Genomic DNA, 55,008 nt, shown 5'->3' with positions numbered 1-55,008 from the left:
GCCGCAGGCGCCGCCGGGACCGCCCGCGGCCGCCGCGGGGCCCGCGCGGGCTCAGCGGCGGCCGTGCAGGTCGGGTACGTGCTGGAGCCACGCCGGGCGCCCCGCGAGAGTCCTGTCGCGACGGCGCCGGTCGGCCTCGGACAGCTCGCCCGCGCTCGGGAAGTCCGTCGGCAGCCAGCGCGCCGAGAGCGCGGCACGCTCGGCGAGGTGGCGCACGTACGCGTCCCTGACCTCGCCCGGCGTGGCGAAGCCCGCCTCGTCCTTGAGCCACGCGTCCGGTACGAGCCCGACGACCTCGCGCAGCAGCTCCTCGCCGACCTTCGGGGCCAGCTCCGCGTCGGCGGCGCGGGTGTCGGGCGCGTAGCCGCCGAGTGCGTGCGCCCGGAAGTCGTACGCCTTGCCACGCGCGTCCTCGGCGCCCGCCCAGCGGTGGTGGAAGACGAGGGCCGCGCCGTGGTCGATGAGCCACAGGCGCGGCGGCGCGATGCCGCGCGTGGGCCACACGAGCAGGTTGGTGCTGTGCACGGTGCGGTCGACGTTCGCGGTGAGCGCGTCGAGCCACACGATCCGCCCGGCCTCCAGCGGGTCGACGGGGAACTCCCCGGCGAGGAAGTCGGCCGCCCCTGACAGGTAGTCCATCCCGAGATTGACCCCACCGCTCGCGTCGAGCAGCTCCCGCACCTCCTGGTGCGGCTCCCCCGCGCCGAGCGCCGGATCGAAGTCCACCAGCACCAGCTCGGGCACCCTGAGCCCGAGCCGCCGCCCCAGCTCCCCGACGATCACCTCCGCGACGAGCGCCTTGCGCCCCTGCGCGGCACCCGTGAACTTCACGACGTACGTCCCGAGGTCGTCCGCCTCGACCACCCCGGGCACGGACCCGCCCCCGTGCAAGGGTTCGACATAGCGGGTGGCGGTGACCTTCCGCATCATTTTCCGAGGTCCCGCACCACGAGTTCCCTGTCTTCCACGGCCCGCTCCTGTGAGGCGGTCTTCCGGCTCTCCGCCCCTCCGGTACGGGGCGAGCATATCCAGCGGCGTGCGGCGGGGCGGACCGGCCGGGGTCTCGCGTCGGATGCGTCCTGCGAGGCGGACGGCACCGCTTGCGCGGGCGGCGGCGCGCGCTCAGGCTCGAAGCGCGTGCCGGTACCGGGGGACGGCCGGACAAGCGGGCCCCCGTGGTCCCGGGACAGGAGAGACGCACCATGCCCCCTTCCTCCGAAACTCCGGTCGGCGACGCCGACCACGTGGCGCTGTCGCGGCTGGTCACCGAGATCAGCCTGCGCCTGGACAACGGCCGGGCGGGCACCGTCCACGAGCTGGCCACCGACGACGTCGTCTTCAGCATCGCCGAAGACCCGGTACTCGGGCGGGACGCGCTGCGCGTCTGGGGCGAGCGGTTCGACCGGGCGAGGCCCCTGCCCGGCATCCGCCACTCGCTCTCCAACCCGCGCTTCCTCGCGGACGGGCCCGACCGGGCGAGCGGCACCGTGATGGTGACCGCGTACTACGTACCGGCGGAGGGCGCCGGGGACATCGTCGCCACGACACCCTTCGCGGTCGGCGAGGACCACGACACGTACGTGCGCACCCGTGAGGGCTGGCGGCTGGCCTCGCGCCGGTGGGAGCTGTGGTTCAGCCGCTGAGCCGTGCCCTCCCGCGGGTCTCAGGGGGCCGTGCCGGGGTCGGGCGCGATACCGGCGGTACCGTCCTCCGTCGCGCCCTCGCCGCGGCCGCTCCCGGCCGCGGCCCAGTCGGCGAGGAGCGCGAGGGCCTCGGCGGACGGCGACCGCGGTTCGACGGTGTGCGTTCCGAGGACCAGTTCGGGCTGACCGACCGGCGTGAACGCCTCGTACCCCAGCTCCACGGGACCGACGACGGGGTGGTGGTAGCGCTTGCCGCCGTGCTCGCGCAGGTACACGTCGTGCTCGGCCCACCACCGCCGGAAGTCGGGATCGCGCACGGCGAGGTCGCCGACGAGATCGGCGAGCCCGGGGTCGTGCGGGTGCCGGCCCGCGTACCGGCGCAGCTCGGCGACGATCCTGCGGGCGGTGGCGGCCCAGTCCTCGTACAGTTCGCGGGCCGCGTCCACCGTGAAGAGGTAGCGGACCATGTTGCGCCGCCCGGCCGGCAGGGTGTCGAGACCGGCGTAGAAGGCGGAGCCGAGCGCGTTGACGGCGACGAGGTCCTGCCGCGGTCCGAGGACGAGCGCGGGTACGCCGGTCATGAGGTCCAGCACGCGGCGCAGCCCGGGGCGCAGGCGCGGGACGGGCGCGGCGGCGCTCCTGGCGCGGGCTGGTCCGGCGAGGGCGAAGAGGTGGTCCCGTTCGGCCGGATCGAGGCGAAGGACCCGGGCGACCGCGTCGAGCACGGAGGCCGAGACGTTCCTGGTACGGCCGCGCTCCAGGCGCTCGTAGTACTCGGCGCTCACTCCGGCGAGCAGAGCCACCTCCTCCCGCCGCAGCCCCGGCACCCGGCGCACCCCCATAGAGGCCGGCAGGCCCGTGTCCTGCGGGCTGACGCGGGCACGGCGCGTGCGCAGGAACTCGCGCAGGTCGTTGGCGGCGGGGTCACTCATGCTCCGAGACTAGCCGCGCAGGCCCGGCGGCAGCGGGGGGTCTGCCGGTACCCCCTCTGGGCATTGCCCCGTCACAGCGCGCCGTGCCGCCCTTCCCACCGCCGTGGTGCGGTGGGAAGGAACCAGCCGGCAAGGAAGAAAGGGATGGTGGGCCTGAGATGCGACAGAACACGCTCGGCGCGTCCGGCATCGTCGTCAGCGATCTCGCGTTCGGCGCGATGAACTTCGGCTTCCCCGGTGGTCCGGACGACAAGCAGGCGGTCGTCATGGTGCACCGCGCGCTGGATGCCGGGATCAACCTGGTCGACACCGCCGACGTCTACACGAACGGGGAGTCGGAGCGCGTCGTGGGTCTCGCCCTCAAGGGGCGTCGCGACGAGGTCGTCCTCGCGACGAAGTTCGGCCTGCCCATGAGCGAGGACCCGAACCGGGCGGGGGGCTCGCCGCGCTGGATCAGGCGCGCGGTCGAGGACAGTCTGCGCCGCCTCGGCACCGATCACGTCGACCTCTATCAGATGCACCGCCCCGACTACCGGACGGGCCTGGACGAGACCCTGGGCACACTGAGCGACCTCGTCCGCGAGGGCAAGATCCGCGCCATCGGCTCCTCGACCTTCCCACCGGAGCTGATCGTCGCCGCCCAGTGGGCGGCCGAGAAGGGCGGGCACCGGCGCTTCGTCACCGAGCAGCCGCGCTATTCGCTCTTCAACCGCCGCCCCGAGGCGCATGTCTTCCCCACCCTGCGCGAGTACGGAATGGGAGCGCTCACCTACGCGCCGCTGGCGAGCGGCTGGCTCGCGGGGCGCGCCGAGCCGGGCGGTGGACCACGCGCGCGGATGGAGAAGCACGTCTTCGACCTCGACAGCCCCGCCAACCGGGCGAAGGTCCGCGCGGCGGGCGAGCTGCGCGAACTGGCCGACGGTCTCGGCGTACCCCTGACCCACCTCGCGCTCGCCTTCGTCCGCGCGCACCCGGCGGTCAGCACGGCGCTCATCGGGCCGCGCACGCCGGAGCAGCTGGACGACCTGCTCGCGGCGGCCGACGTCACACTGGACGCGGCCACCCTCGACCGTATCGACGAGATCGTGGCGCCCGGCAGCGACCTCAATCCGGCGGACAACTACGACGCCGAGATCCCGGCCATCGCGGACAAGACACTGCGCCGCCGCGCCTGACCCGGTTCTCGGGGCGAGGCGGCCGCGAAGGTCGACCGGGTGATCGCCGGCACCGTGCGGGGCTTCGCCGCGTTCGATGTCCGCCTGGACGCGTCGGCTCCGGAGCGACGGGATGCCCTGGCCGCCCTCGCGGCGGGCCGGTGGCGTCGAGCGCCCCCGCCCGGCGGGGCCGGACGCGGCCCGCGCGCGTCACACGTCGCGCGCCGACCGCCCCTCCGGCGCCGACCGTTCCTCCAGCGCCCGCAGCACCGCCACCATGTCCTCCCGGCCGAAGCCCCCGGCGTAGGTCTCGCCGTACAGGGCGTGGCACGCGTCCAGGAGGGGGGAGGCGGCTCCGGCCTCGCGGGCCGCCTCGGCGATGAGGCGGTTGTTCTTCAGGACGTCCCCGATCGTGGCCTGGGGGGCGAAGTCGCGGGCGAGGAGCTTCGGGGACTTCATGCGCGAGACGGGGCTCGCCAGCGGGCCCGCTTCCAGGATCGCGAGGAACTGGGGGAGGTCGAGTGCCTGGCGGGTGGCGAAGTGGAAGGACTCGGCCAGGCCCGTGACGGTCGCGACCAGGAAGAGGTTGACGGCGAGCTTCATGAGGAGGGCCCGCGGGGCCGCTTCGCCGCACACGAAGGTCTCTTTGCAGAGCGGAGCGAGCGACGGGCGGATACGGGCGACGTCCTCGGGCCGCCCCGCCAGCATGGCCACCAGTTCGCCCGACTCGGCGGGCACGCGGGAACCGGAGACGGGGGCTTCGACGTAGGCGCCGCCCGCGGCGCGTACGTCCGCCTCCAGGTCCCGCGCGTAGGCGGGCGCGTTCGTGCCCGTCACGACGAGCGTGCGGCCCGCGACGCGGGACGCGAACTCCCCCGTGCCGCGCGCGAGTACGGCATCCGTCGCCACCTCGTCCGCGAGCATCAGGAAGACGGTGCCGCAGCGCTCGAAGACCTCGGCGGGGCCGCTCGCGACCTCCGCCCCCTCGGCGCGCGGCGGCTCCGCGCGGGACGCGGTGCGGTTCCAGACGACGAGCGGGGTGCCGGAGCGGGCCAGGTTGAGCGCCATCGGCTGTCCCATGACGCCGAGTCCGACGAAGCCGGTCGGGACGGAGGTGCGCATGACGGGTCTCCTCAGCGGAACGGGATCATGACCGTCGTCATAGTAGAGGCGGGGCATGACGGCCGTCATGACGGGGGGCGTCGTTATGCTGGCCGCCGGTGCGAGGGAGGTGGCGAGGCATGGCGGAGCCGGTGCGCGGTCCGCGCGAGCGGATCGTGTTCAGCGCCGCGCAACTGCTGCGCAGGGGCGGCGTCGCCGGGACGGGCATGCGCGAGGCCGTGGCGCGCGCGCAGGCGCCGCGCGGCTCGCTCCAGCACTACTTCCCCGGCGGCAAGGAGCAGTTGGTCAACGAGGCGGTCGACTGGGCGGGGCGGTACGCGGCCCGGCGCGTGGACCGCTTCGTCGCCGGGCTCGACACGCCCTCGCCGAGCGGGCTCTTCGCCGCGATGGTCCGGCAGTGGATCGAGGAGTACGAGGGTGACGCGGGCTTCGCCGCGGGTTGCCCGGTCGCCGCGGCGACCGTCGACAGCGCGGACACGGTCGCGTCGACCCGTACCGCCGCCGCGCGCGCCTTCGACGGCTGGCGCGCCGCCGTCGCGGGGGCGCTGCACGCGATGGGCGTGCCCGATGCCCGCACGCACGCGCTCGCGACGCTCATGATCAGTTCGCTCGAAGGGGCGCTGCTGCTCGCGCGCGCCGCCCGCGACGTGCGGCCCCTGCACGACGTCGTACGGGAGCTGGGGCCGCTGCTCGACGCCGCGGTGCCCCGGGGCTGACCGCGTCCCATGTGCGCGGGCCACATCCCGGGGCCCGCGAGTACGGTGCGCGCCACCATGTCCGGGGGCCCCGGCGGGAACCTACGGTCTGGCCGACAGCTCACCCGCGCCGCCACCGTCGTCCGTCGCAGGTCCGTCCCCCCTGCGGGGCGCCGGCTCCGGTGGCCCCAGCGAAAGCCGGTCCCGTCATGTCCCACCACCGCGCCCCCCGCTCCAGAGCCCTCGCCGCCGCGGCCGCGCTCTCGCTCGGCCCGCTGTTCCTCGCCGCCTGCGCCTCGCCCGGCACGGGTGGCTCCGACGGGGCGAAGAGCGCGTCCGCGCCCGTGAAGGTCGGTCTCGTCTACTCCAGGACCGGGCCGCTCGCCGACTACGGCAAGCAGTACCTCCAGGGTTTCAAGGCCGGTCTCGCCTACGCGACCAAGGGCACGAACAAGGTGGGCGGCCACAAGATCGTGGTGACCGAGCGGGACGACGCGGGGGACGCGGCGAAGGCGACGGCAGCGGGCAAGGACCTCATCGGCAAGGGCTACAAGATCCTGGCGGGGACGACGGACTCGGGCATCGCGCTCCAGATGGCGCCGCTCGCCGCGCAGAACAAGGTGCTCTTCATCGACGGGCCCGCGGCGACCGACGCCGTGACCGGCATCAACGCATACACCTTCCGCTCGGGCCGCCAGTCCTACCAGGACACCCTGACGGCGGCCGCGATGCTCGGGGACGCGAAGGGCAGCAAAGTCACCGTGCTCGCCCAGGACTCGACCTTCGGGCAGGCGAACGTGGACGCCGTGCGCGCGGTGCTCGGCAAGGAGGGCGCCGAGGTCGCGAAGGTGCTCGCGCCGCCCTCGGCGACCGACCTCACGCCGTTCGCGCGGCAAGTGAAGGCTGCCAAGCCCGACCTGGTCTTCGTGGCCTGGGCCGGGGCGACCGCGCCCGCGCTGTGGACGGCGCTCGACCAGCAGGGCGTGCTCGGTTCGTCGAAGGTGACGACGGGGCTCGCGGGCACCGCCTCGTACCCGGTCTTCGGCAAGGGCGGCGACAAGATCACCTTCCTCGCGCACTACTTCGGCGGCGCCGCGGGCACCGCGGCAGAGAAGGCGATGACCGCATCGGTGAAGGAACAGGGCGGCGTGCCCGACCTGTTCACGCCCGACGGCTTCACGGCCGCGCAGATGGTGGTGCGGGCAGCCGAGGAGAGCCCCGAGGACGCGGAGGGGATGATCAAGGCCCTGGAGGGCTGGTCGTTCGAGGGCGTCAAGGGCACGACCGAGGTGCGCGCCGACGATCACGCGCTGCTTCAGCCCATGTTCCAGGCCCGGTTGGAGGGCACGGGCGCGAACGCGCGGCCGAAGCTCGTCAAGAAGCTCGCCAAGGACGAGGTCACCCCGCCGGTCCAGCCGATGAAGGGCTGACCGGCGTGAGTACGGCACAAGCACCGCGCCAGGCAGGCGCGTTGGCCCCGCCCGTCCTCGCCCTGCGGGGCGTGGGCTGGACGGTCGGCGGGGCACGCATCATCGACGATGTGTCCCTGGAGGTCGGCGAGGGCGAGTTCCTCGCCTTCATCGGCCCCAACGGGGCGGGAAAGACCTCCCTGTTCAACCTCGTGAGCGGTCTCGTGCCCGCCACATCGGGGCGGGTCCTGCTGGACGGCGAGGACCTCACGCGCGCGGCCCCGCACGCGCGGGCGCGGCGCGGGCTCGGGCGGACGTTCCAGACGTCGAGCCTGTGGCCGGCGATGACGGTCGCCGACCACGTGCGGCTCGCGGCGCAGGCCGCTTCGGGCGGCTCGTACCGCGTGTGGCGCAGGGCGGCCGCGTACCGCGAGAAGGTCAGCGACGTGCTGGAGCGCACGGGCCTCGCGCACCGTGCCGGGGCCCGCGCCTCGGCGCTCTCGCACGGCGAGAAGCGGAAGCTGGAACTCGCCGTGCTGCTCGTCGCCGAGCCCCGGCTCATGCTGCTCGACGAGCCGATGGCGGGGGTGAGCGCCGAGGAGGTCCCCGCGCTCACCGCGCTGATCCGCTCGCTCCACCGCGACGAGGGCCGCACGGTCCTCATGGTCGAGCACCACATGGACGTCCTGCTCGGCCTCGCGGACCGGCTCGCCGTCATGCACCACGGCAAGCTCCTCGCGCTCGAAGCGCCGGACGCGGTCATCGCCGACGAGACGGTGCAACAGGCTTACCTCGGGGAGGCCTTGTGAGTACCGCGACCCCCCTGCTCGCCGTACGGGGCCTGCGCGTCCTCATCGGCGGGCGGCACATCCTGCACGGCGTCGACCTCGACGTGGCCGCGTCGGGCGTCACCGCGCTGCTCGGGCGCAACGGCGCGGGCAAGACGACGACGGTACGGGGTGTGCTCGGCCTCGTACCGCGCACGGGGAGCGTCGTGTTCGCCGGCGCGGAGACCGTGGCGCTCGCGACGCACGCGCTCGTGCGGCGCGGGATCGGCTACGCGCCCGAGGACCGGGGCGTGTTCGCCTCGCTCACGGTCGCGGAGAACCTGCGGCTCGCCGAACGCGCGGGCGGCACACCCGACTACCCGCGGGTGCACGCGCTGTTCCCCGAACTCAAGCGCAGGGAGAAACAGTTGGCGGGCACGCTTTCGGGCGGTCAGCAGCAGATGCTCGCGATCGGGCGGACGCTGCTCAACGGGAACAGGCTCATCATCGCGGACGAGCCGACGAAGGGCCTCGCACCGAGGGTCGTCACCGAGGTGACGCACGTCCTGGAGCGCGCGGCCGAGGCGGTGCCGGTGCTGCTCGTCGAGCAGAACCTCGCGATGGTGCGCAGGCTCGCCACGTACTGCACGGTCCTCGCGGACGGCCGCACGGCCCACCAGGGGCCCGCGGACGCGCTGTTGGGCGATCCGGAGGCGACGCGGCGGCTGCTCGGGGTCGGCCGGGCCCGTACCCCCGAGGCCCCCGCCGGCCCCCACGAGAAGGCGGGTGCCTGATGTCCACCGTCGTCCTGCTCGTCCTGACCGGCCTCGGTCTCGGCGCGCTCTACTTCCTCGTCGCTTCCGGGCTCTCGCTCATCTTCGGGCTCATGGACGTGCTCAACTTCGCGCACGGCGCGCTGCTCTCGATCGGCGCCTACGGCACCTGGTGGGCCGCTTCCGGGAATCTCCCCGGGGCGGGACCCGGCGGCTTCGGCTTCGTACTCGCCGTCGCCTTCGGCGTCTGCGTCGGCACGTCGGCCGCCGTGCTCGTCGAACTCCTCGTCGTACGGCCGCTGTACACGCGGCCGCGCGAGCAGGTCCTTGCCACGGTGGGGATCTCGCTCGCCGTTCCCGCGCTGCTCGCGGGCGTCTGGGGCTCGGACGCGCACAAGTTCCCCGGGCCCGACGCGCTCGGCGACACCTTCGGGCTGCTCGGCGCGCGCGTGCCCGTGAACAGGCTCGTGCTCATCGCGGCCGCCGTCGTGGTGTGGGCCGCGCTGAAGCTCTTCCTCGACCGCACGCGGCACGGGCTCGTGGTACGGGCCGGGGTCGAGGACCGCGCGATGGTCACCGCGCTCGGCATCGACGTGCGCAAGGCGTTCACGCTGGTCTTCGCGATCGGCGGGGCGGCGGCCGCGCTCGGCGGGGCGCTCGGCGGGCTCTACTTCGGCTCGGTCGACCCGCGCCAGGGCACCTCACTGCTCATCTTCGCGTTCGTCGTCGTCGTGACGGGCGGCATGGGCTCGGTGAGCGGTGCCGCCGTCGCCTCGGTCGTCATCGGCCTCGTCCAGCAGTTCGCCAACTACTACACCACCGCCGGGCTCGGCGACCTCGCCGTCGTCGTCCTGCTCGCCGCGCTCCTGCTGCTGCGCCCGCGCGGACTGACCGGGAGGCTCGCGTGAGCACCATCACCGGGACACACACCGCACTCGCCCCCACGCCGGACCCGTCAGGGCCGGGCTCCGGGGCGCGGGGGCCCGCGCGGCGCCTGCTGCGCCGGTGGCCCGCCGCCGCGCTCCTCGTCCTCTTCGTACTGCCGTACGGCACGGTCGAGATCCCCGGGCTGCTCGACGGCCCTGTCGGCAGCGCGGGCAGCCTCCAGCTCCTCGCCCTGTGCCTCCTGTTCGGCGGGCTCGCGACCGGGTACGACCTGCTGCTCGGGCGCACCGGGCTGCTCTCCTTCGGGCACGCGCTGTACTTCGCGGCGGGCAGCTACGCGACCAACACCTTCCTGCGTGAGGCCGGGCTGTCGTTCTGGCTCGCCGCGGTGCTCGGGCTCGTCCTCGGGGTCGCCGTCGCGCTGCTCCTCGGCTCGGTGAGCCTGCGCGTGACGGGCATCGGCTTCTCGATGGTGACGCTCGCCTTCGCACAGGCGGCCTCGCTGCTCGTCGCACGGGACCCGGGCGGCTTCACGGGCGGCGAGGAGGGCATCTCCGCCCCCGGGGACGCGCTCCCCGGCTCCCTCGTCGGGATCGGCAACACCGCCAACCTGTACTGGATCGCGCTCGCGTTCCTGGTCCTGTGCCTGGCCGTCGTGCACTGGACGACCCACTCCCCCACGGGCCGCGTGTGGGAGGGCATCAAGGAGAACGAGCGGCGCGTCGAGGTGCTCGGCCTGCGCCCGTACGGATTCAAGCTCGTCGCCTTCGTCGTCGCCGGAACGCTCGCCGCGCTCGGCGGCATCGTGCACCTCCTCCTCACGGGTGGTTCGACCCCGGCCACGACGACGTCGGAGTTCACGCTCTCGCTCCTGGTGATGGTCGTGCTCGGCGGCTCGGGCACCCGCTGGGGTCCGATGCTCGGGGGCATCCTCTACACGTGGGCGGACCACCGGCTGGGCGACCTCGCGAACTCCGCCGCTGTCGCCGGTCTCCCCTCGGTGCTGCGGGTCCCGCTGAGCCAGCCGCTCTTCCTCCTCGGCGTACTCTTCGTGATCGTCGTCAACGTGCTTCCCGGTGGGCTCGCCGCCCTCCCGGGACGCGTCCGCGCGGCACGCTCCCGTACCCGCACCACCGACAGCACGGCCCCCACCGAAAGGCGAGACGCGTGAGCACGACCGGCCTCGGCACCACTCCCCTGCCCTTCGACGAGGTGCGGGTCCCGGTCAGCGGCGGCGACCTGGCCGTGCTGCGCTGGCCCGCGCGCGAGCCGGACGCGCCCACCGTGCTGGCCCTGCACGGGATCACCGCGAACGGCCTGTCGTGGGGCGCGGTCGCGCGCCAACTCGCGGGGCGCGCCACGCTCCTGGCGCCCGACCTGCGCGGCCGCGCGGGCAGCGCGGACCTGCCGGGGCCGTGGGGCATCGCTGCGCACGCGGACGACGCTGCCGCGCTCGTGGCGGCGCTCGGCCTCGAACGGCCCGTGCTCGCCGGGCACTCGATGGGCGCGTTCGTCGCCGCGCTCGCCGCCGTGCGCCACCCGGATTCCTTCGGGCGGCTGCTCCTCGTCGACGGCGGTGTGGGCTTTCCCGCCCCGACGCATCTCTCGCCCGACGAGCTGATGACCGCCGTCATCGGGCCCGCGATGGACCGGCTGTCGATGGCCTTCCCCGACCGGGCCGCCTACCGGGACTTCTGGCAGGTGCACCCGGCGTTCGCGGACCAGTGGTCGGCGGAGGTCGACGCGTACATCCAGCGTGATCTCACAGGTCGCGAACCGGAGCTGCGGTCCTCGTGCCGCCTGGAGGCGGTCCGCACCGACGGCGTCGGCCTCTTCGACCGGGACGTGCTCGCCGCGGTGCGCGAACTGCCCTCTCCCGCCACGCTGTTGTGGGCGGAGCGCGGCCTCATGGACGAGCCGCAGGGCCTGTACGACGAACGACGCCTCGCGGCAGCGGCGCTCACCGACACGCGGGTCACGCCCGAACCGGCCCCCGGCACGAACCACTACACCCTGCTGACGGGCGAGCGGGGCGCGGCGAGGGTGGCGGAGCTGCTGCTCCAAGCGGCGGCGCGGGGCTGAGCGAAGGCACCGGCGGTACGAGGGACGAAGGCACCGGCGGTACGAGGGACGAAGGCACCGGCGGTACGAGGGACGAAGGCACCGGCGGTACGAGGGCGGGGCGCCGCGCCCGCGCGGGGGCGGCGCCCCGTCCCCGTACCGCCGGTCGCCACGGAGCGGCAGCGGGACGCCCGCTCAGCCCTCCCGCAACCGCACGAGCATCAGCGCGAGTTGCAGTTCGAGGGCGTGCTCGGGCGTGTTCCAGTCCGGGCCGAGGAGCGCTTCCACCCGTTCGAGGCGCTGGACGACCGTGTTGACGTGGACGTGCAGGGTCTCCTTGGCGCGGACGAGGCTGCCGCCCGCGCCGAAGTAGGCGCGCAGGGTGCGGACGAGTTCGGTGGCACGCTGGGCGTCGTAGGCGAGGAGCGGCCCGAGCGTCTTGTCGACGAAGCCGTCGAGGTCCTTGTCATCGCCCAGCAGGAGCCCGAGGAAGCCGAGTTCCGCGGCCGATGCGCCTTCTCCCGCGCGGCCGAGCACGTGCAGGGCGCGTAGGCAGCGCACGGCTTCGGCGTGCGCGGTGGCCAGGCGCGCGGGGCCCGCGACGGGTCCCGCGGCCGCGACGGTGACGGGGGCCCCGGCGAGGTGCCCGAGCTGGGTCGCCGCGGCGCGGGCCGCCTCACCGGGCGGGCGGTCCGTGTCGGCGGGGACGAGGAGGACGACGGCGCCCGCGTGCTCGGCGCTCGCGCTGCCCTGCGGGGAGCCGAAGAGGTGGCGCACGGCGGCGGAGCCGAGCCGGTCGCGGGCCTCGGGGACGGTGTCGGCGACGAGGACGAGGTGGGGGCGTTCGAGGTCGATGCCGAGGCGGTGCCCGCGCTCCGTGAGGAGCCCGGGGTTGCGGCCCGCGTCGGTGAGGAGGTCGTTGACGAGTTCGCCGCGCACCCGGTTCTCGGTCTCCGCGACGGTGCGGCGCAGGAGCATGAGCAGCCCGGTGACGACCCCGGCGCGCTCGAAGAGGCGCCGGTCGGCGTCCTCCAGGGGCGCGCGGCGGTGCAGGACCATGATGGCGAGGAGTTCCTGCCCGGCGAGCACCGCGCAGATCCAGCGCCCGCCGCGCGACACGGCACGTGCCGCCGTACGGGACTCCTCGGCGGCGGCGACGAGCCAGCGCGCGTCCATCGAGTCGGCGGCGACGGGACCGCCGTCGTGGCGCACGGCGGCGAGCGGGCGGCCGCCCGGGTCATGGATGCTGAGGGTGCCGTCGAGCAGCCCGGCGACCGCGGCGGCCACGTCGCGCACCTGGCCGCCGCGCAGGACGAGGTCGGTGAGCCGGTCGTGCGCCTCCTCGGCGCGCTGCACGGCGGCGGCGTGGGCGCGGACGACCTCGTTGGCGCGGCCGAGTTCGGCGAGGGCGGCGCGCGTGTCGTCGAGAGCGCGGGCGGTGTCGATGGCGATCGCCGCGTGGGCGGCGAGCGAGGAGAGGAGCGCGACCTCCTCGGGCGCGAAGGCGCGCGGGGTGCGGTCGGCGGCGAAGAGGACGCCGATGACCTTGCGGTCGCCGCCGTGCACGGAACCGAGCAGGAGCGGGACGCCGAGGATCGCGACGAGGCCCTCGTCGAAGACACCGGCGTTGATGTCGCGGGTGTGCCGGAAGCGCTCGTCGGTGCGGTAGTCGGGCGAGGCGTAGGGGCGCGCGGTCTGGGCGACGAGCCCGCCGAGCCCTTCGCCGAGGTCGAGCCGGAGATGCTGGAAGACCTGCGAGACGGAGCCGTCCGTGACGCGCATGTAGGTGTCGCCCGCCTCCTCGTCGGGGAGCGTGAGGTAGGCGGTGTCGGTGCCGAGCAGGCGGCGGGCGCGGCGCACGATCGCCTTGAGCACGGCGTCGAGGTCGCGGGTCGCCGCGAGATCGGTCGCGGTGTCGAAGAGCGCGGTGAGTTCGCGTTCGCGGCGGCGGTGGGTACGGAGCAGGGCGCGGACGCGCAGCGCGGCGGCGACGGCCCGGCCGGTCTCTGCGACGTCGGCCTCGGGGGCCCCGGCGGCCCGTACCCGTTCCTCGACGTCCGTGAACTCTTCCTCGGCCGCGTCCCCGGCGAGGAGTTCGAGGAGGTGGCGGAGGTGCGGGGCGGCGGAGGCGGCTGCGTCTGGTGGCGTGGTCATGTCCGTGTCTCGCGTCCGTTCTCGCTGCGCCCCCGGCGCGCCGCCGCGGGCTCACCCGGGCGGTGCCGGGGGCTCACCCTGCCAGCGTCCGGCGCGGCGGTCACCCCACTGAGCAGGGATCTTTACGAGTCCGTGACCGCCGCCCCGCTCCGGCCTCACGTCGCCGTCCAGCCCCCGTCCATCGGCAGCGATGTGCCCGTGACGGAGGCCGCGTGCGGGCCGCACAGCCACAGCACCGCCGCGGCGACCTCCTCGGGCTCGACGAGCCGCTTGATCGCGCTGTGTTCGAGGAGGACCTTGTCGAGCACCTCGTCCTCGGGGACGCCGTGCCGCCGGGCCTGTTCGGCGAGCTGGCCCTCGACGAGGGGGGTGCGGACGTAGCCGGGGCAGACGCAGTTGCTCGTGACACCGTGCGGGGCGCCCTCCAGAGCGACGACCTTGCTCAGCCCCTCCAGGCCGTGCTTCGCGGCGACGTACGCGGACTTGTAGAGGCTCGCGCGCAGCCCGTGCACGGAGGAGATGTTGACGACCCGGCCCCAGCCCCGCGCGTACATCCCCGGCAGCGTGCGGCGCAGGATACGGAAGGGGGCCTCCAGCATGACGCGCTGGAGCAGGGCGAAGCGCTCGGCGGGGAACTCGTGGACGGGGGCGACGTGCTGGAGTCCCGCGTTGTTGACGACGATGTCGGCGTGGTCGGGGAGCGCGTCCACCTGCCCGGGGTCGGAGAGGTCGGCGACGATCGCGGTGCCCCCGGTCTCGGCCGCGACCCGCTCGGCCCCTTCCGCGACGACGTCCACGACGAGTACCCGGGCCCCGGCCTGCGCGAGGGCCAGCGCGCAGGCCCGCCCGATCCCGCTCGCCGCGCCCGTGACGAGCGCGGTCCTGCCGTCGACGCGAGCGCTCTGCGGCCGCGGGTCCGCGCCCGCACGGGGGCCCGCGACGGGGCCCGGAGTGGTCTTCATGGCCGTCACCGTAGGAAGCGCGCGAAGGGGCGGACATGTGGGCGGTCCACACAATCCCCGGGGACGGGGTGGTGGAGTGATCCATGCGGGGGTGCGGGGGGGCGGGCTGGGTCGGGGGGCGTCGCGAACCGTACGGGGCAAGGGGGCGGGCCCACACCTTCGGGCGGCGGGTGTGGCCCGGCCCGCCATAGAGGGGTGCCGCGCGCGGTCCTAGCCTCGCGCAGCGAAGGGCGGAGCCACCGGCCCCGCACCCGCACCCGCACGCCTCGGAGGTACCCCACCGTGCGCCCACCCCTGCTCGGACGGCTCGGCCGTCTCCTCCTCTCCGCGCTGCTCGCCGCGACCGCGACGACCTTCGCGCTCACCCCCTCGGCCTCGGCCGCGAGCGGCCTCACGCAGGTCACCGGTTTCGGGGCGAACCCCGGCAACCTCGCGATGTACGCCTACGTCCCCGACGGGCTGCCGCGACAGGCACCCGTCGTCGTCGCACTGCACGGCTGCGGGCAGTCGGCGAACGACTACTACGCCAACTCGGGCTGGACGACGATGGCGGACCGCTACCACTTCGCCGTCGTCTTCCCGCAGACGAGTGCGGCGAACAACCTGCTGTCCTGCTTCACGTGGTTCGACCCCGCCGACACCACGCGCGGCAAGGGCGAGGTCGCCTCGATCGTGCAGATGGTCGACAAGGCGGAGCAGTTGTACGGCTCCGACGCCTCACGCGTGTACGTGACGGGCCTGTCGGCGGGCGGCGGCATGACGGCGAACCTGCTCGCCGCCTACCCGGACGTCTTCGCGGGCGGCGCGGTCGACTCGGGGCTCCCCGCGCAGTGCGCCACGAGCCAGGTGGACGCGTCGAGTTGCCAGTACGGGAGCCTGAACCTGACGCCCGCGCAGTGGGGCGACAAGGTGCGCGCGCAGTACCCGGGTTACGCGGGCCCGTGGCCACGTGTCGCGATCTGGCAGGGCACATCGGACTACACGGTGCGGCCGGTCAACGCGACGGAACTGCGGGACCAGTGGACGCACGTGTGGGGCCTGTCGCAGACCCCGTCGTCGACCACCACGCTCCCCGGCAGCACCACGCTGACCAGCTACGACGACGCGAACGGCGAGCCGGCCGTGCAGCTGTACGAGATCGCGGGCATGGGGCACGGCCTCGCGGTGGACCCCGGAACGGGCGAGGAGCAGTGCGGCAGGAGCGCCGCGTACTTCCTCGACACGATCTGCTCCAGCTACCACACGGCACGGTTCTGGGGCCTGGACGGCTCCGGCGGCGGGGGCACCGACCCCGGCGAGGGCGAGGGGCTGCCCGCCCCTGCGGACCTGAAGGCCGGTACGCCGACGGAGACTTCGGTCCCGCTGAGCTGGTCCGCCGTCGCGGGCGCCGCCTCGTACCGCGTCTACAGGGACGGTACGCGGGTGGGCACGCCGAGCGGGACGAGCTTCACGGACACGGCCCTGGCGGCGGGGACTTCGTACACCTGGTCGGTCGCCGCTGTCGACAACGCCGGTGCGGAGGGCGCGCGTTCGGCCCCCGTGACCGCGAGCACGACGGGCGGCGGCACCCCGGCCACGTGTGTCACGGCGAACAACTACGCCCACGTGGCGGCGGGCCGCGCCCACGTGAGCGGTGGCTACGCCTACACGAACGGCAGCGACCAGAACATGGGCCTGTACAACGTCTTCGTCACGCACACGCTGCGCCGGACGGGCCCGGACGCGTGGGAGCTGGCGGACGGGGGCTGCTGACGCGGCACGTCGAGCGGGGCGCCGGGACCCACGCGTCTCCGGCGCCCCGGCCGCCCGGCCTCCTGCGCCGGGGGGAACGGCTCCGGTGGGCCGCCCTCCGACACGACCGAGCCGCGCGCGCCGCACTGGGCCGGGCGCCGGGCGGGTATGTCCTCCGCATGAGCGAGAGCCAGGGGGACGCGCGGCCGTTGCTGCTGATCGATGTGGACGGGCCGCTGAACCCGTACCGGGCGCGGTGGGCGCGGCGGCACGGGTACACGAATCACCGGATGTGGCCCTCGGTGTGGTCGGCGCGGTACCCGGAGGGCTCGCGGGCGCTGCGACGGGGGCTGCGGGTGCGGTTGCGCGCGGCCGACGGGCCGCGGCTGCTCGCGCTCCCGTACACACCGGTGTGGGCGACGACGTGGGCGCACGAGGCGAACGAGTTGATCGCCCCCGTCCTCGGTCTCACGCAGCCGCTGCCCGTCATCGACTGGCCCCGGCTCTTCGAGAGCGATCCGGAAGGGCTGTACTGGAAGACGCGGTACGTCGTCGCGTGGGCGGCGGGGCGGCCGTTCGCGTGGATCGACGACATGGTCACGGACCTCGACGTGCGGTACGTGGCCGAGGCGCACGGTCCGCACGCGCTCCTGCTGCGTGTCGACCCCCGCACCGGGCTGCGCGAGGCGCACTGGGAGCGGCTGAGGGAGTGGGCGGGGACGGTGGGCTGACGAGGGCAGGGGGAAGCCGGGGGCTCGTCGCCGCGGGCGTCCTCGATGGCGTCAGCCGGGGCAGTCGCATCCGGGGCGGCAGCCGCAGCCGTCGGACGCGGCGTCGGCGAACGGCACGGCAGCGGAGGCGGCGTCGGCCGACGGTACGGCAGTGGAGGCGGCGTAGGCGAACGGTACGGCAGTGGACGCGACGTTGGCCGACGGTACGGCAGTGGAGGCGGGCGCCGCGCAACAACCCTTGCCCTGCCAGGCTTCGCGCCCCTCCTTGACCGCGACGGCGGCGATGACGAGGGCGACGGCGGGGTCGGCCCAGGACCAGCCCAGGGTGGCGTTGAGGACCAGTCCGAGCAGCAGCACGCCGGACAGACAGGTGCACAGGAGAGTCTGCCTGGAGTCGGCGACGGCGCTGGCCGAGCCGAGTTCGCGCCCTGCCTGGCGCTGGGCGGCGGACAGGAACGGCATGACCGCGAGCGACAGGGCGGCGATGACGATGCCGGGCACCGACCGCTCCGCCTCCGCGGCGCCGCTCAGCGCGCGGACGGCGTCGGCGGTGACGTACGCGGCGAGCGCGAAGAACGACAGCGCGATGATCCGCAGGGCGCGCTGCTCGCGCGCCTCCCGGACGGCGTGGTCGCGGGCGGAGAACTGCCAGGCGACCGCCGCGGCGGAGGAGACCTCGATGACCGAGTCGAGGCCGAAGCCGATCAGCGCGGTGGAGGAAGCGCGCGTACCGGCGGCAATGGCGACGACCGCCTCGACGACGTTGTAGGCGATGGTCGCGGCGACGAGCAGGCGTATCCGCCTGGCGAGCGCTTCGCGACGGGCCGGGGAGGGCCCGAGGGAGAGGGATATCCCGGCGGTCATGGTCAGCAGCACCCCTTGGTCGCGGTGTCGGCACACGTACGGTCGGTCTCGACGGCCACCACGGCGCCGCGCAGGTCGTCCAGGGCGCGGCCGAGGCGTTCGTCGGCGAGTTCGTAGCGGGTGCGGCGCCCCTCCGGGACGGTGACGACGAGACCACAGTCCCGCAGGCACGCGAGGTGGTTCGACAGACGGGTCCGGGAGACGCCGAGCGCCTCGGCAAGGTCGGCAGGGTAGGCGGGGGCATCGCGCAGGGCGAGCAGGATGCGGCAGCGGATCGGGTCGGCGAGCGCACGACCGAACCGGGCCAGCACCTCGATGTCGGAGGCAACAGTCAGCACGCCATGACAGTACACACAATCCTGAATTCAGGAAAGCGTGGATCGTGTGACGGTCTGACGCCACGAGGCGGACGTCGCGGCAGCGGACGGGCTACGTCTCACGGGAGAGCGGGAGAGCGGGAGAGGTGGGGCAGCTGGGGCGAGGGGCGGGCGGAGGCTGGGGGCGTCGGGTGGCGCGTTGGGGGGCGTCGGGTGGCGGCGTCGGGTGGCGGCGTCGGCTGGCGCGTGGGGGCATCGGGAAAGGGCATCAGGTGGCGGCGTCAGGTGACGGCGGGGGCAGCGCGTACCGGACAGGCGCCACGTGCACGGTCCGCGCGGTCCGGGGACAGCCCGTACGGCCGGTCGGGCCGTTGTCGGTCGGGTGCGGCACTATCGACGGCGCGAGCGGTGACGGCGGCATGGGAAGAGGGGTGGCGGGATGGCGCGGGAGCTGACGGCGGCGCAGCGGCGCGTGATCGGGGCGGCGGAACCGGTGACGGGGCGCTTGCGGGGGTCGGCGGCGGTGCTGGACCGGCTCGTGAAGCTCGGGCTCGCCTTCCGTCACCCGCGCCCGCCGCACGACTGCTTCCTGACCCCCGCAGGCCAGCGCGCCCGTAACGCACCCCCGTCGCCGCCGGAGCCCGCCGGGCCCACGACCGCGCCGCGCCCGGCGGAGGACGGCGTCTTCGCGGCACGTACCGGCGAGGAGAGCGAGCCGCCTGCCGACCCCGCCGCCCGCGCCCGCGAGGTTCGCGGGGCCTGGCAGGGGCTCCTGGAACTGCGCCGGATGACGAGGGCGGACGGCGACACAGGCCGCCCCTGCGCCTGGGAGCGCGCGCACCGCGTACGGGCCGCCGCGCTCGCCCTGGAGGCGGCGGGCCGGGTCCCCGCGCTGGCGGGGCGGGGCGGCTACGTGGTCCGGGAATCGCCACAGCCGGAGGCGGTGGAGGTGCGAGTGAAGGGGGCGGAAGAGGCGTCGGGGGCGCGACGCGGGGCGGCGGGGGCGCGACGCGGGGCGGCGGGGATCGGGGACGGGAAGGAGAGAGCCGCGGGGGCGGGGGGCCGGGCGGGCGGAAACCCGGACACGCGGGACGGGACGGGCGGGACCGCTTGCGCGGGGCCTGTTGGGGTGGTCGGGACGGTGGGAAGCGCCGAGGCCGGTGGGGAGCTGGCGCGTTGCGCGGGGGTACTGGAGGCGGCGGGATGGCAGGTGAGTGAGCACGGCGACCGGCGTGGGGGGCGGGTGGTGATCGCCTCGCCACCGCGGAGGTAGTCCGGGGGCTTCGGTGGGTGGGCGGGTCCCTTCGGTGGGTGGGCGGCCCGCTTCGATGGGGGTGGGTCCTTTCGGTGGGTGGGCGGCCCGCTTCGGTGGGTGGTGGCCCGCTTCGGTGGGTGGGTCCTTCCCCCGGGTGCGCGGGTCCTTCCGCGGGCGGGCGGGCCGTTCCGCGGGCGGGCCATTCCGCGGGCGGGCGGGCCATTCCGCAGGCGGGCGGGCCGTTCCGCAGGCGGGCAGCTCCCTCCTGCGGGCGGGCGGGCCCTCCCCGGGCAGGCGAGCCCCTCCCGCAGGCAGGGCGCGCCCCCCAACATCGCGCCAGTGGACAGCCCCCTCCCGCCCGGGGGGCGACCCCAACACCAGTCTTTCGCACCCCCCACCCCACCCCCCGCCCCCACCCGAAATCTGTGGATAACTTCGCCATACTCGCCAAACCCGCCACTCGAAAGGGTGGTGACGATGTGTGAAAGCCCTCCGGATGAGTGCGTGCCCACCCACCCCGGGCGCCCCTGCCCCGCAGGCTTCGGCACGTCCGGGTGCGGGCCGCAGGTGTTCCCGTACGAGAATGAGCGGCGGTGAAACCGGTACCCGAGGTCGGGAGTGGCAATGTCCGAGCAGCAGTTCAGCGTCTCCGTACGGGTGCGCGGCTACGAGACCGACGTGCAGGGGCACCTCAATCAGAGCGTGTACCTCCAGTACGCGGAGCACGCGCGGTGGGAGTTGTTCCATGCGGCGGGGATCACGCAGCGGGACCTCGCGAAGGCGGGGATCGGGCCCGTGGTGCTGGAGACGACGATCCGGTACCTGCGGGAGCTGCGGGCCGGTGACGAGGTGACGATCGGGTGCGCGCTCCTGTGGAGCGGCGGAAAGACGTTCCGCGTCGAGCAGACGATCACACGATCCGACGGTGTGGTCTCCGCCGAAGTCACCGGGGTGGGCGGCATCCTCGATCTGCGGGAACGGCGGCTCGTCGCCGACCCGCGCGAGCGGGTCCGCGCGCTCGCCACCGACCCCGCCGCGCTCGGCTTCTGACGGGACCGCAGGTCTCAGCCCCCGGCCACCGCACCGGGCTCGGCCCGGCCCCGGCCCCGACCCCGGCCGCAACCTCAGCCGAAGCGACCGCAGCCACCTCACCCCCCGAAGCCGCCACGGCCACGGCCACCCCCGCCGCCACCACCGCTACCGCCGCCACCGCCACCGCCACCGCCACCGCCACCGCCACCGCCACCGCCACCGCCACCGGGCGATCGTGTGCCCCATCCGGCCGACAAGGCGCGTACGGGTGGGAGGCCGCCGGGCGAACGGGGTACCCCTCGCGAGGGACAACGCAGTCGAGCCGAGGAGTCGCCGTATGTCATGGGACCGCCGTACCTTCCTGGGGCTGCTCGCGGGCGCACCCGGAATCGCCGTCGGCGTCGCGAGCGGCACGGCGGTGGCCCAGGAGGGCCCGCCCCCCGCGCCATCCGCCCCCTCCGCGCCGCTCGCCGCCGCGCCCGGCGACCCGGCGGCGGCCGCCGCCCGGCGCCTCCTCGGCTCCCACGCCGGTCAATTCGCCTTCACCCCCCTCACCCCGGACGCGGAGGGCCGTGACCGGTACGTCGTCAGCGGCCGGGCAGGACGCGTCACGATCGCGGGGACCACTCCCGCGACGCAGCTCACCGGACTGCGGCAGTACCTCAAGCAGGCCGGGCTCGCCCAGTTCACCTGGGCGGGGAGCCGCACCGGGCTGCCCGCCCAGGTGCCCGCGCCGCAGGGCGGGCGGCTCGAAGGGCGCGCCGACACGCCGCACCGCTTCGTGCTCAACGACACGAACGACGGCTACACCGGCCCGTACCACGACTGGGCCTACTGGGAACGCGAGATCGACCTCCTCGCGCTGCACGGCTTCAACGAAGTCCTCGTGTACGCGGGCGCCGAGGCCGTCTACCAGCGGCTCTTCCAGCGCTACGGGTACCGCGACGACGAGGTGCGCGCGTGGATTCCCGGGCCCGCGCACCAGCCGTGGTGGCTGCTCCAGAACCTCTCCTCGTTCCCCGCGCCCGTGACGGCTCGGCTGATCGAGCAGCGCGCGGCGCTCGGCGCGCGCATCGTCGGGCGGCTGCGCGAACTCGGCATGAAGCCCGTGCTCCCTGGCTACTTCGGCACGGTCCCCACCGGGTTCGCCGACCGCAACCCGGGGGCGAGGACCGTGCCGCAGGGCACCTGGATGGGCTTCGCGCGGCCCGACTGGCTCGACCCGCGCAGCGGCCTCTTCGCCGAGGTCGCTGCCGCGTTCTACGACATCCAGGAGGAGTTGTACGGGCGCGGCACGCTCTACAAGATGGACCTCCTGCACGAGGGCGGCCGTGCCGGTGACGTGCCGGTGGGGGACGCGACGCGCGCGGTGCAGCGGGCGCTGCGCACGGCGCGCCCCGACGCGGTGTGGGTCATCCTCGGCTGGCAGAAGAACCCGCCGAAGGAGATCGTCGCGGCGGCGGACAGGGACGCGATGCTCGTCGTGGACGGGCTCAGCGACCGCTTCCCCGAGGTGAACGACCGTGAGAGCGACTGGCAGGGCACACCGTACGCCTTCGGCTCGATCTGGAACTTCGGCGGGCACACCGCGCTCGGCGCCAACACGCGGGACTGGGTGGACCTCTACCCCCGCTGGCGGGACCGTCCCGGCAGCCGGCTCTCCGGGATCGCGCTCATGCCTGAGGCCGCCGACAACAACCCGGCAGCCTTCGAACTGTTCTCCGAACTCCCCTGGACTCAAGGCCCTGTCGACCTGACGAGCTGGTTCCGCGAGTACGCGCGGGTGCGGTACGGGGGCAGTGACGCGCACGCCGAAGCGGCGTGGGACATCCTGCGGAAGACGGTGTACGGGACGCGCCGCGAGGACCGCTGGTCGGAGCCCGCCGACGGGCTCTTCGGGGCGCGGCCCGCGCTCGACGCGGTCTCGGCGGGCAAGTGGTCGCCCAATGCCTTGCGGTACCCGGCCGCGTCCTTCGAACCCGCGCTCGGCGAACTCCTCGCCGTACGCGCCGAGTTGCGCGACTCCGCGACGTACCGCAGGGACCTGCTCGACGTGGCGCGACAGGCGCTCGCCAACCGGAGCCGGACGCTGCTTCCGCGCCTGGCCGCCGCCTACGCGGCCAAGGATCAGGGGGAGTTCGCGCGGCTCGGGCGGCGCTGGATCGCGCTGATCGACCTTCTCGAACAGCTCGTCGCGACAGACGGCGACCACCTGCTCGGGCGGTGGATCGAGGAGGCGCGCGCCTGGGGAGGTAGCGCGCAGGAGAAGGGTCAACTCCAGTACGACGCACTGTCGTTGCTCACGACATGGGGGACGCGGCAGGGGGCGGACGCGGGGCTGCGCGACTACGCGAATCGCGAGTGGGCGGGGCTCGTGGGCGGGCTGTACCGGCTGCGCTGGAGCACGTACATCGACGAGCTGTCGGCCGCGCTCAAGGAGGGCCGGAAGCCGGCGGCGGTCGACTGGTTCGCGCTGGAGGACCGGTGGACGCGGAGCCCCGGGACCCTCGCGACGCGGCCTCGCGGGCAGGTGCACGAGGTCGCGGAGGAGGTGGCGCGGGCGCTGGCGCGCGCGGACTGAGACCGGCCCGCTCGGGCACGTATCCCCCGCCTCGTACGGGAGTTCACTCCGTCAGTGCCGCCAGGCGCCGGGCCTCTTCGCGGGCCTCTCGCGCCACGAGGTCCTCGTCGGTGTGGACGAGGCGGCCGTCCTCGACGAGGGGGCGGCCGCCGACGAGCGAGAGGGTGACGGGGGCGGGGGCGCCGAGGACGAGGGCGGCGACGGGGTCGGCGATCGTGGAGTGGGCGAGGGTGTCCGTGCGCCACAGCACGAGGTCGGCGAGCTTGCCGGGTTCGAGGGAGCCGATCTCGTCCTGACGGCCGAGGACGCGGGCGCCCCCGGCGGTCGCGAGTCGCAGCGACTGCCGTGCGGTGAGGGCGGATTCGCGGTGCGGGCCGAGGCGGGCGACGAGGACGGCGTTGCGCAGTTCGGTGTGGAGTTCCCCGGACTCGTTCGAGGCCGTGCCGTCCACGCCGAGGCCGACGGGGACCCCGGCGGCGAGGAGGTCGGGGACGCGGGCGATCCCGGCGGCGAGGCGGGCGTTGGAGGAGGGGCAGTGCGCGACCCCGGTGCCGGTGCGGGCGAAGGCGGCGATGTCCGCGTCGTCCATGTGGACGCAGTGGGCCATCCACACGTCCTCGCCGAGCCAGCCGGTCGACGCGAAGTAGTCGGTGGGCCCCATGCCGAACAACTCTCGGCAGAATGCGGCCTCTTCGCGGGTCTCGGAACCGTGCGTGTGCAGTCGTACGCCCTTGCGGCGGGCCAGTTCGGCGCCTTGGCGCATGAGTTCCGTGGACACGGAGAACGGGGAGCAGGGCGCGACGGCGACTTGGGTCATCGCGCCGAAGGAGGTGTCGTGGAAGCGGTCGACGGTCTCCTCGGTGGCGGCGAGGGCGTCGTCGAGTGCCTCGACGGCGAAGTCGGGCGGGAGGCCGCCGTCCGATGTGCCCCGGTCCATCGAGCCCCGCGCGAGCGTGAAGCGCACGCCGAGGTCCAGGGCGGCGCCGACGAGGGCCCCGGAGAGGTCACCGGCGCCACGCGGGTAGATGTAGTGGTGGTCCATCGCACAGGTCACACCGCCGCGCGCCATCATCGCGAGCGAGCCGCGCGCGGCGGACCGGACCATCGCTTCGTCGATGCGGGCCCACGTCGGGTAGAGGGCGACGAGCCAGTCGAAGAGCTTGTGGTCCGTGGCGAGTCCGCGCGTGAGCCACTGGTAGAAGTGGTGATGGGTGTTGACGAGACCGGGGGTGAGGAGGTGCCCGGTGCCGTCGACGCGGCGGCGGACGTCGGGCAGGTCGGCGGGGGCGGGGCCCGGGCCGAGGGACTCGATGCGGTCGCCGTGCACGACGAGGTGGCCCGACGCGTACTCGGTGCCCTCGGCGTCGACGGTGGCGAGGGCGGCGTTGTCGATGACGACGCGCCCTTGCGGAATGGGAGTTGGGGTCACGGTCGGCGTCCTTGGGGAGCGATCGGTACGGCTCAGAGGTTGCTGTGGTCGACAGGTATACGGGCCTCGTGGCCGGTGCGCAGGATCGTCGCCTCGATGAGGCCGTAGGGGCGGTCGGCCGCGTAGTAGACCTCGTTGTCGTTGCCGAGGCCGAAGGGGGTGAGGTCGACGAGGAAGTGGTGCTTGTTGGGGAGCGAGAGGCGCACCTCGGCGATCTCGGGGCGGTGCTCGATGATCCTGCTGCCCATGCGGTACATCGTCTGCTGGAGGGAGAGCGAGTACGTGCCGGCGAAGGCGGCCAGGAGGTGCGCGCGGCTCTCGCGGTAGGAGGTGTCCCAGTCGGGCGCCGTCCCGGTGTCCTCGGTCCACGTGTGGCGCCAGCGCCCGGAGACCTCGGTGGCCAGGATGCGGTCGCGGGTCTCCTGGAGGGTCGTGTACGGGTCCTTGGCGAAGCCGTGGAACTCGGAGTCGGTCGTGTTGAGGACGGTGAGGCCCTTGAGCCCCGAGATGACCTGCCGGCGGCCGTCCTCGTACGTGATCTCGGCGAGGCGGGTCTCGCCGCCGCGCCGCGCGAAGGAGTGCGCGGGGTTCTCGGCCGGGCTCTCGGCGGAGCCGTCGCCGGGTTGTTCCCCGGACGGCTCGGTGAGGCGGTCCCAGGCGTACTCCTCGACGCGGACGCGGGCCCGGTGGATGCCCGGCTGCGTCGTGACGAAGTGGCGGGCGAGGTGGGTGGCGAACTCCTCGGGCGAGGCGATGCCGTGTTCCTTCGCGAAGACGTAGACAGTGTTCTTCATCGTGTCGGTGGGCAGGCAGTTGGCGTTCGAACCGGTGAGGTGCACGTCCTCCAGGTCCCCCGAGAGGGCGATCGAGACGTTGAGGTCCCTCAGGTGGTGGACCGCGCCCTCGCGGACGACCCGGACGACCCGGACCTCCGCCTTGCCGTACTGGTTCTGCCCGAGTACGGAGACGGCGGGGACCGGGGCGGCAGGCGCGGAGGCGGCCGCGGCGGCGACGGGCACGGCTTCGGAGGCGGTGGTGGCTTCGGGGCCGGTCTTCGGCATGGTGCCTAGCTCCCTCGGTATGCGGAGTAGCCGTACGGGCTGAGCAGCAGGGGTACGTGGTGGTGCTCGCCGGGGGTCACGCGGAACACGAGGCTGACCTCGGGGAAGAAGGAGGCGGCGGGGACGTGGCCGGCCGTCGTGAACTCCAGGCGGACCTCGGTGGTGTCCGGGGGTGGGGCCGGCAGGTCCCGGCAGCGCCCGTCCGTATCGGTCGCGGAGGCGCCGACGACGGTCCAGGGGGCCTTCTCCCCCGAGCGGGCGGCGAGCGCGACGGGTACGCCGGGTGCGGGGCGGCCCGCGCTCGTGTCGAGGACGTGCGTGGAGACGGTGGCAGGCGGGACGTCGGGCGCCGCGGGCGAAGCGGCGTCGGGGAAGAGGCGGTCGAGGCGGAGGCGGTTGATGGCGGCGAGTTCGGTACGGGATCGCTCGCGCTCGGCCGCGGGCGTGGCGCCGAGGCGTTCCTCCAGGGCCGCGAGGATGTCGGCCGCGCTGCGTCCGGTGGCGCGGATGAGGAAGACGTGCCCGAATTTCTCCTGGTAGGCGAGTGTGAGCGCCCGTACCCGCGCGCGCAGTGCCTCGGGGGCCCCGGCCACGGCGCTCTGCTCGCGCGCGGACGCGGCGTCCCCCGGGCGGCCGATGGGCGGGTGCCCGGCGAGGGCGGCGTCGAGGCCGGGCCCGTCCAGGGCGGCCGTCGCCGCGTCGCTCGCCGCGTGGAGCGCCGCGGCGTTCTCGTACGGCCGTCCGGCGAGCACCGCCGCCGCCCACGCTTCGGCGGCGCAGACCTCGCCCAGGACGGAGCGGGCCTCGGATGTGGGGAGTGCGTTGAACCGGCTGAGCGTCACGGGGACCTCCCGGGTCCTGGTGCGGTCGTGCTGCGGTGCGGCTGCGGACAGCTAAGACGTTCCCCCGCGGTGCGTCAACACTTTGTTGAAACGAGGTGGCGAGCGGATACGGCGAAGTAACACGGGCGTAAAAGGAGGCGACGGGGACGGTTGCCTCAGGGGCGGCTACGGTCCCTGCCCCGTGGGGGGGCGGACGAGCCGCGGGTGTTCACACCGGCGTAGCGCCGTTGTCAGTGGAGCCCCCTACGGTGGGGCCCATGACGCAGACGCCTCGTCCTGTCACTCCGCCCCGCCACGACCCCCGCGGTGCCTGCCCGCACCTGCCCCCCTCCGCTCGCGCCGCCGGGCTGCCACCCCGCCCCGCGGCCGTGGTCAACGCGGAGATCCGTGCGCTGTGGTGCGCGGGCGGGCGGCTCGCGGAGGAGCGGCGCGGGGAGTACGAGGCGCTGCTCGCCGAGTGGTCGGCTGCGCTGCGCGCGGAGGTCGTGACGGCCGCCTGAGCGCGACAGCGGACCCCGCGCGCGGTGGCCGGCGGTCGCCGAGGTCAGCGGACCGCGCCCGTCCGCAGGTCGCCCGCGATCGTGACGTCGTCGCGGCCCCTGGTCTCGGGGAGCCTGTGCCACACGAAGCCGAGGCCGACGAGGCAGATCCCGGCGAAGAGCCAGAAGGTCTCGCCCTGGCCGATGGCGCCGACGAGCGTCAGGAAGAACTGGTTGACGACGAAGTTGGCGAGCCAGTTGACCATCGTGCACACAGCGGCGCCGAGCGCCCGCTGCCCCGGCGGGAAGATCTCGGGGAGCAGGAGCCACACGACCGGGCCGAGGCCGATCGCGAAGGCGGCCACGTACGCGAGCAGGCACAGGAGCGCGACGAGGCTGTGCGCGGGCACGTCCCACATGAAGCTGACCCCGAGCGGGACGAGCGCGACGAACATGAGCCCGACGGAGAGGAGCATGAGCGGCCGGCGGCCCCAGCGGTCGACGAGTTCGACGGCGAGCATCGTCATGACGACGTTGAGGGCGCCGATGTACACCGAGTAGAGGATCGCGTTCGACGCGCCGAGCCCGGTGGAACGGATGATCGTGGGCGCGAAGTACAGGACCGCGTTGATGCCGCAGAGCTGCTGGAGCAGGCAGAGCCCGGTGCCGACGAGGAGTGCGGGCCGTACGCCGCGCGCGGTGAGGGCGCGCAGCGCGGCGCGCGGCCCGGGGCTCTCGCGTGCCGCGCCGCTTCCCCGTTCCCGCCATACGGGGGACTCGGGCAGGAGCGGCAGGGCGAGCAGGAACACCGCCACACCCGCGAGCCCGGCGCCGAACATCCAGCGCCACTCGCCGCCGGACGCGTAGGCGAGCGCGACGAGGTACGAGACGAGCAGGCCGACCGTCACCATGAACTGGTTGAGCGTGCCCATGCGGCCGCGGGCGCGGTCGGTGGAGATCTCGGAGAGGTAGACGGGCACGACGGCGGAGGCGATCCCCGCGGCGAGACCCTGCACGACGCGGCCGACGAGGAGGAGCGGCAGTCCGGGGGCGAAGGCGGCGAGGGCGAGGCCGGCCCCGAAGAGGAGCCCGCTCAGGAGGAGGGCGGGCCGGCGGCCGTAGCGGTCGCTGACGCGCCCCGCGCCGAGGGCTCCCGCGGCGGCACCGAGGAGGAAGACGGAGACGACGGCGCCCTGAGCGGTGGTGCCGAGCGAGAAGTCGCGGCTGACGTAGAGCTGGGCGCCCGCGACGACGCCGCTGCAATAGCCGTAGAGGAGGCAGGCGAGCGCGGCGATGGTGCCGTGGAGGAGCCGGCGGGCGGGGGTGGGGGCGGCCCGGGGGACGGCGGCGGGCGTGCGGGGGCGGGCCATGACATTCCCTTGCTTCCGGGGAGGCAGGAGGGCACAGGGTCTCGCGGCGGCAGCAGGGGCGCGAATGTGGAGGGGGCCGGACGGAGCAACGGGGGCGGGCGGCGTGCGGGGGTGAGTCCGCGTACCGGTGGGGGCGGTGTACGGGTGGGGGGTGGCGTACCGATGGGGGCGGCGTACCGGCGGGCGGCGTACGGGGACGGGGCGGCGTACCGCGGCGGGGCGGGGTGTGACCCCACGCGGCGTCAGCGAGGGGTGAGGCGTCAGGCCGGACGCAGGACCGTGAGGGCCGCGTCGAGGAAGTCGCGCAGGAGCGGGTCGCGCGCTTCGGCGCGCGTGGCGAGGACCGTTTCGACGCCGGGGGCGCCGGGGACGTCGAGGTAGACGAGGTCGGGGCGGTAGTAGGCGTGGGCGACGCCGACGGGGACGAGGGCGACGCCGCGGGTGCCGGAGGCGAGGAGTTCGAACTTCTCCTCGGCCGACGCGGTACGGCGGATCGGCGGCCCTGCCCGGCCCTCGTCGACGAGGCCGTCGATGTCCTCGGGGGTGAGGTGCTCGCGCGCGGCGAGGGGGTGGGTGAGGGGCAGGCAGGCGACGCGGCGCTCATGGCCGATGGGCACGGTGCGCAGCCCGGTGTCGTCGAAGGGGCGCCGCAGGTACGCGGCCTGGGCGCGGCCGTCGCGCAGGGGCGCGTCCGGTTCCCACCAGGGCGCGGGGACGACGTCGGTGGGGACCTCGGGGTGGCGGGCGGCGAAGGCCCGCAGCGCGTCCGCGACGTGCAGGCCCGCCGAGAAGGCGACGGTGAGGCGTCGGGTGCCGCGGTCGGCGTCCCGTACCCGTCGTACGGCGGCGTCCGCCGCGGCGAGGAGGCGCCGGGCCTCCTCGTGGAGCTGGGCCCCGGCCGCCGTCAGCTCGACGGTGCGCGTGGTGCGGACGAGGAGCGTGCACTCCAGCTCCGCTTCGAGCGCCTTGACCTGACGGCTCAGCACCGGCTGGGTGATGTACAGCTCCTCGGCGGCGCGCCCGAAGTGCAGGTGCTCGGCGACGGCGGCGAAGTACCGGAGCTTGCGCAGGTCCACATCCATGCCCGCAAGGTATCAATCGTGAGGAAGAGCATTGGACCGGCCCGCGGACCCGGCCGAGACTCGGCACATGATCGTCATCACGTCACCGACCGGCCGCATCGGCGGCTCCCTCCTCTCCCTCCTGCTCAGCGAGGCGCCCGCGCGCGGCGAGAAACTGCGCGTCGTGGTCCGCGACCCCGCGCGGCTGCCCGCGGAAGTGCGCGGACGCGTCGAGGTCGTCACGGGTTCGCACAGCGAACCGGACGTCGTCGACGAGGCGTTCGCGGGCGCCGACGCGGTGTTCTGGCTCGCCCCTTCGGACGCGCGGACGGCGGATCTCGACGCGGCGTACGCGGGGTTCTCGCTCGCGGCCGCGGGCGCGTTCGTGCGGCAGGGGGTCGGGCACGTCGTCGGCGTGTCCGCGCTCGGGCGCGGCACACCGTACGCGAAGCACGCGGGGCAGGTGACGGCGTCGCTCGCGATGGACGACCTCATCGCGGGCACCGGCGTCGCCTACCGGGCGCTCGCGAACCCGACGTTCATGGACAACCTGCTGCGACAGGCGGCACGGATCGCGGATCAGGGCGTGTACACGGACGTGGTGCGGCCCGACCACAGCGCGCCGCTCGTGGCGGTGAGGGACATCGCGGCGGCCGCGGCACGGTTGCTGCTCGACCGCTCGTGGACGGGCGCGGGCGAGGTACCGGTCCTGGGGCCCGAGGACCTGTCGGCGCGGGAGATGGCGGCCGTCATGACGGAGGTGCTCGGCCGCCCTGTGCGCTACGCGCGGCAGCCGCTGGAGGACTTCCGCGCGGCGCTCGGCGGGGCGGGGGCGAGCACGGCCGCGGTCGAGGGCTTCGTCGCGATGCTGCGGGCGAAGGAGGCGGGGCTCGACGCGGGCGTGGAACGGACCCCCGAGACGGCGAGCCCCACGAGTTTCCGCACGTGGTGCGAGGAGGTGCTGAAGCCGGCGGTCCACGGGTGAGGGGGCGCACCCCGCGCGCGCCCCGCCACTCGCCGCACACGGAGATACGGGCGTTCCACGGCACGACGTACGTCCTGGAGCACACCGTCCGCCGCGACGTCGCGCGCGTACGGGCCGGGAGGGCGACCGGCACGGCAACGCCGCCTTCGCGAAGTCGAAGTCCGCACGGAACGTGATTCCGCTCGCCGCGACGGCGGGGCGCGTCACGCTCGCCGGGTTCGGGGAACCGGACGGCCCCGGCGCGACGGTCAACGGGATGGGCGGCGCGACGGACCTCGTGCACGGCGCCCGCCTCGTCCTCGTCCTGCTCCGCGTCCTGCTCCGCGTCCTCACGGACCCGGGGTCCTGGACGCGACGGCGGACGGCTTCGTGCGCGTCGCGGCGGCTCCCCGCGTGACGGCGGGCAAGGGGCTCCCCTCGCCTCAACGTTCCTTCGCGCGCTGCTCGTTGACGTGCCGGAGGTAGTTGTAGACGGTGAAGCGCGAGACGCCGAGCGCCGCCGCGACGGTCTCGACGCCGTGTCGCACCGTGAACGCGCCGCGCGCCTCCAGCTGCCGCACGAGGTCCTGCTTCGTGCGGCGGTCGAGCGCGCCGAGGGGGCCGTGGACGCGTTCGAGCCCTTCGACGAGCCGGTCCAGGCTGTCGTCCCCGAGCCCCGGCAGCCGCACCGCGAGGACCTCCTCGCCCTCCCAGCGCAGCACGACGTCGCCGGGCGCCGCGACAGCCGGGTCGAGCAGCTCGCCGCCCACCGCGTCGACGAGGGGGCGGACGGCTTCGAGAAGCGGGTGCGCCACGGCGTCCCGCTGGGGCTCGGGACGGCTCACCGCTCGTCCTCCCCGAGCACGCTGACCTGGAGCGAGACCCGGTCGGCGCCCGCCTCGATGGTCGTACGGAGCAGCTCGGCGACCGTCGCGACGACGTCGTCGGCGCTGCCCTCGGCCGTATTGCCGAAGGGCCCCACGTCGATCCCTTCGAGCGGCGCCGCACGCAGCACCTCGCGGGCGACGAGCGCGTGCCGGGGCGCCTGTTCGAGGTCGAAGGGCTCGGTGGTGAACTCGACCCGCAACCGCATGAGACGCCTCCCCGCCGTGGCCGCGCGGCCCCGCGCGGAGCCGCCGCAGCGACCCTAACCGACGCCGGTCCCGCGGGTCCCCGCCGCACGGGCCGTACGCCGGGGACCGGGACGCGACGTACCCGCTCCTCTCCCCCAACTCCCGGCAGGACGACGGGGAACGGGAGGATGATGGGGGCACGTCCCGTCCGCGCGGGGCGCCCCTCGTACGCTCGCGAGCACGCGTCCTTCCCGTACGCGCGGCCCGTCCGTCAAGGTCCTGGAGCACGTCATGGCCTCCGTCGCCGTCACCTGCCCGGTCTGCCGCCGTGTCGGCAGCCACCTCCCGCCCGAGTTGCCCTGCGCCTGCGGGGTCCCGGTGATCCTGCCGCTCGTGGACGGCGGCATGGGCGAGCCGGTGGAGCGCCGCGACTGGGGCGAGGAATGGCTCGCGGTACGGTGCGCGGCCTGCGCGCGTACGACACGCTGGCCCCGGCCCGAGTACGGCTGCCCGTGCGGGGCGCTGCTCCGGCTCGCCGTCGACGAGGGCGGGGCGCCCGGTTCCGTCCCGCTCGCACGGCACCCCGAAGCGCTCGCGCCGATCCGCTCGACCCGGGACGCCGTGACAGCGGCCGCGCTGCACCTCGGGCGGCTCGGCCACGGCGAGATACACCGGGCCGCGCAACCGGCACCGGCGGGCGTCGCGCTCGCCGCCCGCGGGCTGCTCGCCCACGTCGAACCCAGCAGGCGACGCCTGACGGTGCGGGACGTGGAGTGCCTGTGGCTCGCGGCGCTCGCCGCGGGCGCCGCCCCGGTCGGCTTCACCCGCGGCGGACCCGAACCGGAGGCGGCCGAGAGTGCGATCCGGCTCGGAGTGCCCCTCTTCGCCCTGGAGCCGAGCGGTCTCGTACGGCCGCTCAACGAGGCGGCGGAACGCATGGGACGGCCGTAAGCGGCACGGGCCGGACGGGTCTGCACGGGCCGGACGCGTCTGCGCGGTGCGGTGCGGCCGGCGCGGTGCGGTGCGGCCGGTGCGGTGCCCGCGCGGTGGGGCCGCGTGGGCACCGTGGTGAACACCGCGGTGGCGCCCGGGAAGAGCCCGAGGTGATCGGTCCTGCCAGGGCGATGACCGTCCGGCCGCGGAGGATCGTGACCGTGCGGGTGAAGGACAGCGCGCGCGGTGGTGGGCGCGCGCTCAGTCCGCCTGTTCCCCGTACGTCTCGCGCAGTTCGATCTTGCGGACCTTCCCCGAGACCGTCATCGGGAAGGTGCCGAGGACTTCGAGGCGGCCGGGGATCTTGTAGTGGGCGAGGCGGTCGCGGCAGAAGGCGCGGATCTCGTCGAGCGTGGGCGCGTCGGCGGGGTCGCGCGGGATGACGCAGGCGAGGACGGACTCGCCGTAGCGCGCGTCGGGGATGCCGACGACCTGCACGTCGGAGATCTTCGGGTGGGTGTAGAGGAACTCCTCGATCTCGCGCGGGTAGATGTTCTCGCCGCCGCGGATGATCATGTCCTTGATGCGGCCCGCGATCTCGACGTAGCCGTCCTCGCGCATGAGGGCGAGGTCCCCGGTGTGCATCCAGCGGCCGGGGTCGACGACCTCGGCGGTGCGTTCGGGGTCCTCCCAGTAGCCGAGCATGACGGAGTAGCCGCGCGTGCACAGTTCGCCCTGCGTGCCGCGCGGGACCGTGACGCCGCTGACGGGGTCGACGACCTTGACTTCGAGGTGCGGCAGCACGCGCCCCACGGTGCCCGTGCGGTGTTCGAGGTCGTCGTCGGCGCGGGTCTGGCAGGAGACGGGCGAGGTCTCTGTCATGCCGTAGCAGATGGACACCTCGGCCATGTGCATCTCGGCGACGACCCGTTTCATGACCTCGACGGGGCACGGCGAGCCGGCCATGATCCCGGTGCGCAGCGAGGTGAGGTCGAAGGAGGCGAAGTCGGGGAGGTTCAGCTCCGCGATGAACATCGTCGGCACGCCGTACAGCGAGGTACAGCGCTCCTTCTCGACGGCTTCGAGCGTCGCGCGCGCGTCGAAGGAGGGCGCGGGGATGACGATGCAGGCGCCGTGCGAGGTGGCGCCGAGGTTGCCCATGACCATGCCGAAGCAGTGGAAGAAGGGAACGGGCAGGCACACGCGGTCGTTCGCCGTGTAGCCGACCGTCTCGCCCACCCAGAAGCCGTTGTTGAGGAGGTTGTGGTGGGAGAGGGTCGCCCCCTTGGGGAAGCCCGTGGTGCCGGAGGTGTACTGGAGGTTGACGGGGTCGTCGCAGGACAACTCGGCTTCGCGGGCGTGGAGTCGGGCGAGCGGGACGTCGGCGCCCGCCGCGACGAGGGCGTCCCAGCTCGGGTCGCCGATGTAGACGGCCTCGCGCAGCTCGGGGCACTCGGGGCGCACCTCGTCGACGAAGGCGCGGTAGTCGGTGTCGCGGTGGCGCAGCGAGGCGACGAGCAGCTGGGTGCCCGACTGCCGCAGTACGTAGGCGAGTTCGTGTGCGCGGTAGGCGGGGTTGATGTTGACGAGGATGGCGCCGACCCGCGCGCTCGCGTACTGGAGCATGACCCACTCGGCGCTGTTGACGGCCCAGATGCCGACCCGGTCGCCCTTGAGGACACCGCGCGCGAGGAGCCCGCGCGCGAGCTGTTCGACGGCCTCGCCGAAGGCGGAGTACGTCCAGCGGCGGCCACTGGCGACGTCGACGAGGGCGTCACGGCCCGGGTAGGTCGCGGTGATCCGCGCCAGGTTCTCGCCGATGGTCTCGCCGAGGAGTGGCGTGGTCGCGGTGCCGTGCGCGTAGGAGACGGGGACCGGCAGGGACGGGGAAGCGGTGCTCATCGGTGGTCCTCCTCGCGGTACTCGGCCGCGGAGCCGCCGGCGGTGGCCTCGCGCAGTTCGACGCGGCGGATCTTGCCGGAGATGGTCTTGGGCAGCGGGCCGAACTCCAGCCTGCGCAGCCGCTTGTACGGGGCGAGCACGGCGCGCGAGTGCGCGAAGAGGAGCTTCGCCGTGGCGGCGTCGGGCGCGTACCCCTCGGCGAGGACGACGTACGCCTTGGGGACGTTGAGCCGTACGGGATCGGGCGCCGGCACCACGGCGGCCTCGGCGACGGCGGGGTGTTCGAGCAGGGCGCTCTCCAGCTCGAAGGGGCTGATCTTGTAGTCGCTCGCCTTGAAGACGTCGTCCGCCCTGCCGACGTACGTGAGGTAGCCGTCCTCGTCCCTGGCCCCGATGTCGCCCGTACGGTAGTAACCGCCCGCCGTCGCCTGCGAGGTGCGCTCCTGGTCGCCGTGGTAGCCGCGCATGAGGCCGACGGGGCGGGCCGAGAGGTCGAGGCTGATCTCGCCCTCGGCGGCGCCCGGTTCGCCGGTCACGGGATCGAGGAGCGCGATGCGGAAGCCGGGGCTCGGGCGGCCCATCGAGCCGGGTTTGAGGGGCTGGCCCGGGGAGTTGGCGACGGCGACGGAGGTCTCGGTCTGGCCGAAGCCGTCGCGGATCGTGACGCCCCAGGAGCGGCGGACGTGCTCGATGACCTCGGGGTTGAGGGGTTCGCCCGCCGCGACGACGGAGCGCGGCGGGGTCTTGAGACCGCTCAGGTCGGCCTGGATGAGCATGCGCCACACGGTGGGCGGGGCGCAGAAGCTCGTGACGCCCGCGCGGTCCATCTCGGCCATGAGACGGCCCGCGTCGAAGCGCGTGTAGTTGAAAATGAAGACGGTCGCCTCGGCGTTCCAGGGGGCGAAGAAGTTCGACCAGGCGTGCTTCGCCCAGCCGGGCGAGGAGATGTTGAGGTGCACGTCCCCCGGGCGCAGCCCGATCCAGTACATCGTCGAGAGGTGGCCCACGGGGTAGGAGAGGTGGGTGTGCTCGACGAGTTTGGGGCGTGCGGTGGTGCCGGAGGTGAAATAGAGCATGAGGGTCTCGTCGGACCTGGTGGGGCCCTCGGGGACGAACGCGGCGCTCGCGGTGGCGGCTTCGGCATAGTCGTGCCAGCCGGTGACGGGTTCCCCGACGGCGATACGGGTCCAGTCGCCCGGGACCCGCGCGAACTTGTCCAGGTCGGCGGAGCGGGCGACGACATGGCCCACCTCGCCGCGTTCGACGCGGTCGCGCAGGTCGAGCGGGCCCAGGAGCGGGGTCGCGGGGATGACGACGGCGCGCAGCTTCATCGCGGCGAGCATGAGTTCCCACAGCTCGGCCTGGTTGCCGAGCATGACGAGGACGCGGTCGCCGGGCCCGACGCCGAGGCCGCGCAGCCAGTTGGCGGCACGCGCGGAGCGGCGGGACAGCTCGGCGAAGGACAGCTCCAGGCGCGAGCCGTCCTCCTCGACGATGTGCAGCGCGGTGCGCTCGTTGCCCTCGGCGATCCTGTCGAACCAGTCGAGCGCCCAGTTGAACAGCTCGGGACGGGGCCACTCGAAACCGGCGTGCGCCGCCGCGTAGTCCTCGCCGTGGGCGAGGAGGAAGTCGCGCGCGGCGCGGAAGGCGGCGGTGGCGTCCGGTTCGCCGCGCTGCGCGGCTGCGGGGGTTGCCGACATGTGTCCTCCAGGTTGCGAAACCACTCGTCCCCATCGTGAGATGCGTGACACAGGTCTCACTACCCCCGTTCGGGGGTGGCGGACGCGGATGGCACGCTGAGCGGCACCTGCGGGACGGAGGACGGTCATGGCGGCGCACACAGGAGTACGCGGCGGGGCGCGCGGGACGGAGCGGGAGGCGGAGTGGGCGGCGGACGCGGCGGAGATCCGGGCCGCGCTCCTCCGGCTCCGGCGCGCGACCGGGCTGCCGGTCGCCTTCGGCGGGCCGCTCGTCGGCGCGGCGGCCACGCGGGTACGGATCGGTGAGCTGAGCGGTACGGCGACGGCGGCGCTCGACGGGCTCGCGGTCTCGGCGGGAAACGGCCTGGGCGGCAAGGCGATCACACTGACACGGCCGTGCACGGTCACCGACTACCGCGTGGCGCGCTCGATCAGCCACGAGTACGACACGCCTGTGGCCGCCGAGGGCCTGCGCTCGGTCCTCGCGGTGCCTGTCGTGGTGCGGCGGCGGGTGCGGGCGGTGCTGTACGGGGCGCTGCGCGCCCCGCAGCCGCTCGGGGACCGCACGCTGCGCGCGGCGGTGGAGGCGGCGCGCGACGTGGAGCAGACGCTGGTGGTGCGGGACGAGGCGCGGACCCTCTCGGCGGCGGGCGGTGAGGCGGCGCGCGCGGGCTCCTGGCAGGAGGTACGGGACACGGGCGCCCACTTGCGCGGCCTCGCCGACCGCCTCGGCGACCCCGCGCTGCGGGCCGAACTCCTCGGCGTGTGCGCACGCCTGGCGGCGGCGGACAGCGGGCTTCCCCGCGACCCGCAGGCGCCCCCGCTGACCCCGCGCGAGGTGGAGGTCCTGATGGTCGTCGCCGAGGGCGCGACGAACGCGGCGGTGGCGAGCAGGCTCGGGCTGCGCCCGGAGACGGTCAAGGCGTACCTGCGCGCGGCGATGCGGAAACTGGGGGCCCGCACGCGCGGCGAGGCGGTCGCGGTGGCACGGCGCGCGGGCGTGGTGGCGTGAGGACGAGGGCCTCGTGCCGCCGTGCGGGGCGGCATCAACGGCACAGCGGGTCAGCGGCACGGACGGGTCAGCGGGTCAGCGGGTCAGCGGGTCAGCGGGTCAGCGGGTCAGGAGCAGGGTGACGACGGCGAGGGCAGCGAGGGCCGCTCCCGCCGTGGCGCTGAGGAAGGCCGGGGGGACGGCGCGGACGTGCGGAGCCGGGGGGCGGACCGGCCGTCCATCGGGGCGGCGGGACACGGCGGGCGGGACCGGGGCGAGGCGGGCGGCCCGGGCGCGCCACTCGCCCGGGGGCGCCGCGGGGAGGCCGAGGCGCCAGGGGCGGCCCACGTCGTAGCGCACGACGGCCGTCGTGGCGCGGGCGAGGCCCTGGACGTCGGCCGCCTGCCTGACCCTGGTCCGGTGCGGGCGCCCGTCCGCCGTGATGACGGAGAGGTCGAAGACGTGCACGGCCTCCGGATCGTGCTCCGCCACGGGCGTCCCGGTGCGGCGGTGCACCGTCGCCGCCTCGTGCACGAGCGCGGGGGCCCACTCCGCCGCGGCGCCCGAGCGGGGTCCGGCCGTGGCCCGCGTGCCGTACGGCGCGGCTTCCGCGAGGTGACCGACGAGGGTGAGCACGGGCGCGGTGACGGCGAGTCCGGTGAGCAGCAGCCAGCGCGGCCCCGGGCCCGCCCCGTACCCCGCGGCGGTGAGTCCCGCGGCCGTGAGCAGGGTGAGGAGGAGCGCGGTGGGGGTGAGGGTCCTGCGCAGGAGGTACGTGCGCGGGCGGGGCGGGCGCTTGTCCAGGGGGGCGCGGGGTGTGGGCACTCCTGCCCTGGTGGGGTGGGTCATGGTCTGCTCACCGGGGACTTCCTGGGCAGGACGGCGCGGGTGCGGGACGGATCGCCGGGGCGGGCCGGGTCGTAGATCACCTCGACGGGGCGGCGCAGCGCGGCGCGGTCCACGAGGACGGGTACCTCGTGCGTGCTGCCGTCGGCGGCGCGGAAGACGGCGGTCGTCTCGGCGCGGCCGCGCCCTCGTGGTCGCCAGCCGCGCAGTTCCGCGCCCGCGCGGGCGCGCGAGCCGCGCAGCCGGTGGCGGAGCCCGAGCCTGCGGGCGCTGAACAGGGCGCCCCACACGGCGGCGAGACAGGCGAGGACGGCGACGACGCGCAGGACGGTGAGCCAGGTGCCGGTGGACAGGGGCACCGGGATGAGGACCGGTGAGCCGCCGGGCACCGTGCCGGTGCGCAGGGTGCCCGCGTCGAGCGCTTCGCGGAAGCCTGCGGAGCAGGCGAGCGCGGCGAGCAGGACCACGAGCCCCGGCGTCGCGCGGTGCAGGTACCGGGCGCACAGGAGGCCGAGGAAGGTGGCCGCCGCGGCGCCCGGCAGCGCCGAGAAGGAGGCGAAGTCGTTGCTGGCGCACTCGCCGGTGCCGTCGCACGTCCAGGAGACCGTGCCCGCCTCGGCTCCCGTGAGGTGCCACAGGAGCCACACGAGCCAGGCAGTCGCCGCGCAGGCCGCCAGGCGCAGCGCGTGCGCGTGCCCGCCTCCGTACCGCATCCCGCCCCGCCTCTCGCACTCCGCCGTCGCGGTTCCGCTTCTGCGGCTCCGCGCCGCACGCCGTCGTGGCGCGCGTACAGCAGGACCATAGCGGGCGGCTCGGACACCGGCCGCTGTCACACCCCCGCTTGTCACACCCCCGCTCTACGGTGGTCCGCACCGAGGAGAAAGGAGGCCGTCATGGCGCACGAGACGGTGACGAGGGGACGGTCGGACGCGGCGAGCGCGCCCGAGGCGGAGGTGTCGGTGCTGCGCGAGGCGCTGCGCGCGCAGCGGGCGCATGTGCTCGGGGCGCTGGAGGGACTGGACGAGGAGGAGTTGCGACGGGGGGTGCTGCCCTCGGGGTGGTCGTGTCTCGGGTTGTTGCGGCATCTCGCGCTCGATGTCGAGCGGTTCTGGTTCCGGGGCGTGCTCGCCGCCGATCCGGAGGTCGTGGCCTCGGTGACGGGGACGAAGGCGGGGGACGACGCGTGGCGGCCCGCGCCCGGGGACACCGGCGAGGGGCTGCGCGCGCTGTACCGCGCGGAGGCGGAGCGTGCGGACGCGGTGCTGGCCGGGCTCAAGGCGGCCGAACCGCCCGCGTGGTGGCCGGGTGAGCTGTTCGGCTCGTACCGACTGCACACCGTCCGCGAGGTCCTTGTGCACGTGCTGACCGAGACCGCCTGTCACGCGGGGCACGCCGATGCCGTACGGGAGTTGCTCGACGGCAGGCAGTGGCTCGTCCTGGACGGCTGAACCCCGCTAATGTCGTCAGCCCGATCGCGCGAGCAGGAGTGACAGCATGGCCGAGATCCACCGCACGACGCTGACCCCGAGCAAGCTCGAACTGCTCTCCGGATGGCTGCCGAAGCAGCCCTGGTACCAGGGCGGGAACGGGCCGGCCGTGCTGGAGAAGGCGGGCGGTTTCCGGCTCGACGACCCGGCGGGCGAGGTGGGCATCGAGTTCATGGCGGTCACCGACACGGCGGGCGCCGGGCCCGTCACGTACCACGTGCCGCTGACCTACCGGGGCGCGCCGGCGGAGGGGCTCGAAGCGGCGCTCGTCGGGACGAGCGAGCACGGTGTGCTCGGGAAGCGCTGGGTGTACGACGGCGCGCACGACCCGGTGCTGTGCGCCCAGTTGCTCGCTCTGGCGCGCGGTGCGGCGGAGCCGCAGGCGCAGAGCCTCAGCGACACGCCCGACCCGAGCGTGCACGGCCGCTGGGACGGTCCGCTCCCCGAGGGCGAGGCGACGCCGGGCGGGGTCGTCTCGGGGCCCGAGGGGACGTCGACGCCGCTGTGCGGCGGGCGCCTGCTGCTGCGTACGCACCGGGTGCTGCGCGCGGCGGACGCCGAGTTCCCGCCCGGGCTCGTCGGGTACGTGAGCGGTCTCGCACCCGCCGACCTCTCGGCGCGGTCCGTGTACGCCTCCTTCCACCTGCCGACTCCCTGAGCCGCGGGAGGAAGATCAACTCACTCATGGCCCCAGGGGCTTGACTGTGCGAGGCTCTGGCCATGAGTGACGATCACGAGGAGCGGCGGCGTCCGCTCGCCGAGCGCATCCGCACCGACCAGCCGCAGTCGGCGCGCGTGTGGAACTACTTGCTGAACGGCAAGGACAACTACCCGGTGGACGCCGCTGTCGGCGACATGATCCGGCAGAGCTTTCCCGACATCGCGGGCATCGCGCGCGGGCAGCGGTACTTCCTCGCGCGTGCGGTGCGCTACCTCGCGCGCGAGGCGGGCGTACGGCAGTTCCTCGACCTGGGGACGGGGCTGCCGACCGCCGACAACACGCACGAGGTCGCCCAGCGCGAGGCGCCGGAGGCGCGCGTCGTCTACGTCGACAACGATCCGCTGGTCCTCGCGCACGCGCGGGCGCTCCTGACGAGCACGCCCGAGGGCGCCTGCGCCTACATCGACGCGGATGTGCGCGAGCCCGCCGCCATCCTCGAAGAGGCGGCACGGACCCTGGACTTCACGCAGCCCGTGGGGCTGACCATGCTCGGCATCATGGGGCAGCTGCCCGACGAGGACGAGCCGGGGGCGCTCGTGCGCGAACTGCTCGCCGCGCTGCCCTCGGGAAGCTGGCTCGCGCTCGCGGACGGCGTCGACACGAACGAGACGCTCAACGCGGCGATCGCCGCGTACAACGCGAACTCGGCGAGCGAGTACCACCTGCGTTCGCCGGAGCGGATCGCCGCGTACTTCGAGGGTCTCGAACTGGTCGCGCCCGGCGTGGTCCTGACCTCCGAGTGGCGCCCGGAACCCGGGCAGGGCGATGTGACGCCCGGCGAGGGCAACGCGATGTGCGGGGTGGCGCGCAAGCCGTGAGGCGGCACGGGGGCCGCGCCCCCGCGCGGGGAACACTCCCCCCGGGCGGGCGGGCGCGGCCCCCGCTCCCTCTCAGACCCCCGAGCCCGCCCGGTCCCGCCGGTGGATCGGCGAAGGCGAGCCGGTGAGCGGGGCGCCCGTGCCGCCGTGGCGGTGGGCGACGATCTCGGCGGCGATGGACAGGGCCGTCTCCTCGGGGGTGCGGGCGCCGAGGTCGAGGCCGATCGGTGAGCGCAGCCGGGCGAGTTCGGCCTCGGTGAGCCCTTCGGCGCGCAGGCGGCGCAGGCGGTCCTCGTGGGTGCGGCGCGAGCCCATCGCGCCGACGTAGGCGACGGGCAGGCGCAGGGCGCGGGCGAGGAGCGGCACGTCGAACTTGGCGTCGTGCGTGAGGACGCACAGGACCGTGCGCGCGTCGGTGGGGGTCTCTTCGAGGTACGTGTGGGGCCAGGCGACGACGAGTTCGTCGGCGTCGGGGAAGCGGGCACGGGTCGCGAAGACGGGGCGCGCGTCGCACACGGTGACGTGGTAGCCGAGGAAGGACCCGGCGCGGGCGAGCGCGGCCGCGTAGTCGATGGCGCCGAAGACGATCATGCGGGGCGGTGGAACGCTCGACTCGACGAGGAGGGTGACGGGCCGTCCGCAGCGCGAGCCGTCGGCGCCGATGGTGACGGTGCCCGTGCGGCCGAGGGCGAGCAGGGCGCCGGCCTCGTCGGCCGCGGAGCGGTCGAGTTCGGGCGGGCCGCCGCAGCCGCCGCGTACCGTACCCGAGCCGTCCACGGCGAGCGGGCGGCCGAGGAGCGCGGGCGGCCCGTCGACGACGCGGGCGAGGGCTCGCGGGGCGCCCTCGGCGACGGCGGTGAGGACGTCCCCGTACAGCCGTGCGGCCGCGGTACCAGGACGGACGGGGACGACGAGCACGTCGATGACGCCGCCGCAGGTCAGGCCCACGGCGAAGGCGTCCTCGTCGCTGTAGCCGAAGCGCTCGGCGAGGGGACGGTCGGCGGCCAGTGCCTCGCGGCACAGCTCGTACACGGCGCCCTCGACGCAGCCTCCCGAGACGGAACCGATCGCCTCGCCCGCCGCGTCGACGGCGAGCGCGGCACCGGGCGGGCGGGGGGCGCTGCCTGTGACGGCGACGACGGTCGCGACGGCGAAGGCGCGCCCGTCGGCGGCCCAGCGGCGCAGTGCCGGAGCGAGGTCGAGCATGGCGGTCTCCAGGAGGGGGCGGGGCGCGAGCCGGTTCGTCCGTCAGTCCACGAGGTGCTCGGGGCGCACCGGGGTGCGGTCGAGCGCGCGGCCGGTCGCGGCGCGGATCGCCGCGAGGACGGCTGGGGTCGAGGAGAGCGTGGGCGCCTCGCCGATGCCGCGCAGGCCGTAGGGGGCGTGGTCGTCGGCGAGTTCGAGTACGTCGAGGGGGATCGTGGGCGTGTCGAGGATGGTGGGGATGAGGTAGTCGGTGAAGGAGGGGTTGCGGACCTTCGCTGTGACGGGGTCGACGAGGATCTCCTCCATGACGGCGATGCCGAGGCCCTGGGTGCTGCCGCCCTGGATCTGGCCCTGCACGGAGAGCGGGTTGAGTGCCTTGCCGACGTCCTGGGCGCAGGCGAGTTCGACGACTTTGACGAGGCCGAGTTCGGTGTCGACCTCGACGACGGCGCGGTGGGCGGCGAAGGAGTACTGGACGTGTCCCCTGCCCTGTCCGGTGCGCAGGTCGAAGGCCTCGGTGGGGCGGTGGCGCCACTCGTCCTCGCTCTCGATCACCTCGCCGTCGAGTACGTCGGCGAGGCTCGCGAGCACTTCGCCGCCCTCGGTGACGACCTTGCCGTCCTCCAGGAGGAGTTCGGCGTGCGCCCAGGCCGGGTGGTACGTGCCGAACTTGGCCCGTCCGAGGTCGAGCACCTGTTCCCGGACGAGGCCGCACACGTGCTTGACGGCGCCGCCCGTCATGTAGGTCTGGCGCGAGGCGGAGGTCGAACCGGCGGAACCGACGCGTGTGTCGGCGGGGTTGATGGTGACCTGGGTGACGCCGAGTTCGGTGCGGGCGATCTGCGCGTGGACGGTGACGCCGCCCTGGCCGACCTCGGCCATCGCGGTGTGCACGGTGGCGACGGCCTCGCCCGCGATGTTCTCCAGGCGCACGCGGGCGGTCGAGTAGTCGTCGAAGCCCTCGGAGAAGCCGACGTTCTTGATGCCGACGGCGTAGCCGACGCCGCGTACGACGCCTTCGCCGTGGCTCGTGTTCGAGAGCCCGCCGGGCAGGTGCCGTACGTCGGGGCCCTCGCTCGACTCCCACTGGCGTTCGGGCGGGAGCGGGCGGGCCTTGACGCGGCGCAGGAGTTCGGCGACGGGCGCGGGCGAGTCGACGACCTGCCCGGTCGGCATGACGGAGCCCTGCTCCATCGCGTTGAGCCGCCGCAGCTCGACGGGGTCCATGCCGAGCGCGGCGGCGAGCTTGTCCATCTGCGCCTCGTAGGCGAAGCACGCCTGCACCGCGCCGAAGCCGCGCATCGCGCCGCACGGCGGGTTGTTGGTGTACAAGGCGATCGTCTCGATCTCGACGTCGTCGATGACGTACGGGCCCGCGCCGAGCGAGGCGGCGTTGCCGACGACGGCGGGCGAGGAGGAGGCGTAGGCGCCACCGTCGAGGACGATGCGCGCCTTGAGGTGGGTGAGCTTGCCGTCGCGGGTGGCTCCGTGTTCGTACCGGAGCCTGGCGGGGTGGCGGTGGACGTGGCCGAAGAAGGACTCGAAGCGGTTGTAGACGATCTTGACGGGTTTGCCGGTGCGCAGCGCGAGGAGGCAGCCGTGGATCTGCATGGAGAGGTCCTCGCGGCCGCCGAAGGCGCCGCCGACGCCGGAGAGCGTCATGCGGATCTTCTCCTCGGGCAGGCCGAGGACGGGGGCGATCTGGCGCAGGTCGGAGTGGAGCCACTGCGTCGCGACGTAGAGGTCGACGCCGCCGTCGTCGGCGGGTACGGCGAGTCCCGACTCGGGGCCGAGGAACGCCTGGTCCTGCATCCCGAAGTGGTACTCGCCGCGCACGACGACGTCGGCGCGGCGGGCCGCCTCGGTGACGTCGCCGCGCACGACCGGCTGGCGGTGGACGATGTTGGGGTGCGGGACGTGCCCCGCGTGGTGGTCGGCGCGGCCCTCGTGCAGGAGCGGGGCGCCGGGCGCGGTGGCGCTCGCCTCGTCGGTGACGACGGGGAGTTCGCGGTAGTCCACGCGGATCTTCGCGGCGGCGCGGCGCGCGGTCTCGGGGTGGTCGGCTGCCACGAGCGCGACGGGTTCGCCGTGGTGGCGGACGCGGCCGTGGGCGAGGACGGGCGTGTCCTGGATCTCCAGGCCGTAGTGGCGTACGGCGGTGGGCAGGTCGTCGTAGGTGAGGACGGCGTGCACGCCGGGGGTGGCGAGGGCCTCGGCGGTGTCGATGGACAGGATCTCGGCGTGGGCGTGCGGGGAGCGCAGCGTGTGGCCCCACAGCATGTCCTCGTGCCACATGTCGGAGGCGTAGGCGAACTCGCCCGTGACCTTGAGGACGCCGTCGGGGCGGAGGGTGGACTCGCCGACGCCGCCGGGGGTCGTGGTGCCGGGGCGGCCCTGGGTGAGGTGCGTGGGGACGCCGGTGGGGATACGGGGAGTGGTCACCGGGACTCCTCGGTACGGGTACGGGTACGGGAGCGGTTCCGGGCGCGGGTCACCGGGCCTCCTCGCTTCGGGCCGTGTCCTGGCGGGCCGCGGCGAGGCGGACGGCGTCGAGGATCTTCTCGTAGCCGGTGCAGCGGCACAGGTTCCCCGACAGGGCCTCGCGGATGTCGGCGTCGCTGGGCGAGGGGAGGCGTTCGAGGAGGTCGTCGGCGGCGACGAGGAGTCCGGGGGTGCAGAAGCCGCACTGGACGGCGCCCGCGTCGACGAAGGCCTGCTGGACGGGCGAGAGCGGGGGCCCGCCGGGGCCGCTGGGCCTCGCCTCCCAGCGGCGCGGATCGGCGGAGGCGTGGCCCCTGCCGTCGGGGGCCTCGCCCTCTCCCGTAGCGGTGGCCCGGTCCTCCGTACCGCCCGCGCCGGGCCTTCCGTCGCGCCTGGCCGCGTACGCGGCGAGTCCTTCGACCGTGTCGACGCGCCGTCCCTCCGCCTGCCCGGCGGCGACGAGGCAGGCGCAGACGGGGACGCCGTCGAGCCGTACCGTGCAGGAGCCGCACTCGCCCTGCTCACAGGCGTTCTTGGAGCCGGGCAGGCCGAGGCGTTCGCGCAGCACGTACAGGAGCGACTCGCCCTCCCACACGTCGTCGGCCTCGTGGCGCCGTCCGTTGACGACGAGGTTCACGCGCATGATGCTCCGTTCCGCCGCTGCTCGGTGCCGAGGGCCTGCCAGGCCCAGGTGAAGGTGCGGCGGGCCATGACGCCGACCGCGTGCCTGCGGTAGGCGGCCGAGCCGCGGACGTCGTCGATGGGGTGGCAGGCGCCGGAGGCGAGCTGCCCGAACTGCCGCAGCGCCGCCTCGCCCGGCGCTCTGCCGGTCTCCCAGCAACGCTCCTCGTCGAGCACGGAGGTGAGGAAGTCCTCGGCGGCCTGCGCGCGCACGGGCGTGGGCGCGGCCGAGCCGATCCCGGTGCGCAGGGTGCGGCGGTCCGGGTGGAGCGCGAGGCCGAAGGCGCAGACGGCGATGACCATCGCGTTGCGCGTGCCGACCTTCGAGAACTGCTGCGGGCCGCGCGCGACGGGCAGGTGGATCGCGCGGATCAGCTCGTCGGGCGCGAGGGCGTTGCGTTTGACACCGGTGTAGAAGTCGTCGACGGGGATACGGCGGGTGCCCCGTACCGAGGCCGCCTCGATCTCGGCCCCCGAGGCGAGGAGCGCGGGGTGCGCGTCACCGGCGGGCGAGGCGGTGCCGAGGTTGCCGCCGACGCCGCCGCGGTTGCGGATCTGCGGCGAGGCCACGGTGTGCGCGGCGCGCGCGAGCCCGGGCAGCTCGGTGGCCAGCTCGGTGATGATCCGGGTGTACGGGACCGACGCGCCCAGGCGTACCGTGTCCCCGTCCCGTTCCCAGTCGCTCAGCCCGGGCACGCGGCCGAGGTCGATGAGGTGCGCGGGCCTGCGGTGGTCGAAGTTCAGCTCGACCATGACGTCGGTGCCGCCGGCGAGCGGTACGGCGGCGGGGTGCGCGGCCTTCGCCGCGAGCGCCTCCTCCCAGCCTGCGGGTCTCAGGAACTCCATGCGGACTCCATGCGGTTGCTCCCGGTGGGTCGGAAGGACGGGCGAGCGGGCTGGCCGCACCACGGGGGTGCGCCCAGTGAAGCGGTGACGGTCCCTTTCCGCACAGTCACCGAACCCCTGAACGAATTGGCTGTCCAGGGGCCGAGTCTTGTAGATTCGTATGAAGAATGCGGGCGTTTAACTTCGCTGTTTCGCCCAGGAAACCCACACGGATCGGCGGCGAGGACATGCGGCTGCGCGCACTGCTGGAGAGCGGCACGCTGGGGCTCCGGCTGCTCGGCGGGGCCGAGGAACTGGACCGTACGGTGCGGGGGGTCATGACGACCGACCTGCGCGACCCGAGCCGCTACCTGTCGGGCGGCGAACTGGTCCTCACGGGGTTGGCCTGGCGGCACGCGCCCGAGGACTCCGAGTCCTTCGTGCGGATCGTCGCGGAGGCGGGCGTCGTGGCGCTCGCGGCGGGCGAGGCGGAACTCGGGCCGGTGCCCGAGGACCTGATCGCGGCGTGCGCCAGGCACCGGCTGCCGCTCTTCTCGGTGAGCGAGTCGGTCGCCTTCGCGACGATCACGGAGCACATCGTGCGGCAGGTGTCGGGCGAGCGCGCGGGCGATCTCGCGGCGGTCGTGGACCGGCACCGCAAGCTCATGACGGGGGGCCCGGCGGGCGGCCCCGGTGCGGTGCTCGACCTCCTCGGCAGCGACCTGGACCTGCACGCCTGGGTGCTCTCGGCGACGGGCCGCGAGATCGCAGGATCGGCCCGCACGGGCGCGCCCGCGCTCGCCCCGGATGTGCGCGAGACCCTCGCGTCCGCGCGCCTCGACGCCGTACGGACCGGGCGGCTCGGCGCGCAGCGCGTCACGGTCGGCGACACCGTCTACTCGCTCTTCCCCGTGCACTCCGCGACACCGAGCCCCCTCGACGCCCGGCGCGCCGGGCTCGGCGAGTGGGTGCTCGCCGTCGCCGCCGACGCCTCCGACTGGCCGGCGGAGCGGCGCGAACTGGTCGACGGGGTCACCCAGCTCATCGCCGTGGAGCGCGACCGCAGGGACGCCGGGCGCGCGGTGCGGCGGCGCCTGGCGGGCGAGGTGCTCGACCTCGTGCAGAACGGCGCCCCCGCAGCCGAGACGGCCGCGCGGCTGCGCGCGGCGGGGCCGCTCCTGCTGCCGGGGGTGGCGAGCGCCCCGTACTGGCAGATCGTCGTCGCCACGGTCGAGTGGGACGGCGCGGCGAAGGACCGACTCGCACGCGATCTCCTGGAGGAAGTGCTCGCGTCGGGCGCGGCGGGCCGGGTCCTCGCACACGCGGACGGCCACGCGGGCTCCGCCGGTACGGACCTGTCGCCGCACGGGGACGAGGAGGGCGCCGCCGACCGGGCCGCCGTCACGCAGCTCGGCGCCGAGGCCGTCGCCCTCGTACCGCTGCCCGCCCGTACCGGCGAGGAGGAGCAGAAGAGCGCCGAACTGAACGCGGCGGACCTCGTGGGCCCGGCGGCCGCGCCGCTCGCGGCGGGACTGGGCACGGAGGGCAGGCTCACGCTCGGCGTGAGCGCGGCGGTGCACTCCGCCGACGGCCTGCGCGGCGCCCTGGAGGAGGCCCGCCACGCCCGCCGCGTCGCGGCGGCCCGCCCGGGCCCCGTCAACGCCGCCGGACACCAGGAACTCGCCTCCCACGTCCTGCTCCTCCCCTTCGTCCCCGACGACGTACGCCGCGCCTTCACGGCCCGCCTCCTCGACCCACTGCGCGCCTACGACCGCCGCCACCGCGCCGAGCTGATCCCCACCCTGGAGGCGTTCCTCGACAGCGACGGCTCCTGGACACGCTGCGCGGCCCGGCTCCATCTGCATGTGAACACCCTCCGCTACCGGGTCGGCAGGATCGAGCAACTGACGGGCCGCGATCTGTCGCGTCTGGAGGACAAGCTGGACTTCTTCCTGGCGCTGCGGATGAGCTGAGGGGGAGCGGGAGCGCGGGAGGCGGGCGTTTCGCGGGGCGCGGGAGCGGGGGGGGGCGCCGGGGGGCGCGGGAGCGGGGGGCGAGCGCGCGGGCGGCGCGGGGGTGCGGGAGCGGCGGCGCAGGAAGCGGGCGCGGGGACCGGGGAACGAGCACGCGGGGGGCGCGGGCAGCGGGGGCGCTGCGCGAGCCGGGAGCGCTGCGGCGGAGGGGAAGCGGCTGCGCAGAGGCGGGGAGGCTTCGCGGGGGTCCGGGGGCGTCGGGGACGGACGGGGTGGGTGAGGGGCCGCCGCACCGTGGAGGCGTTTGCCGGGTCTTGGGGAGCGTGCGTCGCGTGTCGGGTCCCGAGGGGTCGCGTGTCGGGTCGCGAGTCGGGTCGCGTACGTCGGGTGCCGGGTCGCGTACGTCCCGTGTCGTACGGCGCGGGAGAGCCGGGACCCTCGCGCCACCCGCCGGGAGGAGCGGAGATCGTCGCGAACCGCGGAATCCCGGGCTCCGCCGCTCCCTCGCAGGTCGGGCGGTACGGGGGCGCGCGAGGCCCGCGAAGCGGCGCGACACGCGCTCCGGCGCGTTTGTGAAAACTTTCACCCACCCCCTTGGCGGCCCGCCGCCCATCGTGCTGAGATGCACGTCACAGCTCACCGGCGCGCGTGATGTGAGGAGGGGACTGTGGCGGACACCGCCATGCCTTGGTCCGTATCGACGTCGAAGCCGGGACCTGCGGGGGAGACGGAAGTGTTCGACCGGTCGGTGTGGCGGCTGCGGGCACGCGGTTGCTGGACCGAGGCGGCCGCCCTGCTCACCCCGCTCCCCGGAGCGGAAGCCGCACTGCGACGCAGCGAACTCCTCGCGGAGCGCTGCCTGTACACGGGCGAGGGCTGGGCGGAGGCGGAGGACGCGCTGCGCGCCGCCGAGGCGCTCGCACACAGCGACGACGAACGCGGCACGGCCGCCTGTGAACGCGGCCACCTCGCCTACCTCGCCACCTCGCTCGGGATCAGGGACCGTGCCGACGAGGCGAGTTCGGCCCTCGGCAGGGCGGCGGCCCTCCTCGCTCCCGGCTCGCCCCACCGGCCGCTCCTCGACTACCGGCGCGGCCTCATCGCCGAGCACCTCGCCCATGCACCGCAGCCCGCCCGCGCGGCCTACCGCCGCGCGCACGCGGGCGCGACGGCTCACGGTGACCGCTTCCTCCTCGCCCGCACGTGGTACCGCCTCGCCGAACTCGCCCTGCGCGAGGGCGAGGTGGCCGAGGCCAGACACGGCTTCACACAGAGCCTGGCGCTGCGCGAGACCCTGGGCGACCTCGTCGGCACAGCCCCTACCCTGGCGGCGCTCGCCGAGACGAGCCCCGACCCGGAGGCGGAGCGGCTCAGGACGGAGGCGCGACGGCTGTGGCGGCTGCTGGGCGGGGTGCCGAGGCTGCTGGAGGGGCGGCTGGGGGTGGAGTGACGAGGGGGAGGGCGCCGGGACGAGGGGGGAGGGGCGGGGCGACGGGCGGGGCGACGGGCGGGGGCCCGGGGGCTTGGGGGCCCGAACAAGGGCGCAGGGAGACGGGCGGGGGGACGGGGACCTTGGGCCCCGGGGACCCGAGCGGAGGTGCGGGGACGGGGCCCCGTGGACAGGGACCCGGGCTCGGGTGCGGGGACGCCGGGCGGGGCGCGGGGACGGGGAAGCCCGGGCGGGGTGCGCGGACGGTGGCCAGGTGAACGGGTCGAGGGAGGACAGGGAGGCGCCGAAGGTAAGGGGCGCCAGAGGGCCGGGCGCCGAAGGTAAGGGGCGCCAGAGGGCCGGGCCGTGCCTCCGGGGAAGGCAGCGTCAGCGACCGCGCACGATGCCCCTGGACAGCCCCCACCCGCCCTGGGGGGCGACCCCAACACCATTCTTTCGCACCCCGCCACCCCCCGAGCACCAACGTCGCGAATCTGTGGATAACTCAGGCTTCCCCACGTACGCACACACTCGTTCCGGGGAGATCCGGACGCCAAAGTTGACAGAGCCGACACGAGCGAGTGACCGGGTGAGCGCTCACTCACCTCGCGGAGACACCTGCCGGACCGCTCCGCCTCAGCCCTGCACGCCCAGATGGCTTCGCAGCACCGTCGCGAGTGTCGCCGTGTCGGCTCGTTCGATGGCGTCCAGGAGCATCCCGTGCTGCGCCGCCTCCTCGGCCCAGGACTGCGGGCTGCGGGCACGGGGACTGCCCGCCCTGCGGTGGAGAGTGTCGGCGACGTTCGTGAGCTGAGGATTTCCGTGCAGCCCGAGCAGCGCCCGGTGGAAGGCACGGTCCGCCTCGCCGTAACCGCCGCGGTCGCCCGTGCGGGCCAGGTCCCTCGTCCGCTCGGCGAGCGGGCGCAGTTCCCGGGGCAGCGCGGGCAGCGTGGCGGCGAGCCGGGTGAGGACGGGCAACTCGATCAGGAACAGCACCTCGGCAAGCCCCGCGGCCTCGTCGGCGGTACGGGCCAGGACGCGAAAGCCCCGGTTGGGCACCGTCTCGACGGCTCCCTCGGCGGCGAGCCGCTGCATCGCCTCGCGTACCGGCGTCGCCGAGACCCCGTACCGCTCCCCCAGTGCGGGCGCCGAGTAGACCCGCCCCGGTTCCAGCTCACCGGAGTCGAGCGCGGCCCGCAGCGCTTCGAGCACTTGGCCCCGCACCGAGGAGCGGCGCAGCGGGGTACGGACATGGCCCGGGTGGTCCTGCGCCCGGGCCAGGTCGTGCGCCGGGTCGGCGGGATGCGCGGGACCGGAAGGACGCGCGGCCCCCGAAAGGTACGCGTCCCTGCCAGAGGCCCCGGACGCGGCGGACACATCGGCTTCACCAGCCCCACCGAACCCACCAGCCGCACCAGCCGCACCAGCCGCACCGAACCCGCCGGCCGCACCGGAGTCACCGGCCGCCCCGGACCCGCCAGCCGCACCGGAGTCACCGGCCGCCCCGGACCCGCCAGCCGCGACAGACCCGCCGGCCACACCGGCGGCCCCCACCCCGCCGCCGGCCTCCCGCGCCCCGCTCCCCCTCCGCACGCCACGCCCGCGCGCGCCTCCCGGACCGTCTTCACCCGGACGGCGGGGTGGGGGGACGCGATCCTCGGCCCGGGTCGCCGGGTGCGGGCCTCGGGGGGCCGGTTCGCGTTCCACGTCGCCTTCCTCCGTACCGCTGGGGTGTGCGTGCTCGGGGCGTGCGGGCTTCGCGCGCCACGAGCACGATAGAGGGCGAGGCCCCCGGTTCCCATCCCGATCACTTCCGGTAAGGTAAGGCTTACCTGTAGATTCCGGCTGTTTCGACGTGCGATTCGGTGGTCCGCGCATGCTGCACTCCCCTCAGCTCTCCGCCCTCCCGGTGCCGGCGACGGCCGCTTCGCCGGTCGGCGCCGCGTGGGAGCGGCTGGCTCAGGTCTTCCCCGAGCTGCGCGTGACGGAGCTGGCGGCGGACGAGCCCCGCCCCGCCGGGGGCGACTGGGTGAGCGCGGCGGGACTCGCGGCGGCGGGCGCCGAACTGGACGCGTACCTGCGCTGGGACCACGAGCAGATCGAGCGCGACTACGGGCGCACGCCACGTCCCGACGTCGTCGCGAGCTTCGGTTTCCACCGGTACGCGTGGCCCGCCTGCCTGCTCATCACGCTGCCGTGGCTCCTGCTGCGCCGCGTGCCGCGCTACGGCGCCGGCGATGTGTACTTCGACCGCCCGCGCTACCGCATGGCGGTCCGCTCCGTACCCTTCGCCTGCCTGCCCGACGACCCCGAGGCCGGGCACCCGCTCGCGGTTGTCGTGGCGGACGAGGACGCGCTGCGTGCCGCGGTACGGGACGCGGTGGCCGCCCATCTGGGGCCGCTGCTCGACGGGATCGGCCCGCGCATGCGCCGCAGGGGCCGGGCGTTGTGGGGCATGGTCACGGACGAGATCGTCGAGGGCCTCGCCTACATGGGGGAACTGCTCGGCGAGGAGGTGCGCGCCACCGCGGAGCTGGAGGCGCTGCTGCCCGGCACGACGAAGCCGTACGTCGGCACCCCGGGCTTCCGCGAGCTGACCGGGCCCGACGGTGAGGCGCTGCCGACGAGGGACCGGGTGAGCTGCTGCCTGTCGTACACGCTGGGCGCCGAGGAGATCTGCGGGACCTGCCCCCGCCTGTGCGACGCCGAGCGCGTCGCACGCCTCAGCGCCGAGCGGCTCGCCGCGGACGAGGCCGCGACCGCGGCCTGAGCACGGGCCCACAGCCACCACCTTTGGCACGGGCCCATACCCACCACCTTTGGCACGGGCCCACAACCACCACCTTTGGCACGGGCCCGCAGGCACCACCTGAGCACGGCCCGGCAGACACCACCTGAGACCTGAGCACGAGCCCGCGAGCACCGCCTGGGTACGGACCGGGATCGCCCCGCAGTACGGTCGGCGCGGAGCGCCCCGCCCCGCGAAGTCCCCCCCGGACAATCGCCCCCGAGCCAGCCCCCGGCCCCCCGCCCCGCGACGCCCGCGCTCTCTCCCGTCCGGTGCGCCCACCCGCGCCCCCTCGTTCGCGCCCCGTCGCATTCGCATCGACGCGCCGCGCCGCGCACGACCCGTGCACGACCCCCGGACGCGCCACCCCGTTACCCCGTCAATCCCCGTTTCACACCAGCGATTTCCGGCCTCGCCCCCGCCTCTTCCGTCCCTGCCGGAACACGGCGCTCAGGACTCGCCTCGGGCGCCCGCGTTCCCCTGTGCAACCATTTCACACCCACTCCCCCTTACGAGTATTCTGTCTCGCACGGAACTCCCTGTCTTCGCGCAAGAGTTCGAGCAGGTCGACGCTATCCGGTGCCCGGTACCCCTCGTTGGCGTCCAGTTGCCCGGAAACCACCTGACGGCCCTTCGGCATGCGCCACGATGGCGCCCGAAAGGCCCTACCGACGCAAGGGACCCCCCTGATGAGAATGACCGACATATCGCTGGACTGGCTCGTACCCGGCGCCGTATTGCTCCTGGGCATGCTGGTGGCGGTTGCGGTGCTCACCCGCGGCAAGCGGGCCGGGGCGAAAGCGGCGGCGGCCGAGGACTCCTGGGAGCGCAGCGAGGAGCGCCGCCGCCGCAAGGAAGCGGTCTACGGCAGCGCCTCCTACGTCCTCCTCTTCTGCTGCGCGGCCGTTGCCGCCGCGCTCTCCTTCCACGGCCTGGTCGGCTTCGGCCGGCAGAACCTCAGCCTCTCCGGAGGCTGGGAATACCTGGTGCCCTTCGGCCTGGACGGTGCGGCGATGTTCTGCTCCGTGCTCGCCGTGCGTGAGGCGAGCCACGGCGACGCGGCGCTCGGTTCGCGGCTGCTCGTGTGGACCTTCGCGGGTGCGGCGGCCTGGTTCAACTGGGTGCACGCGCCGCGCGGCATGGGTCACGCGGGTGCCCCGCAGTTCTTCTCCGGGATGTCGCTCTCGGCCGCCGTGCTCTTCGACCGCGCCCTCAAGCAGACCCGTCGCGCCGCGCTGCGCGAGCAGGGCCTGGTACCGAGGCCGCTGCCGCAGATCCGCATCGTGCGCTGGCTGCGCGCCCCGCGCGAGACCTTCGGCGCCTGGTCGCTCATGCTCCTGGAGAACGTGCGCAGCCTCGACGAGGCGGTCGAGGAGGTGCGCGAGGACAAGCGCCAGAAGCAGGTGGGCCGTCAGCGCGACCGTGAACAGGCTCGTCTGAAGAAGGCTCAGCTCAGGGCGATCAGCCGCAGCACGCGCGGCTGGGGCGGGCGTGGGGGCGGCCGGCAGGTCGACGTGCAGCAGGCGATGGCGAGCATGGGTCAGGCCGACGCGGACCCCGCCATAGCGGAAAGCGAGCAACTGCCTTCCGGGCGGCCCTCCTTGCAGGCCATCACCGCGAAGACTGACGCGACGTCCTCCCCGGAGGAGCCTGCCAAAGGAGCCGTTGTCGACCTGACGGCCGAGGACGACACCCAGGCCCTCCCCCGGCTCGACAACCTGGAGCGCAAACTGAAGGAGATGGAGCAGCAGTTCGGCTGAGCCGCCACCGCGCTCGGGCTCTCCTCACAGGGCGGCCCGCACCCTCGCCGGGTGCGGGCCGCCCTGTGCCATGCCCCCGGAATCGCTCACTCCCCCACCATCCCCGTCTCCAGCTCGAACCACACCGCCTTGCCCGCCCCCACCGCCCTGACCCCCCACGCGTCCGCGAGGCTCTGGACGAGGCCGAGGCCGCGGCCGCCCGTGTGCTCCTCGGGGACGGCGGTACGGGCCCGGGGCGTCCCCTTCGCCTGGTCGCGCACCTCGACGCGGAGCCGCCCGCGCCGCACGACGGCGGTGAGGACGGCGTCGTCGGCGGTGTGCACGAGGGCGTTGGTGACGAGTTCGCTCGTGAGCAGCTCGGCGGTGTCGGCGCAGGAGGCGCCCTCACCGTGCCTGTCGAGGAGTTCGCGCAGTGCGTGCCGTGCCTCGCCGACCGCGCGCAGATCGGCGCGCGCGAGTTTTCTCGTGAGGCGGTGCCCGCGCGGCGGGCGGCGCGGGAGCACCCGCCGGGCGCTCGCCCCCCGCCCCGGCTGTCCGCGCCGCTCCGTCCTGTGCCCGTCCATGTACGGCTCCACCCCCGTGACGGACCACTCCGCCTGTCGGCCCCGGCCCGGCACGCTTCCGGGCGCGGGGTCTGCGAACACCACCTCGACCACGCTGTCGACTCTTGTCACGAGCGTTCCTGTCCCGCGGCTCCGGTGACGAGCGCTCCGGTCACGAACGCGTATACGAGGACCATGCCCGCTTAGTCCGTACCTGACGCCTCCTCGGCGTGCCCGCGCCGAAACCCTGACGCACACGGCCGAAACCACGCGCCGGGGGCGCACGTGGCGGGCCGTGCGGGGCGTGCCCCGCGCCCGGCGGCTCAGGGGCGGGGCACGTTGCGGAGGTTGGAGCGGGCCATCTGGAGCATGCGCCCGACGCCGCCGTCGAGGACGACCTTGCTCGCCGAGAGCGCGAAGCCCGTGACCATGTCGGCGCTGATCTTCGGCGGGATGGAGAGCGCGTTGGGGTCCGTGACGACGTCGACGAGGGCCGGGCCCTTGTGCGCGAAGGCGTCACGCAGGGCGCCCTCCAGTTGCTTGGGCTTCTCGACCCGTACCCCGTAGGCACCTGCGGC

Annotated in this window: 51 protein-coding genes (1 of these 51 cut by a window edge); 26 read left to right on the top strand and 25 right to left on the bottom strand. The window is 74.6% G+C overall.

The features are described 5' to 3' along the window. Positions 1-51: 51 nt before the first annotated feature. Complete coding sequence (locus ACQYWQ_RS25870) at positions 52-930, bottom strand: HipA family kinase (RefSeq protein WP_431037899.1); 879 nt, start codon at positions 928-930, stop codon at positions 52-54. 272 nt (positions 931-1,202) lie between these two features. Between ACQYWQ_RS25870 and ACQYWQ_RS25865 the strand changes: the two genes are divergently transcribed. Then, positions 1,203-1,643: a nuclear transport factor 2 family protein gene (locus tag ACQYWQ_RS25865; protein WP_431037898.1), complete on the top strand. Its 441-nt coding sequence runs from the start codon at positions 1,203-1,205 to the stop codon at positions 1,641-1,643. A 20-nt stretch (positions 1,644-1,663) separates the two neighbouring features. Here ACQYWQ_RS25865 and ACQYWQ_RS25860 read toward each other — a convergent pair whose 3' ends face one another. After that, on the bottom strand, positions 1,664-2,575 hold the full coding sequence (locus ACQYWQ_RS25860; protein ID WP_431037897.1) for a helix-turn-helix domain-containing protein: 912 nt from the start codon (positions 2,573-2,575) through the stop codon (positions 1,664-1,666). A 158-nt stretch (positions 2,576-2,733) separates the two neighbouring features. On the opposite strand from ACQYWQ_RS25860, the gene ACQYWQ_RS25855 reads away from it, so the two are divergent. Further along, positions 2,734-3,750 (top strand): aldo/keto reductase, encoded by a 1,017-nt coding sequence (locus tag ACQYWQ_RS25855; protein ID WP_431037895.1) that lies wholly within the window; start codon positions 2,734-2,736, stop codon positions 3,748-3,750. A 189-nt stretch (positions 3,751-3,939) separates the two neighbouring features. On the opposite strand, the gene ACQYWQ_RS25850 is transcribed toward ACQYWQ_RS25855, so the two are convergent. Beyond that, the gene (locus ACQYWQ_RS25850) at positions 3,940-4,851 is read right to left on the bottom strand and encodes an NAD(P)-dependent oxidoreductase (protein WP_431037893.1); all 912 of its coding nucleotides are present in this window, start codon (positions 4,849-4,851) and stop codon (positions 3,940-3,942) included. Positions 4,852-4,970: 119 nt separating this feature from the next. On the opposite strand from ACQYWQ_RS25850, the gene ACQYWQ_RS25845 reads away from it, so the two are divergent. The 7 genes from ACQYWQ_RS25845 to ACQYWQ_RS25815 all read left to right on the top strand — a co-directional run bounded on the left by ACQYWQ_RS25845 (position 4,971) and on the right by ACQYWQ_RS25815 (position 11,462). Further along, complete coding sequence (locus tag ACQYWQ_RS25845; RefSeq protein WP_431037891.1) at positions 4,971-5,567, top strand: TetR/AcrR family transcriptional regulator; 597 nt, start codon at positions 4,971-4,973, stop codon at positions 5,565-5,567. Positions 5,568-5,755: 188 nt separating this feature from the next. Beyond that, complete coding sequence (locus ACQYWQ_RS25840) at positions 5,756-6,976, top strand: substrate-binding domain-containing protein (protein WP_431037890.1); 1,221 nt, start codon at positions 5,756-5,758, stop codon at positions 6,974-6,976. Positions 6,977-6,981: 5 nt separating this feature from the next. After that, positions 6,982-7,764, top strand: coding sequence for an ABC transporter ATP-binding protein (locus ACQYWQ_RS25835; RefSeq protein ID WP_431037888.1), 783 nt, complete (start codon positions 6,982-6,984; stop codon positions 7,762-7,764). Beyond that, positions 7,761-8,516 carry an ABC transporter ATP-binding protein gene (locus ACQYWQ_RS25830; protein ID WP_431037886.1) on the top strand — a complete coding sequence of 252 codons (756 nt, stop codon included), beginning with the start codon at positions 7,761-7,763 and terminating at the stop codon, positions 8,514-8,516. Before ACQYWQ_RS25835 ends, ACQYWQ_RS25830 begins: the two co-directional genes overlap by 4 nt. Beyond that, a complete protein-coding gene (locus ACQYWQ_RS25825) occupies positions 8,516-9,403 on the top strand; it encodes a branched-chain amino acid ABC transporter permease (protein ID WP_431037884.1) in 888 nt (295 codons plus the stop codon). Before ACQYWQ_RS25830 ends, ACQYWQ_RS25825 begins: the two co-directional genes overlap by 1 nt. After that, positions 9,400-10,551, top strand: coding sequence for a branched-chain amino acid ABC transporter permease (locus ACQYWQ_RS25820; protein WP_431037883.1), 1,152 nt, complete (start codon positions 9,400-9,402; stop codon positions 10,549-10,551). Before ACQYWQ_RS25825 ends, ACQYWQ_RS25820 begins: the two co-directional genes overlap by 4 nt. Next, a complete protein-coding gene (locus ACQYWQ_RS25815; RefSeq protein ID WP_431037881.1) occupies positions 10,548-11,462 on the top strand; it encodes an alpha/beta hydrolase in 915 nt (304 codons plus the stop codon). The genes ACQYWQ_RS25820 and ACQYWQ_RS25815 overlap by 4 nt, the downstream gene beginning before the upstream one ends. 174 nt (positions 11,463-11,636) lie before the next feature. On the opposite strand, the gene ACQYWQ_RS25810 is transcribed toward ACQYWQ_RS25815, so the two are convergent. Next, positions 11,637-13,595 carry a helix-turn-helix domain-containing protein gene (locus tag ACQYWQ_RS25810; RefSeq protein ID WP_431037879.1) on the bottom strand — a complete coding sequence of 653 codons (1,959 nt, stop codon included), beginning with the start codon at positions 13,593-13,595 and terminating at the stop codon, positions 11,637-11,639. 155 nt (positions 13,596-13,750) lie between these two features. Continuing rightward, positions 13,751-14,557 (bottom strand): 3-hydroxybutyrate dehydrogenase, encoded by an 807-nt coding sequence (locus tag ACQYWQ_RS25805; RefSeq protein WP_431037878.1) that lies wholly within the window; start codon positions 14,555-14,557, stop codon positions 13,751-13,753. Positions 14,558-14,839: 282 nt separating this feature from the next. Between ACQYWQ_RS25805 and ACQYWQ_RS25800 the strand changes: the two genes are divergently transcribed. Together ACQYWQ_RS25800 and ACQYWQ_RS25795 are read left to right on the top strand one after the other, a co-directional pair. Next, positions 14,840-16,309, top strand: a complete 1,470-nt coding sequence (locus ACQYWQ_RS25800; RefSeq protein ID WP_431037876.1) for an extracellular catalytic domain type 1 short-chain-length polyhydroxyalkanoate depolymerase — start codon at positions 14,840-14,842, stop codon at positions 16,307-16,309. 158 nt (positions 16,310-16,467) lie between these two features. Beyond that, positions 16,468-17,019, top strand: coding sequence for an HAD domain-containing protein (locus ACQYWQ_RS25795; RefSeq protein ID WP_431037874.1), 552 nt, complete (start codon positions 16,468-16,470; stop codon positions 17,017-17,019). Positions 17,020-17,070: 51 nt separating this feature from the next. On the opposite strand, the gene ACQYWQ_RS25790 is transcribed toward ACQYWQ_RS25795, so the two are convergent. Beyond that, complete coding sequence (locus tag ACQYWQ_RS25790) at positions 17,071-17,883, bottom strand: cation transporter (RefSeq protein ID WP_431037872.1); 813 nt, start codon at positions 17,881-17,883, stop codon at positions 17,071-17,073. A gap of 2 nt (positions 17,884-17,885) precedes the next feature. Next, entirely contained in the window at positions 17,886-18,221 is a 336-nt protein-coding gene (locus ACQYWQ_RS25785) for an ArsR/SmtB family transcription factor (protein ID WP_431037871.1), read from the bottom strand. A 418-nt stretch (positions 18,222-18,639) separates the two neighbouring features. Here ACQYWQ_RS25785 and ACQYWQ_RS25780 point away from each other — a divergent pair, with 418 nt between their 5' ends. From ACQYWQ_RS25780 to ACQYWQ_RS25770, 3 genes are all read left to right on the top strand, one after another. Next, entirely contained in the window at positions 18,640-19,473 is an 834-nt protein-coding gene (locus ACQYWQ_RS25780; RefSeq protein ID WP_431037869.1) for a hypothetical protein, read from the top strand. 606 nt (positions 19,474-20,079) lie between these two features. Next, positions 20,080-20,505, top strand: coding sequence for an acyl-CoA thioesterase (locus tag ACQYWQ_RS25775; RefSeq protein WP_431037867.1), 426 nt, complete (start codon positions 20,080-20,082; stop codon positions 20,503-20,505). A 319-nt stretch (positions 20,506-20,824) separates the two neighbouring features. Further along, positions 20,825-23,068, top strand: a complete 2,244-nt coding sequence (locus ACQYWQ_RS25770; protein ID WP_431037866.1) for an alpha-N-acetylglucosaminidase — start codon at positions 20,825-20,827, stop codon at positions 23,066-23,068. A gap of 43 nt (positions 23,069-23,111) precedes the next feature. Here the strand turns inward: ACQYWQ_RS25770 and ACQYWQ_RS25765 are convergent, their stop codons facing one another. From ACQYWQ_RS25765 to uraD, 3 genes are read right to left on the bottom strand one after another with little or no spacing between them, the layout of a single operon-like run. Then, positions 23,112-24,497 carry an 8-oxoguanine deaminase gene (locus tag ACQYWQ_RS25765; RefSeq protein ID WP_431037865.1) on the bottom strand — a complete coding sequence of 462 codons (1,386 nt, stop codon included), beginning with the start codon at positions 24,495-24,497 and terminating at the stop codon, positions 23,112-23,114. Between the two features lie 32 nt (positions 24,498-24,529). Further along, positions 24,530-25,558, bottom strand: coding sequence for a factor-independent urate hydroxylase (gene pucL / locus ACQYWQ_RS25760; RefSeq protein ID WP_431037864.1), 1,029 nt, complete (start codon positions 25,556-25,558; stop codon positions 24,530-24,532). Between the two features lie 5 nt (positions 25,559-25,563). Then, a complete protein-coding gene (gene uraD / locus ACQYWQ_RS25755; RefSeq protein WP_431037863.1) occupies positions 25,564-26,400 on the bottom strand; it encodes a 2-oxo-4-hydroxy-4-carboxy-5-ureidoimidazoline decarboxylase in 837 nt (278 codons plus the stop codon). Positions 26,401-26,657: 257 nt separating this feature from the next. Here uraD and ACQYWQ_RS25750 point away from each other — a divergent pair, with 257 nt between their 5' ends. Continuing rightward, a complete protein-coding gene (locus tag ACQYWQ_RS25750) occupies positions 26,658-26,900 on the top strand; it encodes a hypothetical protein (RefSeq protein ID WP_431037862.1) in 243 nt (80 codons plus the stop codon). Between the two features lie 44 nt (positions 26,901-26,944). Here the strand turns inward: ACQYWQ_RS25750 and ACQYWQ_RS25745 are convergent, their stop codons facing one another. Then, positions 26,945-28,249, bottom strand: a complete 1,305-nt coding sequence (locus tag ACQYWQ_RS25745; protein ID WP_431037860.1) for a sugar porter family MFS transporter — start codon at positions 28,247-28,249, stop codon at positions 26,945-26,947. Between the two features lie 260 nt (positions 28,250-28,509). Next, a complete protein-coding gene (locus ACQYWQ_RS25740; protein ID WP_431037858.1) occupies positions 28,510-29,331 on the bottom strand; it encodes a LysR family transcriptional regulator in 822 nt (273 codons plus the stop codon). A 67-nt stretch (positions 29,332-29,398) separates the two neighbouring features. Between ACQYWQ_RS25740 and ACQYWQ_RS25735 the strand changes: the two genes are divergently transcribed. Both ACQYWQ_RS25735 and ACQYWQ_RS25730 read left to right on the top strand, forming a co-directional pair. Next, positions 29,399-30,295 (top strand): NAD(P)H-binding protein, encoded by an 897-nt coding sequence (locus tag ACQYWQ_RS25735; RefSeq protein ID WP_431037856.1) that lies wholly within the window; start codon positions 29,399-29,401, stop codon positions 30,293-30,295. 172 nt (positions 30,296-30,467) lie between these two features. Then, positions 30,468-30,692 (top strand): hypothetical protein, encoded by a 225-nt coding sequence (locus ACQYWQ_RS25730; RefSeq protein ID WP_431037854.1) that lies wholly within the window; start codon positions 30,468-30,470, stop codon positions 30,690-30,692. Positions 30,693-30,717: 25 nt separating this feature from the next. On the opposite strand, the gene ACQYWQ_RS25725 is transcribed toward ACQYWQ_RS25730, so the two are convergent. Then, positions 30,718-31,119, bottom strand: coding sequence for a helix-turn-helix domain-containing protein (locus tag ACQYWQ_RS25725; RefSeq protein WP_431037853.1), 402 nt, complete (start codon positions 31,117-31,119; stop codon positions 30,718-30,720). Beyond that, positions 31,116-31,367: a hypothetical protein gene (locus ACQYWQ_RS25720; RefSeq protein WP_431037851.1), complete on the bottom strand. Its 252-nt coding sequence runs from the start codon at positions 31,365-31,367 to the stop codon at positions 31,116-31,118. Before ACQYWQ_RS25720 ends, ACQYWQ_RS25725 begins: the two co-directional genes overlap by 4 nt. A 271-nt stretch (positions 31,368-31,638) precedes the next feature. Between ACQYWQ_RS25720 and ACQYWQ_RS25715 the strand changes: the two genes are divergently transcribed. After that, on the top strand, positions 31,639-32,298 hold the full coding sequence (locus tag ACQYWQ_RS25715) for a hypothetical protein (protein WP_431037850.1): 660 nt from the start codon (positions 31,639-31,641) through the stop codon (positions 32,296-32,298). A 243-nt stretch (positions 32,299-32,541) separates the two neighbouring features. Here the strand turns inward: ACQYWQ_RS25715 and ACQYWQ_RS25710 are convergent, their stop codons facing one another. Next, entirely contained in the window at positions 32,542-34,182 is a 1,641-nt protein-coding gene (locus ACQYWQ_RS25710; protein WP_431037848.1) for an AMP-binding protein, read from the bottom strand. Next, a complete protein-coding gene (locus tag ACQYWQ_RS25705; protein ID WP_431037847.1) occupies positions 34,179-35,882 on the bottom strand; it encodes an AMP-binding protein in 1,704 nt (567 codons plus the stop codon). The genes ACQYWQ_RS25710 and ACQYWQ_RS25705 overlap by 4 nt, the downstream gene beginning before the upstream one ends. Before the next feature lie 127 nt (positions 35,883-36,009). Here ACQYWQ_RS25705 and ACQYWQ_RS25700 point away from each other — a divergent pair, with 127 nt between their 5' ends. Further along, positions 36,010-36,894, top strand: coding sequence for a response regulator transcription factor (locus ACQYWQ_RS25700; protein ID WP_431037845.1), 885 nt, complete (start codon positions 36,010-36,012; stop codon positions 36,892-36,894). Positions 36,895-36,993: 99 nt separating this feature from the next. Here the strand turns inward: ACQYWQ_RS25700 and ACQYWQ_RS25695 are convergent, their stop codons facing one another. Continuing rightward, a complete protein-coding gene (locus ACQYWQ_RS25695) occupies positions 36,994-37,722 on the bottom strand; it encodes a hypothetical protein (protein ID WP_431037843.1) in 729 nt (242 codons plus the stop codon). After that, positions 37,719-38,432: a hypothetical protein gene (locus tag ACQYWQ_RS25690; protein WP_431037841.1), complete on the bottom strand. Its 714-nt coding sequence runs from the start codon at positions 38,430-38,432 to the stop codon at positions 37,719-37,721. The genes ACQYWQ_RS25695 and ACQYWQ_RS25690 overlap by 4 nt, the downstream gene beginning before the upstream one ends. Before the next feature lie 180 nt (positions 38,433-38,612). Here ACQYWQ_RS25690 and ACQYWQ_RS25685 point away from each other — a divergent pair, with 180 nt between their 5' ends. The 3 genes from ACQYWQ_RS25685 to ACQYWQ_RS25675 all read left to right on the top strand — a co-directional run bounded on the left by ACQYWQ_RS25685 (position 38,613) and on the right by ACQYWQ_RS25675 (position 40,745). Beyond that, a complete protein-coding gene (locus tag ACQYWQ_RS25685) occupies positions 38,613-39,167 on the top strand; it encodes a DinB family protein (RefSeq protein ID WP_431037840.1) in 555 nt (184 codons plus the stop codon). 46 nt (positions 39,168-39,213) lie between these two features. Continuing rightward, positions 39,214-39,864 carry a maltokinase N-terminal cap-like domain-containing protein gene (locus tag ACQYWQ_RS25680; RefSeq protein WP_431037838.1) on the top strand — a complete coding sequence of 217 codons (651 nt, stop codon included), beginning with the start codon at positions 39,214-39,216 and terminating at the stop codon, positions 39,862-39,864. A gap of 62 nt (positions 39,865-39,926) precedes the next feature. Then, positions 39,927-40,745, top strand: coding sequence for an SAM-dependent methyltransferase (locus ACQYWQ_RS25675; protein WP_431037836.1), 819 nt, complete (start codon positions 39,927-39,929; stop codon positions 40,743-40,745). 72 nt (positions 40,746-40,817) lie between these two features. Here the strand turns inward: ACQYWQ_RS25675 and ACQYWQ_RS25670 are convergent, their stop codons facing one another. From ACQYWQ_RS25670 to ACQYWQ_RS25655, 4 genes are read right to left on the bottom strand one after another with little or no spacing between them, the layout of a single operon-like run. Next, complete coding sequence (locus ACQYWQ_RS25670; RefSeq protein WP_431037835.1) at positions 40,818-41,951, bottom strand: XdhC family protein; 1,134 nt, start codon at positions 41,949-41,951, stop codon at positions 40,818-40,820. A 42-nt stretch (positions 41,952-41,993) separates the two neighbouring features. Further along, on the bottom strand, positions 41,994-44,393 hold the full coding sequence (gene pucD / locus ACQYWQ_RS25665; protein ID WP_431037833.1) for a xanthine dehydrogenase subunit D: 2,400 nt from the start codon (positions 44,391-44,393) through the stop codon (positions 41,994-41,996). Positions 44,394-44,442: 49 nt separating this feature from the next. Then, positions 44,443-45,075 (bottom strand): (2Fe-2S)-binding protein, encoded by a 633-nt coding sequence (locus ACQYWQ_RS25660; RefSeq protein WP_431037831.1) that lies wholly within the window; start codon positions 45,073-45,075, stop codon positions 44,443-44,445. Next, complete coding sequence (locus ACQYWQ_RS25655) at positions 45,066-45,959, bottom strand: FAD binding domain-containing protein (RefSeq protein WP_431037830.1); 894 nt, start codon at positions 45,957-45,959, stop codon at positions 45,066-45,068. The genes ACQYWQ_RS25660 and ACQYWQ_RS25655 overlap by 10 nt, the downstream gene beginning before the upstream one ends. A 227-nt stretch (positions 45,960-46,186) precedes the next feature. Here ACQYWQ_RS25655 and ACQYWQ_RS25650 point away from each other — a divergent pair, with 227 nt between their 5' ends. Both ACQYWQ_RS25650 and ACQYWQ_RS25645 read left to right on the top strand, forming a co-directional pair. After that, the gene (locus tag ACQYWQ_RS25650; protein ID WP_431039345.1) at positions 46,187-47,911 is read left to right on the top strand and encodes a PucR family transcriptional regulator; all 1,725 of its coding nucleotides are present in this window, start codon (positions 46,187-46,189) and stop codon (positions 47,909-47,911) included. A gap of 667 nt (positions 47,912-48,578) precedes the next feature. Continuing rightward, positions 48,579-49,361 carry a hypothetical protein gene (locus ACQYWQ_RS25645; RefSeq protein WP_431037829.1) on the top strand — a complete coding sequence of 261 codons (783 nt, stop codon included), beginning with the start codon at positions 48,579-48,581 and terminating at the stop codon, positions 49,359-49,361. 615 nt (positions 49,362-49,976) lie between these two features. On the opposite strand, the gene ACQYWQ_RS25640 is transcribed toward ACQYWQ_RS25645, so the two are convergent. Further along, positions 49,977-50,717 (bottom strand): GntR family transcriptional regulator, encoded by a 741-nt coding sequence (locus ACQYWQ_RS25640; RefSeq protein ID WP_431037827.1) that lies wholly within the window; start codon positions 50,715-50,717, stop codon positions 49,977-49,979. A 499-nt stretch (positions 50,718-51,216) separates the two neighbouring features. On the opposite strand from ACQYWQ_RS25640, the gene ACQYWQ_RS25635 reads away from it, so the two are divergent. Next, positions 51,217-52,110, top strand: coding sequence for a (2Fe-2S)-binding protein (locus ACQYWQ_RS25635; protein ID WP_431037826.1), 894 nt, complete (start codon positions 51,217-51,219; stop codon positions 52,108-52,110). Between the two features lie 707 nt (positions 52,111-52,817). Next, on the top strand, positions 52,818-53,888 hold the full coding sequence (locus tag ACQYWQ_RS25630) for a DUF2637 domain-containing protein (RefSeq protein WP_431037825.1): 1,071 nt from the start codon (positions 52,818-52,820) through the stop codon (positions 53,886-53,888). 86 nt (positions 53,889-53,974) lie between these two features. Here the strand turns inward: ACQYWQ_RS25630 and ACQYWQ_RS25625 are convergent, their stop codons facing one another. Together ACQYWQ_RS25625 and ACQYWQ_RS25620 are read right to left on the bottom strand one after the other, a co-directional pair. Next, on the bottom strand, positions 53,975-54,451 hold the full coding sequence (locus ACQYWQ_RS25625) for an ATP-binding protein (protein ID WP_431039344.1): 477 nt from the start codon (positions 54,449-54,451) through the stop codon (positions 53,975-53,977). A 302-nt stretch (positions 54,452-54,753) separates the two neighbouring features. Further along, positions 54,754-55,008 carry the final stretch of a pyruvate dehydrogenase gene (locus tag ACQYWQ_RS25620; protein ID WP_431037823.1) on the bottom strand. Its footprint extends 1,491 nt past the window's final position, so the window shows 255 of its 1,746 coding nt (coding positions 1,492-1,746); the start codon falls outside the window, past its right edge; its stop codon occupies positions 54,754-54,756.

Origin of the sequence: Streptomyces sp. P6-2-1 (assembly GCF_050613165.1) — a bacterium.
Lineage (GTDB): Bacteria > Actinomycetota > Actinomycetes > Streptomycetales > Streptomycetaceae > Streptomyces.
The sequence above is the reverse complement of the archived record's forward strand: the minus strand, read 5'-3'. Positions and strand labels throughout refer to the sequence as shown.

Coding starts and splice junctions, on each gene's coding strand:
- ACQYWQ_RS25650 (WP_431039345.1), top strand. CDS start 46,187: ATGCGGCTGCGCGCACTGCTGGAGAGCGGCACGCTGGGGCTCCGGCTG.
- ACQYWQ_RS25735 (WP_431037856.1), top strand. CDS start 29,399: ATGATCGTCATCACGTCACCGACCGGCCGCATCGGCGGCTCCCTCCTC.
- ACQYWQ_RS25825 (WP_431037884.1), top strand. CDS start 8,516: ATGTCCACCGTCGTCCTGCTCGTCCTGACCGGCCTCGGTCTCGGCGCG.
- ACQYWQ_RS25700 (WP_431037845.1), top strand. CDS start 36,010: ATGGCGGCGCACACAGGAGTACGCGGCGGGGCGCGCGGGACGGAGCGG.
- ACQYWQ_RS25870 (WP_431037899.1), bottom strand. CDS start 930: ATGATGCGGAAGGTCACCGCCACCCGCTATGTCGAACCCTTGCACGGG.
- ACQYWQ_RS25795 (WP_431037874.1), top strand. CDS start 16,468: ATGAGCGAGAGCCAGGGGGACGCGCGGCCGTTGCTGCTGATCGATGTG.
- ACQYWQ_RS25675 (WP_431037836.1), top strand. CDS start 39,927: ATGAGTGACGATCACGAGGAGCGGCGGCGTCCGCTCGCCGAGCGCATC.
- ACQYWQ_RS25810 (WP_431037879.1), bottom strand. CDS start 13,595: ATGACCACGCCACCAGACGCAGCCGCCTCCGCCGCCCCGCACCTCCGC.
- ACQYWQ_RS25685 (WP_431037840.1), top strand. CDS start 38,613: ATGGCGCACGAGACGGTGACGAGGGGACGGTCGGACGCGGCGAGCGCG.
- ACQYWQ_RS25625 (WP_431039344.1), bottom strand. CDS start 54,451: ATGGACGGGCACAGGACGGAGCGGCGCGGACAGCCGGGGCGGGGGGCG.
- ACQYWQ_RS25670 (WP_431037835.1), bottom strand. CDS start 41,951: ATGCTCGACCTCGCTCCGGCACTGCGCCGCTGGGCCGCCGACGGGCGC.
- ACQYWQ_RS25750 (WP_431037862.1), top strand. CDS start 26,658: ATGACGCAGACGCCTCGTCCTGTCACTCCGCCCCGCCACGACCCCCGC.
- pucL (WP_431037864.1), bottom strand. CDS start 25,558: ATGCCGAAGACCGGCCCCGAAGCCACCACCGCCTCCGAAGCCGTGCCC.
- ACQYWQ_RS25860 (WP_431037897.1), bottom strand. CDS start 2,575: ATGAGTGACCCCGCCGCCAACGACCTGCGCGAGTTCCTGCGCACGCGC.
- ACQYWQ_RS25695 (WP_431037843.1), bottom strand. CDS start 37,722: ATGACCCACCCCACCAGGGCAGGAGTGCCCACACCCCGCGCCCCCCTG.
- ACQYWQ_RS25660 (WP_431037831.1), bottom strand. CDS start 45,075: ATGCGCGTGAACCTCGTCGTCAACGGACGGCGCCACGAGGCCGACGAC.
- ACQYWQ_RS25635 (WP_431037826.1), top strand. CDS start 51,217: ATGCTGCACTCCCCTCAGCTCTCCGCCCTCCCGGTGCCGGCGACGGCC.
- ACQYWQ_RS25745 (WP_431037860.1), bottom strand. CDS start 28,249: ATGGCCCGCCCCCGCACGCCCGCCGCCGTCCCCCGGGCCGCCCCCACC.
- ACQYWQ_RS25850 (WP_431037893.1), bottom strand. CDS start 4,851: ATGCGCACCTCCGTCCCGACCGGCTTCGTCGGACTCGGCGTCATGGGA.
- ACQYWQ_RS25780 (WP_431037869.1), top strand. CDS start 18,640: ATGGCGCGGGAGCTGACGGCGGCGCAGCGGCGCGTGATCGGGGCGGCG.
- ACQYWQ_RS25770 (WP_431037866.1), top strand. CDS start 20,825: ATGTCATGGGACCGCCGTACCTTCCTGGGGCTGCTCGCGGGCGCACCC.
- ACQYWQ_RS25865 (WP_431037898.1), top strand. CDS start 1,203: ATGCCCCCTTCCTCCGAAACTCCGGTCGGCGACGCCGACCACGTGGCG.
- ACQYWQ_RS25680 (WP_431037838.1), top strand. CDS start 39,214: ATGGCCGAGATCCACCGCACGACGCTGACCCCGAGCAAGCTCGAACTG.
- ACQYWQ_RS25630 (WP_431037825.1), top strand. CDS start 52,818: ATGAGAATGACCGACATATCGCTGGACTGGCTCGTACCCGGCGCCGTA.
- ACQYWQ_RS25840 (WP_431037890.1), top strand. CDS start 5,756: ATGTCCCACCACCGCGCCCCCCGCTCCAGAGCCCTCGCCGCCGCGGCC.
- ACQYWQ_RS25775 (WP_431037867.1), top strand. CDS start 20,080: ATGTCCGAGCAGCAGTTCAGCGTCTCCGTACGGGTGCGCGGCTACGAG.
- ACQYWQ_RS25705 (WP_431037847.1), bottom strand. CDS start 35,882: ATGTCGGCAACCCCCGCAGCCGCGCAGCGCGGCGAACCGGACGCCACC.
- ACQYWQ_RS25855 (WP_431037895.1), top strand. CDS start 2,734: ATGCGACAGAACACGCTCGGCGCGTCCGGCATCGTCGTCAGCGATCTC.
- ACQYWQ_RS25690 (WP_431037841.1), bottom strand. CDS start 38,432: ATGCGGTACGGAGGCGGGCACGCGCACGCGCTGCGCCTGGCGGCCTGC.
- ACQYWQ_RS25845 (WP_431037891.1), top strand. CDS start 4,971: ATGGCGGAGCCGGTGCGCGGTCCGCGCGAGCGGATCGTGTTCAGCGCC.
- ACQYWQ_RS25740 (WP_431037858.1), bottom strand. CDS start 29,331: ATGGATGTGGACCTGCGCAAGCTCCGGTACTTCGCCGCCGTCGCCGAG.
- ACQYWQ_RS25805 (WP_431037878.1), bottom strand. CDS start 14,557: ATGAAGACCACTCCGGGCCCCGTCGCGGGCCCCCGTGCGGGCGCGGAC.
- ACQYWQ_RS25790 (WP_431037872.1), bottom strand. CDS start 17,883: ATGACCGCCGGGATATCCCTCTCCCTCGGGCCCTCCCCGGCCCGTCGC.
- ACQYWQ_RS25710 (WP_431037848.1), bottom strand. CDS start 34,182: ATGAGCACCGCTTCCCCGTCCCTGCCGGTCCCCGTCTCCTACGCGCAC.
- ACQYWQ_RS25720 (WP_431037851.1), bottom strand. CDS start 31,367: ATGCGGTTGCGGGTCGAGTTCACCACCGAGCCCTTCGACCTCGAACAG.
- ACQYWQ_RS25655 (WP_431037830.1), bottom strand. CDS start 45,959: ATGGAGTTCCTGAGACCCGCAGGCTGGGAGGAGGCGCTCGCGGCGAAG.
- ACQYWQ_RS25715 (WP_431037850.1), top strand. CDS start 31,639: ATGGCCTCCGTCGCCGTCACCTGCCCGGTCTGCCGCCGTGTCGGCAGC.